This window comes from Psychroflexus torquis ATCC 700755 (genome assembly GCF_000153485.2).
Classification (GTDB): Bacteria; Bacteroidota; Bacteroidia; order Flavobacteriales; family Flavobacteriaceae; genus Psychroflexus; species Psychroflexus torquis.
In genome coordinates, this window is record NC_018721.1 from 2,017,936 (window position 1) to 2,075,606 (window position 57,671).

Sequence of the window (57,671 nt, forward strand, 5' to 3'; positions counted from 1 at the left end):
TTAGAAAAGGTATCCATTTCAAAAACACCAAGTGGACCATTCCACAAAATTATTTTTGACTTCGCAATTATTTTTGCAAAATTATCTCTCGATTGTGGTCCAGCGTCTAATCCCATCCAACCTTCAGAAATAGTATTGATATCTTCAATTTTGATTTCAGAATCATTGTCAAATTCCTGAGTTACTATACTATCTACAGGCAAATGTACTTCCACATTCTGTTCCTCAGCCTTTTTTAGAATCTCTAGTGCTAACTCTTGTTTATCATTTTCAACCAAAGATTCTCCAATATGACCTCCTTTTGCTTTAACAAACGTAAAAGCCATACCGCCTCCAATGATGAGGTGATCAATCTTAGCTAGAATATTTTCGATTACTGTAATTTTTGAGGATACCTTTGCACCACCAAGAACTGCAGTTACTGGCTTTTCATTAGAATTTAGAACTTTATCCAGACTCTCAACTTCTTTTTGAAGTAAGTATCCCATGGCTTTATCCTTAAAGAATTTAGCAACGACTGTTGTAGAGGCATGTGCTCTGTGAGCTGTTCCAAAGGCATCATTCACGTAAATATCTCCAAGTTTAGATAGTTTTTCGGCAAATTCTTCATTTCCCTCCTTTTCTTCTGGGTAAAATCTTAGGTTCTCTAGAAGCAAGATTTCTCCAGGTTTTAAAGCTCCAGCGGCCTCTTCGACCTTTTTCCCAACACAATCTTCAATAAATTTGACTTTCACTCCCAAAACATCAGAAACTTCAGATTTTATATGTTTTAAAGAATATTTTTCTTCTTTACCTTCTGGTCGTCCTAGATGAGACATTAGAATTGCACTTCCACCGTCCTCAAGTATTTTTATTAGTGTTGGTTTTGCTCCTTCAATTCTGCTTTTATCTGCGACCTCAAGTCCTTTACTCAAAGGCACGTTGAAGTCTACTCTTACTAAAGCTTTTTTATTCTTAAAATTATAATCGTCAATTGTCTTCATGTATTTTCATTTATTAAATGAAATTCAAATTTAATTAAATATTTTTTTAAATGCACCTAGGCTTTGTTATTTTAGCGATATGAGATTTGAAGACATCCTAGGTTTACAACACCTTAAAAACCATTTGGTTTCTAGTGTACAAAATAACCGTGTTGCACATGCACAACTTTTTACAGGCTCCATAGGATCTGGCACTTTACCAATGGCTATTGCTTTTGCTAGGACTTTGATGATACAGTACTCTAGCCCTTCCAAGGGAGATCGTATTTCTAGAAGTTTTGATCAACTTACTCATCCCGACTTACATTTCGTTTATCCTATCAATACAACGAGTTCTTCTTCAAAAAAGCCTAATTCGCTAGATTTCATATATGAATGGAGATCTTTTGTAAGTCAAAACCCTTATCAAAGTCTTTATGATTGGTATCAAAAAGTTGGTATTGAGAAAAAGCAAGGTAACATCAATGTCGATGAAGCCGCTCATATTGTGAAATTACTTTCACTCAAATCTTTTGAAGGAGGCCCCAAAGTAATGATTATTTGGTGTGCAGATAAAATGAATTCAGCCGCTTCCAATAAATTATTGAAGTTGATTGAGGAACCCCCCAATAACACCTATTTTATTTTAATTACCGATTCCCCTGAAGATATCCTGCAAACTATCCGTTCTCGATGTCAACGTTTAGATTTCCCTCCTATAGGAGAAGCGGATATTATTAAAGGTTTAGTGTCCAAATTTGATATTACTGAATCAGAAGCTCTAAAAATAGCTTATCAGGCTGATGGTAGTTTTTCTAAAGCTCTCCATTTGGTTGAACATAATTCAGATGATGAACTTTTTGAAGAGTGGTTTATTACTTGGGTGCGAAGTGCCTTTAGAGCTAAAGGAAATAAGCATGTGCTTACTGATTTATTAGACTGGTCAGACCAATTGTCTAAAGAGACCCGTGAGACTCAAAAGCGATTTTTAAATTATTGCATACAGTTTTTTCGTCAAGCTTTGCTTAGCAATTATAAGGTGGATTCTTTGGTTTACTTATCACCCTATAACGCAAATTTTAAATTCAATAAGTTTTCGGAATTTATCTCTGGGAGCAATATTACCGATATATTTAAAGTATTGGAAGATGCTATTTTCCATGTGGAAAGAAATGGGAATGGAAAGGTGATCTTCTCTGATCTTTCCTTTCAACTGACTCGTTTGTTGCACAAAAAATAAAGCCAACTGACTAGTTGGCTTTATAATTACTTAAATAAGGTCTAGGTTCTATTCCATTTTAAATCTATACTATTGTAATAAATCGGTTCCTCTTCGCCTGCTTTTAATCAAAAATAATTTTCGTAACTAAAGTTATGCTAATTATTTTAACTTCAATCAATCAATCAATCAAAAAATCTGTGCTGAGTTACGTCGAAGTACATTTCAATTTATTTGTTCAACATTATAAAATTAATTTGGTGTTATTTCTCTGTATTTTCTTTCTCCACAGACTCTTTTTCTTTAGACTCACTTTCTTTTTCTTGACCATTAATTACTTCTAAAACATCCTCTGTAATATCCAAGCCTTCTTTTGCATACATAATGTTTGCGGATTCATTAGAACCGAAGATATAAGCATACCCTTTTTCTTTTCCATAATTACCAACGTGCTCTTTGACTTCAGCAATTAAAGAGTCAATGGCTTGATCGCTTTCTTGTCTCAGCATCTGACCTTTTTGCTGTTGTCTTTGTTGAAGCATTTGTTGCTTTTGAACTAACTCACCTTGACGTCTTTCTCTTCCTTGAGCAGACATGCTTTTCATATTACTTTGGAACTCTTGAACTTCCTGTTGAAATATTGCTGCAATAGAATCTAGTTCATTTGATAAGGCTTGACTTCTTTTCTCAAATTTTGCTTCAGTAGTTTTCATTTTACTGTATTCCTGAATCAAGACTGTGTTATCGACATAAGCCGTTTTTTCTCCTTGACAAGACATTAGGGAAGCAACTAGTGTTAAGCTAAATAGTATTTTTTTCATAAGGTTTTAAATTTTGACAAATGTAAAAAAGTAAATGAGCCTTTTGCCAAAATTTACAATAAGAAATTATTATCCAAATTAAATATTTATAAGAAAGACTTATTTGAAATTAAGGCCTACCGTGACTTCTAAGAGGTTTTATTTTTTATTTTATACAACTACTCCATTCTTTACAATATCACATTATTAAGCCTTTAAAAAAGCAAAAACGACTATCCATTCAAGGATAGCCGTTTTATAAAATCTAATACTTAAGAAACTTTATTTTTTCAAGAACTTTCTTGAAATAGTTCCTTGGTTAGTTTCTAGCTTCAAGATGTGAACACCTTGAGATAAATTTGATACATTAATTTGGTTATTTATGACAGACACATTAATTTCTTGGCCTATCATATTGTAGATAACAGCAGAATTAACAGTTAAAACAGAAGGCATTTGAAGATTAATTATATCCACTGCTGGATTAGGATATACAGAAACAGCTTCTTTTACATTGCTATATAGTGAAAGATTCTCTTCTCCTTCAATAGTGAATGCAGTACTGAAGAATTCAAGGCCTAAAGCAACATAAGAAGTCCAAGATGTAAATCCACCTCCAAACTGATCTGCAGGGTCAATCAAATGAGCATCGTTAGCACCAAAACCTTCTCCAACTCCTGCACCATATTGATTAAATCTGCTATCCGCTGGATAACCTGAAAGATTGTTCATGCTCGGAGTTACTACTATCCAATAAAAACCAGCATCTAGAGTAACAACCTCTCCAGTTAATACCGGTATATCAACAACTAAATTTAGAGCACCTCCTTCACCAGTCACAACCTCAAAACCATCACCACCAAGTTCAAAATCAACTACTTCAACTATTCCAGATCCAGGTTGAGTAGGATCTCCACTTGGAATATTGATACCTTCAATATTTGAATAAATGTATACATTTATTCCTGTAATATCAATTACAGCATTGCCTCCATTATTAAATCCGTAAACAGTGATTTTTCCTATATCTGATGCTGTTGTTAGTTCAAAATCATCCGTTGCAAACACTCCAGATTCGTCATCGTTCGAATATAAGTTTACAATTCCTGATGTGCCTCCTGGTTGTTGATCATAAAGAACTGCGTCCGATACAACTTGGGGTCCTGTTTGACCTGTAGCAACTGTAACTAACTCCTGCTGAGCATTAGATACTCCAAAGGCCAATAATCCCATTAAACTTAAAGTAATTTTTTTCATTTTATTTGGTTTTAAATTATACACAATTATAGCATAAATTATCTTATTTTCAAAGTTTTATTTTGTTTAAATAAATAAAAATTGATTGCAAATCCATATACTAATTATTTAAAACTCTTTTTTTAATTTTTATACAAAGAATTTTTATTAAAATTAATGTTTGTACTGCTTTTAGAACCTACAATTCTTCATTTCCTGAGGGCTCCCTAACCTCTGCTAATATTATATCACAAAGTCGTTAAAAAAGAAAAAACTGTTAATTATTTATGAATAGTCCTCTACAAAATTTAGTACTTAAGAAACTTTATTTTAAGAATTTTTAGAAATAGTTTATGCGTTACTTATGACTTGAATGTAGGTTTTAAGATGTGAATGCGTTGAGATAAATTTGATACATTAATTTTGGTTATTTGTTACAGTGACATTAATTCTTTGATCTATTATATTTTAGTTAAAATTCGAAACCACAGTTAAAATAGATAGTATCTGAAGATTAAGCACATCTTCTACTGGATTAGGATATACAGAAACAGATTCTTCTACATTGCTATATAGTGACAGATTCTCTTCACATCCAATAGTGAATGCAGTACTGAAAATACCAAAGCCTAATGCAACATAAAAATTCTATGAGTTACAACTACTTCCAAAAGTATCTGCTGGGTTAATCAAATGATCAATGTTAATAACAAATACGAACCAACTTCTGCATCATATTGATTAAATCTACTCTACGCTCGACATCCTGAAAGATTGTTTATGCTAGGAGTTAATATTAACTAGTATGTAGAGGTTGATAAATTTACAGCACCTTTTCCGGCATCTATAATCTCGAATCCTCCACCATCAATTTCAAAATCAATTTCTTTACTTATATCTGTTCTTGGTTGTTTAGGATCTCCACTTGGAACATTGACGCCTTCAATATTTGAATAAATGTATACACCTACACCTTTTATATCAATGGCACCAATTTCTCCATTATTAAATATTTAAACAATTATTCTTTCTATGTTTAATGCTGTAGTTGATTCAAAATTACCCGTTGCATACATTCCAGATTTGTCATTGTTTGAATACAAGTTTATAATTCCTTTTCCTCTTTATTGTTTGTTCATACTAAACTTCCTGCGCTGTATTCCTATTTTTATTTGAGCCGAATTAATACTAACTAACTTATCTTGAAAATTTGAATCATCAATCATCAATTAACCAATTACACTCCAGATAATTTGCTCACATATTATTTCTCTGAATTAAAATAAGTTAGTTTTATTTTACTTGTTAAATTATTTAGAGGTCTTCATCACGAAAATATTGGAAGAATATTCTCCAGACTTTTTTGCCTGTTGATTTGATTCCCACCCCCTATACAAGCCTTTTAGTTTATGGTTTCCCTTATAAGATTCGGAAATCATTGAGATATAATAGGCATCAAAAAACATCGGCTTTATTTGTACTATTTCTAAATTTAGCAGGTGTGCAATAGTTGAGAGATCTTGTTTTTTAAAATGCCATAAATGTCTTGGTACATCCCAAGCGGCCCATTTTTCTTTATAATAAGAAGCGTCGTAAGATTTATAATTTGGTACTGCAATAACCAATAGCCCTCCTGGATTTAATTTGGCTTTTAAGTCTTCAAGTACTTTAAGGTAATCTTCAACATGTTCCAAAACATGAAATAATGTAATAGCGTCAAAAGTTCCCTCAACCTTTTTTAAGTTTTTATAGATTTTAACTTCAGCTTTTTCTGCTTGGTCAAAGGCTTTTTTTGTGGGTTCGACACCACTACTTATAATCCCTTTTTTTGATAAATAAGACACAAATTCACCTGTACCACATCCATAATCTAGCACCGATTTTATATCTGGTTGGTTACGCTTTAAGATCTTTAGTTTTGTGTTGAACATCAAAGACTTTACCAGATCATAACCTATATCCACTAAAGAATTACTACTTTCTTTATGAGAAATATAGTCTTCAAACTCGTAGTACTTAGTTAAGTCCTTAGGCTTAGGCTTAGTTGCTAAAACTCCTAATTTATCTCTTTCGAGTTTAAAACTCTCCTTTGTAAAAGCTTCATCTTTTATGATCATCCCCGTTACATCCATACGCATTGTTCCACGTGGAACATTATCTTCCCATATGTACTAAAAGGACAGAAACATCACTTGGGTTTACACCGCTAACTCGTGAAGCCTGAGAGATTGTTCTAGGTTTAATTTTAGTCAGTTTTTCTCTAGCTTCAAGAGACATAGATTTCAATCCATTATAATTGAAATGCTCAGGGATTCTTACATTTTCAAGTCTGTTTAATTTATCAGCATTCAGTTTTTCTTTTTCGATATAACCAGCATATTTTACTTGCACTTCTACTTGTTCAAGTACTTCATTACCTAGATTGTTTTCCTCAATATGTTTTTTGACGCTTTCTAATTTCCGCATATCTTCCATAACGATATTAGGTCTGGCTAATATTTTATAAAGTTTTCCTTGTTGATCCACCTTAGAGGATTTTTTACTTCCTAAGATTGGATTAATTTCATCTGTAGTGACACTCTGATTTTTGAAAAACTCCACAAAAGTCTCAGATTTTTTCTTCTTCTCCTCCATCACTTTCATACGTTCCGAAGACGCTAAACCTACTCCAAAAGATTTCCCAGTCAATCTAAAGTCAGCATTATCTTGACGCAATAACGTTCTGTATTCTGCTCTCGACGTAAACATCCTATAGGGTTCTTCTGTTCCCTTAGTAATGAGGTCATCAATTAATACACCGATGTAAGCTTCACTTCTGCTGAGTATGAAATCTTCCTTTTCCTGTACTTTAAGAGCTGCATTCATACCGGCCATTAAGCCCTGAGATGCTGCTTCTTCGTAACCGGTTGTTCCATTGATTTGTCCTGCAAAATATAAACCTTCCACAAGCTTAGTTTCTAAGGTATGTCTTAATTGTGTTGGTGGGAAATAATCATACTCTATCGCATAGCCTGGTCTAAAGAATTTTACATTTTCAAATCCTGCCACTAGTTTTAAGGCTTTATACTGTATGTCTTCTGGTAAAGAGGTAGAAAATCCATTAACATAATACTCAATGGTATTCCATCCTTCTGGTTCCACAAACATTTGATGTCTTTCTTTATCTGCAAACTTGTGTATTTTATCTTCAATACTTGGGCAGTAGCGTGGCCCCGTACTTTGTATGGCTCCGTTAAACATAGGAGATCTATCAAAACCTTCTTTTAATATGTTATGTACCTCTGGAGAGGTATAAGTCATCCAGCAGCTTCTTTGTTTCTCTAAAGGCTTTGTTTCGCTCGAATAAGAAAATTTCCATGGGTTTTCATCCCCTGGCTGTTCTTCCATTTTAGAAAAGTCCAGTGATCTTCCATCTACTCTTGGAGGAGTTCCTGTTTTCATTCGGCCAGCTTCAAAACCCAATTCAATAAGTTCAGCGGTCATCCCTGTGGAAGCTCTTTCTCCTGCTCTACCACCCCCGAAGTTTTTATTACCGATATGAATTAAACCATTTAAGAAGGTACCATTGGTTAATATGACCGTTTTAGCTTTGATTTCTAATCCTAGTGATGTTCTTACACCCACTACCTTGTGCTTTTCCACCATAAGTCCAGAAACCATTTCTTGATAAAAATCCAAGTTTTGAGTCTGCTCCAGTTTCTCTCTCCAGTGTTGTGAAAACATCATGCGGTCACTTTGAACTCTTGGACTCCACATCGCAGGTCCTTTAGATTTATTCAACATTTTAAATTGAATAGCACTTGTGTCCGAAACAATTCCGCTGTACCCGCCTATGGCATCAATTTCCCTTAGGATTTGCCCCTTAGCAATTCCTCCCATAGCTGGATTACAAGACATCTGGGCTATGTTCTGCAAATTCATGGTCACTAGCAAGGTGCTACTTCCCATATTTGCTGCTGCTGCTGCTGCTTCACTTCCTGCGTGACCAGCGCCAACTACTATAACATCATACGTATCTTTAAACATAACTTCTATTTTTGTTCCACGTGGAACAATTCTATTTTTAAATTCTCTTTAGCTCTCATTAGATCCTTTTCCTCCTGGGTTAAATCTTTATAACCGCAACAGTGTAAAACACCATGAGCCATGACTCTCTTAAGTTCCTTTTCAAAGTCCACACCAAATTCCTCAGCATTTTCTTTAACTCTATCGATACTGATATAAATTTCAGTTGAGATAGAATCCCCCTCTGTATAATCGAACGTGATAATATCCGTCAATGTATCGTGTTGCAGATAAGATTGATTGATATCCAACAGATACTCGTCAGAACAAAAAACATAGGTTAATTCTCCTAGGGTTTTTTGCTCACTTTTGATAACCGATAACAACCATAACCGATACTCTTCTTGATTAGAAATATCGAAATCTGTAGTGCTATAAAAATTAATTAGATCTGCCATCAAAATAAATATTAATCAGTTTTTTATATTGAGGTTGCAAAGGTAATTGTTGTCTATTTAAAATCTCGGTTGTGTTAAAATATTCTTTAGCTTTCTCAACCCAAGGTTCAGAGTTCGAATTAAATTCTTTTTTGTTGGTTTTAGCTTGGCGATCTTCATCTTGACCTTGTTGGTTTGCCGCTTTCTTCAATTTTAGGAGTTGGTGTTTTACAGCATCCATTTGCTGTAATAAATCATTGCTAAATCCCTTCATCAAAAGCTCTTGTTCCAAACGATCTAGACTTTTTGTAAGCTCATTGGTATTTCCGTCCAGACCTAAACGTTTAATTTCATTCTCCAGCTGATTTCTTAAGTCTTGCTGTTGTTTATAAATCTGATATACTTCTCCGCTCATCTGTTCATTTCCTTGTTGAGATCCTTTCTTTTTACCGCTTCCCTCTCCATCTTCATTATTTCCTTCCTCTCCTTTCTCGCCGTCTCCTTTTTCGCCACCTTCAGAATCTTCTCCGCTCTTCCCTTTTTCACCTTTTTTCTCTCCTCCCTTTTCAGGTTTTGAAGATTCTCCCTGACCTTTAGATTTGCCTTTCTGCATTTGTTTTTGAAGCTCCTCATGAGACTTGATAATATCAGACAATTGTTCTCCCGGCTGGCTACCACTTGGTTTTGGTTTACCAGACCCTTTCATCTGGTTTTTCATTTGATCCAAAGCGACGTCTAGCATGCTCGACAATTCATTTGCAAACATCATGGTATATTGCTGACTACTCGTTCCCATTCTCACTTCATTCTCCGCCAAGCGTTCTAAAGACTTTTCAATATTGAAATTGATATCGGATATTTTGTTATTCACCTCTTCTGTAATCATTGGTGTTCGCATCGCTAAGGCATATAAGCTATCATCTGCATGCTTGAAGTTTTCTCTGAGCTCTGCTTGTCGTTTAAGCTCGGAGGCGTAGGCAGGATTGGAATTAGACATGCTTTTAAAGCTTTCCATAAGTCCTTCTTGTTCTTGAGAAAAAAGGATCAAATTGTTTAAAATCTGTCTCAACATATCTGCATCCTCAGCAGCTTGCTCCATACTCGAGGACATCATAGATTGTTGCATTTTTTCAGATAGAGATTTCATTTTTTCAGAGGCTTTTTTCTGCTTTTCTTGGGCCTTCTCTTTCTGTGAAGCGCTTTCTTCGGGGTCCTCACTATTTTCTTCGCTACTTTCTAGCTCTTCTTTAGCCTCCTCTTGGTCTTGGTCAATTTCTTCCTCTAGAGCTTTATCACTTCCTATGTCCATAGGGGCTTTTAGGTCTTCGTTTTTCTCTTCCAATTCCTTTAAGTCCTCTTTCAGTTTATCAAATTTTTCATTGAGTTTTTCCTGTTCCTCAGAGGTGTTTTCTTCTGCTTCAGAGAGGTCTTCTTGTTCTCTAGCCAAATTCTTAAGTTCTTCTGCTAGCTTTTCAGTTTTCTTTTCAACATAAAATCGCTTGGTTAGTTCCAGAAGTTGCTCCAAATTTTTCTCTTGCTTTTTAGATTCCTTGTCGAAATTTTCCAGCTTTTGATTGAGTTCTTCTCTATCGATTTTATCTCGTAACTCATCCAATTCCTTTAAGAGCTCTTGGTTTTTTTCAATTTGTTTTTGGTTTTTCTCTAGTCGGTCTTCTAGGTTTTCTTTTGCTTTATCTTGTTCTTCAGGATTCAATTTTTTAAAATCTTCCTTTAAGCGTTCGCTATAATTCTTCATCATTTCCATCCGCTGCTTTTGGCGCTTTATGAAATTATCTAGCTTTTGCTTTTCTGTATAATCCAGATTCTTTTCTTTTCTCTGTTTATTTTGGAGCTCACGGAGAGTTGCGTTGCTTTCTTTTTGCTGTTTTAATTCCTCAGATAACTTTTCAACAGCCGTGTTTTGTCGCTTTAGATTTTCAGTAGATTCTTCAAGCTCTGTTTTTTGGCGGTAAGAAAATACTTTAGACTTGGACGATTTTCTACCATTCACTTCATCATTATCGTACACCTCAAAATAGTATGAATAGTCGGTCCCCGCCATCAGATCTATATCTTCATTTGGAAACGCATAAGAAAATTCAGCATAATTACTTTTAGAAATTTCTATCTCTTTTTTAGTCGTAACATCTTTATTACTAGTAGAGTAATAGATCAATTGTAGTTCAGTTAACCTATAATCGTCGGTAATCTTACCGAAAAAATAAGACTGCTCTAGAAGTAAGCTGTCCTTTTTTTCCTGTAAAACTATCTTGGGGAACTCATCCTTGATGACTTCTATGCTGTAATTGAGAACATCGTAGTTTTTAAAATTAGAATTGGAGGTAGATATAGAATAGTCTACCGATGTCTTCTGAATTTGTGTCAAACTGAATTCAGTATTGGAAGACTCAAATTCGATCTGTTTTTCATTTAAATTAAACACCACTTGATCGGTGGTCTCGGTTGAAATAATCCATTCAATGTCGGTCCCTTCTGGTACAGAAGCATTTCCAGTTCCAGAGATTGTCTTGGAAGCCTGATTGGTGTAAGCAGGGAAATTTAGCCTCATTTCCATATCCTTTAGAATAGGGATATCCAAAGCTGATAATTCATAAACCTTAGAAACGACGGTATTGGCTTTGAGTTGAAAGCGCTTAGAGTCGTTTACAGAGTTGAAGGTATAATAAAAAACACCTTTTTCTTCTATAAGGCTATAGGCTTCTCCTTCTATCTCTATCTGAACGTCTTCAGGTTTTATATCCCCTAATGTTTTTACGTTGAGTCGAAACGATTTTCCCTTGGCGACCTGAAGCGACGGATTGAGTATAGTAAACTGAAACGGAGCTGGTGGCTCATAAGCGGTATCGTAATTGACGAGGCGCTTGTAGCTAGACGAAAAAGAATCGCCTAAACCAGAGATCCATATCGCTAAGAGGATAAGAACAGGAATGGCTAAAAGTCGTAAATATTTTAGGTTTTGTGTAAAATCAATAGCCACCTGAAAAGGCACAGATTTTAAGTCTTTGGATTTCTGTTCAATACTGGCGAGTAAAAGCTCGCCTTGGGCGCCCTGAGCTTTAAGTTGTAAGATATTCTTTAGCTTATCGCTGACTTCTGGAAAATGAGTACCGATGTAATCTGAAGCTTCTGAATAGTTGATCCCCTTGGAGATTTTGAAAAGCTGACCTGCGGGAACTAAAATCAATTTGAAAAGCAACAGCAGTTCTATGGCGAGGACGGTCCAAAACAAAAAAGTTCTAAGGCCAGAGCTAAACCATAAGAAGTACTCCAAGGCAGAGATAAAAATAAACAACAAGAGACTGATCCCTACAAAAAGCAAGGCACCTTTTATTAAAAGATTACTGTAGAACTTTTTTATAAACCGTTCTAACTTTTTTTCTATGATGTCATAATTCTGCATATCCTGCTTCTAATCCAATATTTGCTGTAAAGGTATTAATTAACCGACTTATTACTAAAGAGTTGTCATTATTTAACTGAATATCAAGACACGTGCTAGGGAGGAACGTTTAATTTATAAAACGGAAGTCTTGATTTTTGAAGTATAGATCTTCATAGTTGATAGGTTTTGTGGGCTGGAAGCTACTAGTGTCTTACTTTTAAGGGCATTAGGGATGACTGCATGTTGAAGTTAATCGTAATAGGAATTTATCCTTTTTTTGACATAAAAAAATGGAGGAGACCAACCATCCTTCCCTCCCTCGACTCAATGTTTTACACACAGAAGCCGAATTAACTGGTTTTGTCAGCACAGTATTAAGCTTTAGCTAATTGGCGAGCCAAATACTTAGTTATTGGAAACTGTCAGTCTATTGAAAAGTAAATATTTTTTATATAGATGTCTTTACCATCAAAATCCTTTTCCCCTCTAAAAAATAAAGGGGCTGTTACGTCACTTAAATTTGCGCTTTGATAGAGTTCAGTTATCGGAATGGAATAGGATATCCATTCCTTTGTAATTGAGTAGCCGCTCTTTTGATTAAAAGTAATCTGATTATTTGTTTGAGTTCCTTCCGCAAAGGATCCTGTTTGAAAACCTATTTGAAAAGAGGATAGGGTGTTTCCCTTTACTTCAAAATTCAATTTCCCCGATTTAAAATTAGAAAGATTTTCTCCTTTTCCTCCGGCTATCTCTAATGCACATCCCCACCATGCTCCAGTTCCAGTTCCAGTTTTAACTTCTATGATTCCATCTTGTGACATTTCAATGCCACATGTTCCCTCCCAAGCATTCAGTTTCAGCTTTTCACTGGGATATGAAATGTCATTTTTACTTTCTGGAACCCAGGTTTCATGAACCACCAAATAACTACGTTCAGTTACACGTTGACCAATTTTTCTATCTTCATTTACAGTAGCGATTTCAAGCAATCCCATTTCACTTTTTAATGGAGGTGAAAGAACATCCTCCATTAATTTGTTTTTATTACCACCATAGGTTTTCGTAATAGGTAAACCGTTTCGGGTCAATCCCTCAAATACGCCTTCGTTTACCATCTCCCACAATGCAAATTTTGCCTCTCCTTTTAGGTTGATTAGTCCAAAATGATTTTCTGACCCTAAAGCACTTCCCTGATCTTTCCATTGCTCATCAAAAGCCTCAAAATAGAAACAAGAGATATCCTCAGTGTTTGTCCAATCTCTCATGTGCTTATAATATAATTTTTCCTTGTATTCGTCTGCAGCTTTAGAACCCGTTGCTCCATAAGAGGAACTAGCACGAGTTGACCAACCTGTTTCACCAATGTGAATAGGTTTATGAATTCCCAGACTTTCCATATAATTGACTGCTGCTTGATATTGAGAAATAGCATAATTCTTTGCTCTACCCATTGCAGCCTCAATCTGTCTCCGTTTAGTTAGATCCTCTTCTTTTTCTGGCACACCCCAAAATATAGGATTGTAATGTGAATCATGAAAAGGATAGGTGTGGAGTGATATAAAATCAACAGCCTCTATCAATGCTTCTAACTCATCCGTCTGATAGCTTTTTGCTCCTCCTCCCCACGATTCGTAGTTATCAGAACTCGTTATCCATATGCCTGTTGAAATTTTTCCACTATCTCGCAATTCTTTGAGGTAATCCACCCATTTGAGAATGATATTTGGGTAGACAAAATAGTTGATGGCCCATTGCACCATCGCCTCATTCCCCACTGCAATGATTTTTACTATTAACCTCGCACTTAAAGATCTTTAATTTTATGCAGCATATTTGATGCTCTCATGTTTAAAATATTTTGCTACCCTTTCGCTATCATTTTGAAGCATTTTCATATGATTCTCTAAATTTTCTTTCATTTTTTCTTGTGTTTTTGGTGCCGGTTTATCCGAGAGTCCATACTTTAAATCGCAATTCAGATATTCATCTGGGTTTCGCTCAGGTGAGTATGATGGCAGGTAAAATAGTTCTATGGTTTCGCCATTTTCTTCCGCCCATTTCTTTACAACTTTACTATGATGGACTCGTAAATTATCAAGGATTAAGAATACTTTGGTTTCTTGCGATTTGATGAGCTGTTCTAAAAATTGAATAAATACATCTGAGTTCATATTTTCTTTATATATCATAAACTGAATTAAACCCTGATTTGTAACTGTAGAAATCATGTTGATTGAAAACCGCTTCGACATATGTTTTTTAACAGGAGTTTTTCCTTTTGGAGCATAGGAACGTCCATGATGATTATTGTTTTTTACACCCGTTTCATCCCCCCAATGAATAGTTGCCTTCTCTTGTTTTGCCTTCTCTTTTATTGCTGGATATTCTTCGTCTAACCATTTTTGAACTTTTTTGGAACATTGTTCATAAGCTCTCTTTTTTGGCTTTTGAGGCGTGAATCCCCAAGCGTTGAGATAATTACCGACAGCTCTTCTTCCGATTGTAATACTAAACTCTCTTGCTATCAAATCCCTTACTGCCCTTGTAGTCCACAAAGCATAATCTAACTTTAGTTGATCGGGCATTACATCAATAATCATTTTTTGGATTGCAGCTTCTTGATCTTTATTGAGTAGTTTTCGATCTTCTGATTTGACTCCTCGTTTTTGATAAGACAAAGATTTATGACCTTCTTTATTGTAAAGCTTCCACCAATCTCTAACAGTATTTACATGAACACCGTAAAACAGAGCTATGTCTTTTTTTTTATCTCCACGTTTTATCATTTTTACAGCATCCCTTCGAATTATACCTCTTTCCTGATCAGAAACACTCCTTAAGTCTATTTTTTCCATCTATAAATATACGAAATATTTAACTATAAATAAAGAACTATTGATTCGAAGTTAATATATCCGGGTATGTCTGGGCCATTTTTACTGCAGCCTCTATCTCTGCCGTATTATTTTCTACATTTCCGGCATTATGATTGGCAGATGCAGACCATGCACCTTCACATTCTATCCAAGTCCCCAACATCACATACATTTCAAAATTTGAATCTTCGTCTTTCAATTGTTTAATAGCCTGCAAGAGATTAGCCGTATGTCCAAATTGTTGAGTGTTGTAAGTCCTTATTAATTTGATTCCCATTGCAGATAATATTTTCATATCCTCTTTTAATTCCTTAATCATTGGAACGGCCTCCCTCGTGTTTTTTCTATATCCTCCGTACGAAAATGCCAAATAATCAGGATTTCCAAGTATATCGGCTGCGGTTATACTAGTTTTATTTTCTTGAGAACATCCAATTAATAAGGAGGCAAACGAGACAAACAGCAGTAGTTTTATGCTAAATTTCATTTCTCAAATTTCTATTTGTAATAATTCCGTTTGATTGTTGCCAACCTAAGTATAACAAAACAAGTTGTGTTATGCCCATTTCCTAACAGAATAAACTTAGTGATTTTTTTATTATCATAAAAGTTTTAAGATTAAAGCATGCTTTAATAAACGGTGAAATCTTGGAGATACTTAATGGCCTCCAATGGCTTTACAATCCCCTTGGATCGGAAGACCAACGGGTTTGCAAAAACCCATTGGTTATCGAGTTGAAAATTCCCATTTTATCTAGATAGGTTAGAAGAAAAACACTACAAAAAAACTCAAAGAATCAGTTTTATGAATCCATGAGCCTAGAGTACTAGTGTTTCAAATTAAAGTAGAAAAGAGTTGTTTTTTACCTTAGTTCTTTGTTAGCCCCCCGTTTTTTTTATTCAGAATTTGAATTAGGTATTTTTCCTAATTGCCACATTAAAATTCCTGCAGTAAGAAACATCCATATCGCATAAGCTCCTATCGGAATACCCATTTCTACATTATTTAAGATAGACGTTGCAATCACAAGGGCTAAGGTCCCGTTTTGTATGCCGCTCTCAATTGTGATTGAAATGGTATTTTTTAAATTTAATTTAAAAAATCTAGCGGTGAGATACCCTAATCCCATAGTCGAGATATTAAGTACTAATGTGACTAGTCCAGCTTCTTTCATTCCATCTATTAATTTATCTGCATTGGCAGCTAATACTGCGATAAAAACTAGGATGAAAATAACGGTTGAGGCCGTGCGAATTGGTTTTTCCATTCGTTTCGCAAAACTGGTTTTGTGTTTGCGAAAGAGCATTCATAATGAAATGGGAATAACCGTTATTCCCATTATTTGTAATAGAGTATCAATTATGGGTAATTTAATTGTAGTCTCTGTATTACTGCCAAAATACTCTAAAGCATAAGATAGAATAAAGGGTATTGTCAAAATACTTACAAGGCTAGCAACAGCGGTTAAAGTGATCGATAATGCAATATTTCCTTTACAAACTTAAGTTATCAAATTACTAGTTGGACCACCAGGGCAACTTGCTAAAATAATTAATCCAATGGCCATTACGGGATTTAGATTAAAAGCTATAGCTAGTGAAAAACCTATAATAGGCAAAAAAATAAGCTGATTGGTAAGACCAATTAAAATGGCTTTGGGATATTTTATTACTCTAGTAAAATCAGTAATAATTAAAGTCATTCCCATTCCTAGCATAATTATAGCCAGAGCTAATGGTAAGAACACTTTACTTATAAGTTCGACTGCAGTCATAATATAATTGATTATTTAAAGTTCCGTGTTATCGTATAAAACCCAATAGCCCGGCTTTAAAATGTGGCAGAACTTCTGTCTTCTATTTGACCTCGGATAAAAAATGTAGAGCGAAAAGCTTATATTCTCACCGAGTATCGAGTGTTTAAGCACCCAATTTAGTAAACAAAAACCGAACCTACCTGCAGGTAGAAAATCTGCGAGTCCTGACGCTTTGGGATTCTTAAGTAGGCTAGGACGAGCAATAAATTATAAGCTTCTTTGTCGTGGTCTCTTTTTTATTCTTTTGTGTATTTGCTCGTAAAACAGTCGGTACAATCTCCAATTAATATCAAGGTATTCCCACTTATATTAAGAATCTGTCTGAATCCATTCTCCTGAATTATCATCTCCCGAGGTTCATTAAATATTAAGGATTTATGGACTTCAATCGAATATTTAGTTTGGAAATTCAAAGTTCCATTTTGATAACTTTTAATTGAGTTAGTCGAAATTTCAAGCTTTCTGTTTTCTCCTCTTGTTTGAGGAGTCTCTGTAGTTCCTGCTATTCCTCCAGAGGAACCTTTCCAATTCCATTGTCCAATTAAGCTTGTATTAGAATCGTCATCATTTTGTGAGCAACTCAAAATTGTCATACCAATTATTGTAAGAAGGATACTATTTTTCATTTTTGCTTTTCTTGATAGAGGTTATTTTTTGATTAAGTTTCATAAATGCACAACAACTTGATGTTTACGATTAGATACAAGGTTATTCTACTAAATTAGTAAACAAATACGAACCAGATAAGCACTTGCTAAAGCGATTAATTATTCACTGTGTTCAATATTTATAGAGTTGTTTTTTACCTTAGTTCTTTATTAGCCCCCCGTTTTTTTTATTCAGAATTTGAATTAGGTATCTTTCCTAATTGCCACATTAAAACTCCTGCTGTAAGAAACATCCATATCGCATAAGCTCCTATCGGAATACCCATTTCTACATTATTTAAGATAGACGTTGCAATGACAAGGGCTAAGGTCCCGTTTTGTATGCCGCTCTCAATTGTAATTGAAATGGTGTTTTTTAAATTTAATTTAAAAAACCTAGCGGTGAGATACCCTAATCCCATAGTCGAGATATTAAGGACTAATGTGACTAGTCCAGCTTCTTTCATTCCATCTATTAATTTATCTGCATTGGCAGCTAATACTGCGATAAAAACTAGTATAAAAATTACTGTTGAGGCTGTACGCATTGGCTTTTCCATTCGTTTCGCAAAACTGGTTTTGTGTTTACGAATGAGCATTCCTAATGAAATGGGAATAACCGTTATTCCCATTATTTGTAATAGAGTATCAATTATGGGTAATTTAATTGTAGCCTCTGTGTTACTGCCAAAATACTCTAAAGCATAAGATAGAATAAAGGGTATTGTCAAAATACTTACAAGGCTAGCAACAGCAGTTAAAGTGACCGATAATGCAATATTTCCTTTACAAACTTGAGTTATCAAATTACTAGTTGGACCACCAGGGCAACTTGCTAAAATCATTAATCCAACTGCCATTACGGGATTTAGATTAAAAGCTATAGCTAGTGAACATCCAATAAGAGGCAAAAAGATAAGTTGATTGGTAAGACCAATTAAAATGGCTTTGGGATATTTTATTACTCTAGTAAAATCAGTAATAATTAAAGTCATTCCCATTCCTAGCATAATTATAGCAAGAGCTAATGGTAAGAACACTTTACTTATAAGTTCGACTGCTGTCATCAATATAATTGATTATTTAAAGTTCCGTCTTATTATTATGAACCCAAGGGGCTGGCTTTAAAATTTGGCAGAATTTCTGTCTGCTTTTTGTCATTGGATAAAAAATGTAGAGCGAAAAGCCCACATTTCTACCGAATATGGACTGCCCTATTTTAGTAGCCGTTGCTTATTTTCTTAGAACGTTACTAATCAATTCAATTGTTTTTGTTTTCAATAAAATAAGCTGTTTTCTTAAAAACTTACCTCTTAAAATTCATCTCTTTTATCTCTCGCAATTAAACCTGTTGTCAGACAAGGCCGAAAATATTTCTTGGTTTTTAATAAAATAAACAGTTGTACACTAACGAAATATAATTTTTTACATTCTACTCTCTATTCTCTTTTTTTGCACTTCTAATATTCTACCACGTAATTCTACTTTTTGCCGTATTTTCTATATTTAAGATACCTTTGGGGATAAACAACAAACTGAATAAAATTAAATTCTAAGTGTCGAAGGCTTAAATTTTTATTTAGATGACTTATGTCTAGGTTGGGTGTGTATCTTAAGGTTGTTCTTAACAACCACCAATCTCCTTTTCTGCTTGGTCTTATATCCCAACCAAAAGTTAGTATAGGGGTTACTTTGTGTTGGGTAATGTTCGTTATTTCCAGTCCATTATCTACCTCTTTTAAGCTTAGGTTTTCATAACTCAATCCGCCACCAATAAAAGGAACGAAACCATGATAATCTCCAATAAATTTAAAACCCTCTAACACTAAGCTTTTCCGATTTACTTCTTGTGAAAAGTTAAAAGCTTCTCTAGTTTGAGAGATAGGTCTAAAGGCAAATGAGGTTATAAAATCAAGTTTTGTAAAATGATACCCTACAGCTAAGTCAGGGAAAATTCTTGACTGTGCTTTCGCATCTAAAAAAGGGCGTAATTCGTCGTTAAATTCGGAGGACCCTATTTGAAATGCCGAAGAAGGACCAATTCCAACAAAGAAACCATTTTTATTAGATTTTGAAAAGACCTCATTAAAATGACGATTAACATCATTATTAGCAGAGTTGGTGGATTCAATCACCCAATTCATGCCTACATTGAAAAAATGAGTTGGAAGGTTTGTTCTTGATACATCTGTTCTTGACAAATAAACATCTATATCTGGATTTATAAGTTTGTTGTATCCTGCGTAAAAATAAAAATTGGGTAAGCGATAGCCAACTCCAATATCTAGTGTTGATTTTACATTTGTTGTTTTAAATTGAGATCCATCTAAATTTTCTTGATTGTATCTAAAAGGGGAAAACTTATATCCTATATAAGGACTTATGCCATTTTCCTTTAGCCGTAAAGGATAAACTCTAAATCCTGTAAATGCTCCCGAAACTGTATTAGTCTTTACGGTGTCATCTTCCAAAAAAAGGTTTGAAGTTGGTATAGAAATGTAAATATCTGCATATCCCCAAAAGTGTGTTGCCCCAATATTTATAGAAGGACTGATGTAAGCACTCCGCTCAAAACTCTCTTCCTGTCCCAAACCATTAAGAAACTGACTTTCTCCATAATTGGGGACATAATTAAAGTCGATACCAAAATAAGTTTTAGCAAAGGCAAAGCGCTTAGGAATATCCTGAGCATTTACTTGAATAAATAAAGACATTATAAAAAATAAACACAAAAACTTTTTCATCTTTCTAGTTTAAGGACATTAAAATGTAAAAACGGTAGAGAGATTTTAGCTCTTTTTTTTCATATTTAACTTTGTAATTTGTATTATTATCTACTATTTACCTTTACACTAAACAAAGCGCTCAAAACTCATGACCCCTATCTTATGCATAGACGATAAGTTGCTAAGGTTCTTGATTATCAATAAAATAAATAGATATACAACAACTAAATATAACTTTTTTGAGTAACACTCTTAGCCTCTGTTTTATAAGTTTATGATAAATCGGTTTAGCTATTCCCATTCCTTCAATAGTCTTATGAAAAATACTTTGTTTGAATTGAGATTGATTAATTCTAAAACAGAATTCGTCGAAATAGCTTTGCACAGGCCATTTGCTAACATGAGTCGGTATAGCCCTTAACAAAGGTTTCATCTGGATAATTACCACATGTGGTTTTTTAAAGTTTCTCTGGTTATTACTTAGTTTTTGGTTTATATCATAGCTCTTTTTAAGCGGAGCATAACCTCTTCATTTATCGGTAACTATTTTTGCTGAAGGACTTATATGTTCTTTAAATATTGGAGTTAATGATGTCGCTGAATAATCATCTATAGACTTAACCTACACTCTTTTTATTTGATGTTTTACGTTTAATTCTAATGCTATTACTGTCTTTTTCTTTTTAGAATCATCGCTTCTGCCTTGCTTTCCTTCTTCTTTCCTTCCTACAGTAAATTCATCTACATGAACTATTTCAGTTAGAGGGTATTTTTGACTACTCTTCATTGATTTTCTAACCTTCTGCATAAAATACCAAGCTGTACCTTGCTTTATATACTTTTTGATAAACGGAATGAATTCACGTTTGCTTTCTTATTACCATCCGTTAATCGCAATTTTTTCATCATTACAATCGGTACCAAGGATAATCTTATCACTTCCAAATTTGGCTAGCTAAGGTTCAAAACCACTATGTTTTTTTGCCATTGTTGGGCTTTCGTTATTTTATTTCATTCTGCAAGGCGTTGTCAAAGGCATACTTATTGACAAGTTTTGGCTCGTGCGGTTGACTTTTGAGGGACTTGACAATGTGTATGGTTTTTAGCGTTGGCTTCCTTAATTTATTATTTCTAAAATCTCAATATAATTATCCAAATTTCGAACTTTAGCAGTTTCACCAATCCCTTATCCAATTAATGCTACAGCCAACGGATATTTAATATTCACTTTTTGAATTCCGTTTGACTTTTCATTTTTATTAATTTCCTTTTCAACTATTTGAACTTTAAGGTCTTTACCATTATTCAAGTATTTTACTTTACTACCAATCTTTACAGCATCTTTACATAATTCAGTTCTTTGTTATGTGCTTTCGTTATTAATTTAATTTTCAATAGCTTGAGACAATTCTCTTCCCGCTTTGATTTGTTCTTCATAAAGTGGAGTAAGAAAAGTAGTGTTAGTACCTCCTCTAAATAAAATATTCATAATAATTCCATGTCCAATATGTTCACAAAGTTGGTCATCATATACTGAAATTTTTTTGGTAAGATCTTGGTGTGTTTTGGTATCAAGTTTTAACCATTTATACATAAAACCATTTTTATTTAATTCCAATTCTAACTCGTTACACCATTTTAGTAAATCATTTTCTTGATTTTCAATATTATCTACCAACCTATAATAATTGTAAATTAAATCTTCAATCTTGCTCAAATTACCAGAATTTTTGAGCGATTCAAAAGCTGATCTATTAAAATTTAATGCTATTTCTATAATCAAACCAGAAATAGCACTCTGTATGGTTGCTTGGTCACTGAAATCTCTATTAAACCAAATTAGACCTATAATGACGCAATAAATCGTTTTACCGAAACGAATTCGGCACATGCTTTTTTCGCCTGTTTTTCATCAAAAATAATTACCGTAGCTAAGGCTATGCTAGTTATTTTTGATTTCAATCAATCAATCAAAAAACCTGTGCTGAGCTTCGTCGTAGTATAATTCAATTTATTCATACGGCATTATAAATATAATTTGGTATTAGATATGCTTTGAGCATTTCTTTGCTTAGCACTCATTTGGTATGCTTTTCTGGGACAATTGTAAGATGGGGTGTGGATTCGTTTCCTCTCATACACCTGTTTAAGATTTTTTTTGTAATCTGCCTTAACCAAGAAATTGTTAGCGTATTTAAGGAATGCAGGAGTTTTAATTGAGCATCTGTGAGTTTATTGCCATAGCCAATTTCTCGTATATCTGATCGCTTGTCATCAATAACGCTAATAACAGTAACAGATTTGAGTGTTTCGATCTCCTCTAATTGTTCTTTATCAAAAAAAGCATCAAAAAATAATGCGTTCGCTATGACCTCTTTTTTATAGGCCCAAACCTTGACCCTACATCATGGATAAATTCTGTAAAGACATTCTTTTTTACTTTTATTTCAACTTGATTATTGATCGCCATCTACCCACTTATTGATTTGGCTACTTGATTTGTTTCATGATCGCCTTTAGTAAAGTTTCCACAAGCCGCAAGACCCAATAGGGTTAGTGATATAGAGTAAAATAAAAGGTTCTTTTTCATAACGATCGATTTATTGATTAATTTTCATCAAATGCATGGCAGTTGTGCAGTTTACGGCGTACATTAAATATGAAAAAACTGTCAATTTTGTGTGAAACATATTAAAACGGTAGCGTTAAGGATCATTTTGTCGGGCGGGATCTTTTTCGCAATGATATTTAGCCTTATTTGTAACTTGATAAACCATATCGTTTAATTTTATTTTAGTAAATTTAACCTAAATTAATAGTTATGAAGAATCTATTTAAATTACTCCTAGTTTTATTTTTTGTGCAATTTACTTTTGCTAATGGCGGAGTAGTTATTGCTGATATTGAAAATGGAACATATCTAAGATTAGTTAATTCACAAATTGACGTCACTGTTCAGAATCAAATTTCTACTGTTATTACTAGTCAAATTTTTATTAACGATTTGGGAGGTTCTCAGGAAATACAATATGCATTCCCTGTACCTGGTAATGCTTCCGTAACTCAATTAAGATGGAGAGTAGATGGAGGAGAATGGCAAGTAGCTGTTTTTATAGAGGAGGATCCTTCCGGAGGAGGTGGAGATGGAGATGGGGTAACGCCCAATGCTAATTTAGTCTCATACTTGGGTGCAACTCCTGTATATTTTGCTTTTATTGAAGAAATAGCTGAGAATAGTGAAATTGAAGTTGAATTATCATACGTAGAATTATTGCCTTATAGTTTTGATGAAGTAACGTTTGAATACCCTAGCGATTACTCAGCAATACAATCTGATGTTATTGTTTTTGCCCAAAATCTAAATTTCAACTTATTTTCTGAAAGAACAATCGATGATGTTGAGTTGTTTAATAATGTAGGAACCATGACCAATGATGGTAACGTTGCTACTGTTCTTATTAGTGAAAATGAAGCTATTTCTATCAATGATATTCTAATTAAATACCAACTTGCATCAGATGAATTAGGAGTGATTCCTTTTAGTACTCTTTTAGAGGAAGGTGTTAATGAATGTGACGATTTTGGGAATGGGTTTTTTGGTTTAGTGGTTGAACCAGAATCAAATGCAAATACTGAAGTCATAGAAAAGAATTTTGTGCTTATTATAGATTCATCAGGTAGTATGAGGGGGGGAAACAAGATGGCTCAAGCAAAAGAAGCCTCAGAGTTTATCGTGAATAATTTGAATATAGGGGATAACTTTAATGTTATAGATTTTGATAATAATATTGTATTGTTCCAGCCTGAATTAGTGGAATATAATATTCAAAATTCAAATGCAGCCTTAGATTTTATAGAGAACATTGTTGCACTAGGGGCAACTAATATTTCTGAATCCTTAGTAACTGCAATAAATCAGTTTGAGGCAGGAGCAGAAGATAAAGCTAATATTATTGTGTTCTTCACTGATGGAGGAGCAACTGAAGGAGAAACAAATACTCAAAATATATTACAATTAGCTGAGGACACAGTCAATCAAATAGAAACAGAGATATTCTTATTTACTTTTGGTATTGGTGAAGATGTTACAACTGATTTGCTAACCCTATTAGCCGTTCAGAATAATGGTTTTGTAACATTTTTGGGCGATAATGAAATAGTAGATATAATTTCAAATTTTTACCTCACTATACGAAACCCTGTTTTACTAAACCCGGTTATTACAGTGGATCCAGTGGGTGCTATCAATAACGTATATCCTGATCCTTTACCTAACTTATATAAGGGACAACAGTTAGTATTTACAGGCAGGTATGAGGTTCCACAGGATATTTCATTAACATTAACAGGAACTGCATTTAACCAGCAAGTAGAATATAATTATGATTTTAATTTAAGCGATCAAAATAATGAAGGATATGCTTTTTTGCCAAAATTATGGGCAAAAACTAAAATGGAAAGCTTACTTATTGATTATTACTCCTTCCCAGAAGGTTCTTCTGAAGCCGAAGCAATACTAGAAATTATTGAAGAAACTAGTATTTGTTATCAAGTGCTAAGCCCTTTTACTAGTTTAGGTGATGGTGGAACATTAAGTGACGGAGAGTTTATGGATGACAAGAATAATTCTCTAAAGTTTTTCCCCAATCCGTTTACTTCAAAAACTAAAGCATTTGTTTATTTAGATCAGGCAGCTAAAATATTAATCCAAATTTATTCAATAGAAGGGAAGTTAGTTAAAACAATTTCTATAAATGGTGTTTATGGAAGAAATATAATTGAATGGAATGGAGAGGATAACGGAAACAAATTAATAGAGTCAGGAATATATATTTATACCATAAATATTGGAGGTAAAGAAACTCATTTTGGTAAATTAATTAAGAAATAAATAAATCCGCTTCTTTTCCCTAATTCAACAAAAAAGCAGGTGGTTAGAAAATTCTAGTGGTTACAATAGCTACAGGTCCTTTTGAAGTAGGCGAGGACTAGCAAATACGACTATTGCTGCTATCGAAGCGTCATTTTTATTTTTCTCATTATCTGGGAACTGTATTTCAGGGGAAAGTCCAATGAGTAGAGAGAGATGGCTGCTGGCACTACCTCCCCGTAATCCAATTCTATCAGAATCTACTTTAAAATCAGTAGCATTTTGTTTGATGTATTAAACTGCTCTTCTCATATGAGTTACCAATTCTGACATTACAAATTTTGGCTGACTTCCATGCCTTACTTCAAAAACAGTAAAGCCTTCCGAAACTAATTGTTTTGGACTTAGAATATGCCAGGTATCTGACTCAGTCATTTCTTGATCCGTTGCGAATCTATAATGACCATCTTCAAGTATTTTAAAAGTGTCAAAAGGAGAAGTCCAACCTCCGCTATTAGTCAATATTATGCCTGCACCATTAGGTTTTGTTGGTACATAAACATCAAAAGTTAGTGCCATACCAAAATCATGACCGTATACAACGTCTTTGATTAATGTAAAATTTGAGGGTGAAGACTCCCCCTCTTTACTTTGCTCTGATTTGCTGTTAGAACAACTTTTAAGAATAATTAATAGTAAAAACTGGATTATTAAAGGATATCTCATCTGTTTTTCGTAATGTCCGCCAACATCCGTATAAACCCTATTTAACTCTTTAGTATTGGGTATATATCTATTATATGTCGTTTTATTCCCTACCAAACTAGCACTTTTGCGTATACTTTACTAAGGTCTTTTTATAGGTTACTGTCACTTTCTTAAAAACGCTTTCGATAGATTGTGTTGATCTAACTTGTGTTCTTATAAAATGGGCTTAAAAACACCTTAATTCTAGGCACTTGGTTTGTTTGGCGGTAACTTCAGTATAAATCATAATTTTGGATGTTTTATAGTCAGAAGAAGTCTAGGCACCTATTTATTATAACTGATTTCTTATACATCTAAGCGCATCTTAAACACGTGTTTTTGGAAACGGTCATTTCCATATCCCCAAAATATCCTATCAATTACTTTCTCTTTTCTAAGAGTTTTGTAAGCCGTTCTATCTGAATTCTATGCATTCTCTGTAAAATAATGGGATATAGATTACCGATTAAATTTATTATGGTGGTGATTATAAAAATGGCTAAATGTCCATTTATTAGTAAAATAAAAGATACCATCAAAACGGCTATTAAAGAGGCTAAGTGACCAAATTCTGATTGTCTAGTTTGAAAATCAAAATTTTCAATCCCCGTTTTTGCACCACTAAAATATTTTTTTCTATTTTTCTCTTTACCCCAAAAAGCTTTAAGAAGTAGGGTTTTAAAAAATTCTACGCCTAATCTTCTATAAATAATTGTCAAGCTTTTTGAGTTTTTAATTTGATAATACGAGCTCGGCAATAGCGCGTTCGTTTTATAGACAAAACCCAGAAAGGCAAAAACACCTGTGATAAATAGATTTAGAACTAGTGAAATACCAAAGATTGCAATCCAAGAAAATTCAGCCGCATTTGTATGGATTAATAAATTAAGTAATTCTATTGACTGATAAGCTAGAAAAATTGAAAACAAAGAAAATAGCAATTTCTTAATCATTAGAATTGAGCATTTTACGGTTTAGTTTATTTTGAATTGGGAGTTCATTTTATTTATTAGTTTTTTTTGTACTTATTCTAGCATCAGTATAAACCCTAATTTTGGATGTTTTATGAGGTCTATATTCACCATAAGTCCTAGTTTACCTATCAAATATAATCGATTTTTTAATACACCAAGTACTTCTTAATCTCGTGAGCTTCATAAACCATTATTTCCTATCTGTAAACATCAATATATTTTATATTTGTAAAAAAAACAGAAGATGGATACGAAAGTAAGAGTGAGATTTGCCCCAAGTCCAACAGGGCCACTTCATATTGGAGGCGTAAGAACTGCTTTGTATAACTACTTGTTTGCTAAAAAACACCAAGGTGATTTTTTACTAAGAATTGAAGACACCGACCAAAACCGATTTGTAGAGGGTGCAGAGCAGTATATTAAAGAAACTTTGGAATGGTGTGGAATCCCATACGATGAAGGTCCAGGAAAGCCAGGGAATTGTGGGCCTTATAAGCAAAGTGATCGCAAGGAAATCTACGTGGAGCATGTAGATAAATTGATCCAAAGCAATAATGCTTACTACGCCTTTGACACTCCTGAAGACTTGGAGGTGAAGCGCAAAGAAGCAGAGCAAGACCACACGAAATTCAGTTACGGACCAAAAAATAGAAATCAACTCAATAATTCCTTAACTCTTTCTGCGGAAGAGCTGCAGACAAAATTGGATAACAAGGAGAACTATGTTATTCGTTTTAAGACAAAATCGTCTGTAACACTCTCCATTCATGATGAAATTAGAGGGTTTATAGAAGTGGATTCTGAAGTCCTAGATGATAAGGTTCTATTTAAAAGCGACGGCTTGCCAACTTACCACTTAGCAAATATTGTCGATGATCATCTCATGAGAATTACACATGTAATTCGCGGGGAGGAATGGTTACCTTCACTACCCCTTCACATTTCTTTATACGAAGCTTTTGGTTGGGAGACTCCAAAATTTGCTCACTTGCCTCTTATTTTGAAACCAAGTGGAAAAGGAAAATTGAGTAAACGAGATGGAGACCAACTTGGGTTTCCTGTATTTCCTTTAGAATGGAAAGACCCTAAAACAGGAGCTACCTCTTCGGGATATCGCGAGGAAGGATTTTTCCCAGAAACCTTAGTTAACATGTTGGCCTTACTAGGTTGGAATGATGGAACCGAAAAAGAATTTTTTTCTATAAAAGAGCTTACAGAATCTTTTGAACTAGAAAGGGTTCATAAATCTGGAGCTAAGTTTGATCATGAAAAAACAGAATGGTTTCAGCATCACTATATGCAAGAGATGTCCGTCTCCAAATTGGTTCAGGAGTTTTCAATAATCCTGAAGGAGAAGGGAGTAGATGTTCAACAAGCTTACGTGGAGGAAGTCGTTGAAAAAATACGGGAAAGAGCTGCGTTTGTATCAGAATTTTGGGAGTTGTCTTCTTTTTACTTTGAATCGCCTAAAGAATTTGATTCGAAATCGGCTAAAAAAGCCTGGAAAAATGATTCACAAGAATGGATGCGAGCTTTAATCGGAAAGCTGGAAAGTATTGAAGATTTTTCTCAAACCCATGTTCAGAGTGAAGTCAAAGAATGGATCAACACCCAAGGTCTAAGTTTTGGTAAAATTATGCAACCCTTAAGGCTCGCTTTGGTAGGGGCTATGAGTGGACCTGATGTTTTTCATATCGCTGCTTGCATCGGTAAAGAGGACAGTATATATAGACTGAATTATGCCATTGAGAAATTGGCTTAATCTTTTAGTTTTTCGGTGCAATGCAGTCGGAAAAGGTTTATTTTTATATAAATTTTATAACTAATTATTATGGGAACATTTGCAGGTATTTTTATAGTGGTAATTGTTTTTTTTATCATTATAAGTGGAATTTTCACAGTGAAGCAACAAACAGCAGCTTTGGTGGAACGCTTCGGGAAATTTTTGAGTATAAGGAATTCAGGACTGCATTTTAAAGTTCCATTAGTGGACCGTATTGCAGGGAAAATAAATCTTAAAATTCAGCAACTGGATGTCAATATAGAGACTAAAACCAAAGATGATGTGTTTGTTATTCTTAAAGTGTCGGTTCAGTATCAAGTGACTCGAGCTAGAATTTACGATGCTTTTTATAAACTAGAGAGCCCAAGTGCTCAAATTACATCTTATGTTTTTGATGTGGTTCGAGCGGAAGTGCCAAAAATGAAATTGGATGATGTTTTTGTGCGCAAAGACGATGTTGCAAATGCTGTAAAGTCAGAACTTAATGATGCTATGCTAGACTATGGTTACGACATCATAAGAACACTTGTCACAGACATTGATCCCGATGATAAGGTAAAGGCATCTATGAACCGAATTAATGCCTCAGAACGAGAAAAAATAGCAGCTGAGTTTGAAGGTGAAACAGAGCGAATTAAAATCGTTGCTGTAGCCAGAGCCGAAGCAGAAAGCAAACGACTCCAAGGACAAGGGATTGCAGATCAACGTAGAGAAATAGCTAGAGGTCTCGAGGAAAGTGTTGAGGTACTTAATAAAGTAGGAATTAACTCTCAGGAAGCTTCAGCATTAATTGTGGTGACTCAACATTACGATACCCTTCAATCTATAGGAAGCCAAACCAACTCCAACCTTATCCTTATGCCAAATTCTCCTGAAGCGGGCAGCAATATGCTAAACGACATGATTGCTTCTTTTACCGCCGCTAGCCAGATTGGTGATGAGATGAAAAAGCAAAATGATCGCAAAGCGATTCAAGAAAAACCAGATTAAATATAAAAGTTTGGTAGACAGACATTAAAAAAGGCTTGTGAAAATTTCACAAGCCTTTTTTAATGTCTAAAACTATTCATACCAATTTAGTTTTTAAATGAGGCATTAAAAATTATACTACGACGTAACTCAGCACAGGTTTTTTACTTAGGTGAGGAAAAATATATAAGCATAACACTAGTTACGGTTCTATTTTATCACGATTTGTAATACCAAATTATATTTATAATGCCGTATGAATAAATTGAATTATACTTCGACGTGGCTCAGTACAGGTTTTTTGATTGATTGAAATCAAAAATAACTAGCATAGCCTTAGCTACGGTAATTATTTTTAATAAAAAGCAGGTGAAAAAAGCCTGTGCCGAATTCATTTCGGTAAAACGATTTATTGAGACATTATAGGTCTAATTTGGTATAAGTCAAAAAAGCCTGTGTCGAACTCGTTTCGGTAAAACTGATTTTATACGACATTTGAATGCTAAATAAGTATAAGACTCATAGTCCAAACTTTCTCAATATCTGAGTTCCTATTTTAGCATAAACAGCTTTCTGGCCAAAATAAGAGATAAACTCAGCTATAATATTTGTGAACGAAAAAGCACGCCTGATATACACTAAATCAATATTAGCTTTTTGCTTACTAATTTGAGTTTTGAGTTTAAGAATCTTTAGATCCTTATCGATTTCCTTAAATGAATTGTATTTCTTCATCAGTCTGAAGTTTCAGTTTCTTCAAGTCCTTTTTTTAACTCCTCGTCTAAATCAGTATCTGAACTTAAAAGGCTATTTAAGAATGAAAACACTGGTTTTTCCAATAATTTTTTTCCGAAGATACTTACGATAATAAGTATTATACCATAGAAACCTCCAACTACAAAAAATCCATAAGACACCGATCCCAATTTATCACCTATCAAAAAGGCGAAACCCAAAGACACAAAAAAGAGTACTAAAATTAAGATTCCTATTTTAAGTATAAAACGTCCTCCACTGACTATGCTTAAGGCAGATTTCTTAAAGAGATCAAGCTTGTAAAATTCAATAGAATTTTTTATGACATCCTTGGTATCTTGAGATAAGTTATCAAAGTGATCACCTAAATGATTCTCCATGAAGAAATTTTAAGGATTATTTATTCTTCAATTCTTCTTGAAGATTAGAATTTTTCTTTTTCAATTGGTCCAATTCACTTTCAAGTTTGCTCAGCATTCCGTCAGCTTTAGTACTAGCATTAGAAAAAGTTTTATCTAACTTTTCCTCGATGCTTTTTTTTGCTTCTTCAGAAAAAGCAGACAAATGAGAAGATGTTTCTTTATACTTCTTATTTAAGTTTTCTTGTAGATGATCTGCTTCATCTCTCAACTGTTTTCTAGTTTTTTCTCCACTTTGTGGTGCATACAATAATCCTAAACCTACTCCGAGAGCTGTACCGGTTAATAGTGCTAAAATTGTATTTCCTGTCTTATTTCCCATTTTATTAATATTTTATTAATATTAGTTTCAAATTTAAGGAGAACCTAGAGTTATCCCTGTTAATAACCGGTTAATAAATGATTTAACTCAAAAATTTAAGACTTTAGCCACGTTTTAAAATTGATCTCTTTTTGTATAATAGCTTTTACTTCAGACATAGGAACACGCTGTTGCTCCATCGTATCTCGATGGCGAATAGTCACACAATGATCTTCTTTAGTGTCATGATCTACGGTAATACAAAACGGGGTTCCTGCTGCATCTTGTCTCCTGTAGCGTCTCCCTACAGCATCCTTTTCATCATAAACAACATTGAAATCCCATTGCAACTCCTTAAGAAGTTCTTTAGCAATTTCTGGTAAGCCATCTTTCTTCAATAGTGGAAACACAGCCGCTTTTACGGGGGCAAGTATAGAAGGGAGCTTTAATACCGTTCTTGAGCTACCGTCCTTAAGAGTTTCCTCTTGTAAAGCACTCGAAAAAACAGCTAGAAACATTCTATCTAAACCTATTGAGGTTTCAATGACATAAGGCACATAATTTTCACCAAGCTCTGGGTCGAAAAATTGAAGTTTTTTTCCAGATAGATTTTCATGCGCTTTAAGGTCAAAATCTGTTCTTGAGTGAATCCCCTCCAATTCCTTAAAGCCAAAAGGAAAATTGAATTCAATATCGGTAGCGGCATTGGCATAATGCGCCATCTTTTCGTGATCATGGAATCTGTAGTTCTCTTCACCAAGATTTAAAGATTGGTGCCATTTTGTTCTTAACACTTTCCAGTGTTCAAACCATTTGAGTTCTTCTCCAGGACGAACAAAATATTGCATTTCCATTTGTTCAAATTCCCGCTGGCGAAATATAAACTGTCTAGCGACTATTTCATTTCTAAAGGCTTTTCCGATTTGGGCAATCCCAAAAGGGATTTTTAGCCTCCCCGATTTTTGGACATTGGCAAAATTCACAAAAATTCCTTGGGCGGTCTCTGGCCGTAAATAGAGATCGGTTGCCGATTCTGCAGAAGCGCCCAACTTGGTGCCAAACATCAAGTTGAATTGCCTCACTTTGGTCCAGTCTCTAGATCCGCTTACTGGGCAAGCTATTTCCAGTTCTTCGATAAGGGCTTTGACATCATCTAAATCTTCATTGGTTAATGAAGTCGCTAATCGCGTTAAGATTTCTTTGGATTGAGATCTGTACTTGACAACTCTAGGATGAGTGCTTACAAATTCAGCTTCATCGAAAGCATCTCCAAAACGCTTTTTGGCTTTTGCAATTTCCTTTTGTGCCTTTTGTTCTATCTTTTCGGCATAGTCTTCGACCAAAACATCTGCCCGGTATCTTTTTTTAGAATCCTTATTATCGATCATAGGATCATTAAAAGCATCTACGTGACCAGACGCTTTCCACGTGTTGGGATGCATGAGGATTGCAGCATCTAAGCCGACTATCTCTTCATGAAGGTGGACCATACTTTTCCACCAATAGGCTTTAATGTTGTTTTTGAGTTCAACTCCATTTTGCCCATAATCATAAACAGCACTTAAGCCATCATAGATTTCACTGGAGGAAAATATATAACCATACTCCTTAGCATGGGATATTACGTGTTTGAATTTGTCTTGCTCTTTTGCCATACCGCAAAAGTAAAAAAACGCTTCTTGATAATGCGTTTTCGACTGTAAATTATTGACACTTTATATGTTGAGGTTCTACCTTCTTCTTTTTTTATTCTGAAACTATTTTTTCCCTAACTTTAATCAATTAATTTATCTTCAGATGTTTAAGGACTTTAAAAACTTATTATTTCCCAAACTCTGTGCCTGCTGTGATCAAGTCTTACTGAAAGAGGAAGCCTTTATATGTACGTTTTGTAGGCATGAATTACCGCTTTACGCCAACTTTTTTGATGGCCATCACGATTTGCATAAGATCCTTTACGGCAGGGTCCAGCTCGAACGGGCTGCAAGTCTGTTCTATTTTGAAAAAAAGGGACCTATCCAAGCTTTAATTCACGATCTAAAATATAGGGGCAATAAAGAACTGAGTTTTTACTTAGGCAGTTGGTTAGGAGAAATTTTGTTTGAAGCAGGTTGGCAAAGGAGTATTGATGTCGTTATTCCAGTTCCTTTACATAGACAGCGGATGAGAGAAAGAGGCTATAACCAAGTAGAAGGTTTTGGAAAAGCTATTGCTGAAAAGCTGTCTGCAAAGTACACCGATACCATCTTAAAAAGACGTTCTAATTCCAAAACTCAGGTATTCAAAAGCCGAATGGCAAGGTCTGAAGTTATCGGTAATAATTTCTACGCAGAACATCTGCAAGAGGTGTCTGGTCAACATATACTACTTGTGGATGATTTGGTAACTACTGGAGCCACCTTAGAAGCCTGTTATTTAGCTTTGAATGAGGCTGAGGGTATAAAACTAAACATTGCAACGATGGCCATTACCAAATAATAAAATCTATATTTTATTGTTTCTTTGTATAAAATAATTCCCGAAAATGAGAGTTCACTTTTCACGACTAACAGTGTGTATTGTATTAGTTTCTATTCTTTCCTCTTGTGCCCAAAGAGGACGACCAGATGGTGGACCCAGAGATCTAGATCCACCAAAATTTGTGAATTCCACCCCAGAAAATTATACGACCAATTATAAAAAAAATCAGGTTATTATCAATTTCAATGAATTTGTGAAATTGGAAGATGCTAGTCAGAAAATTTTCTTTTCACCTCCTATAGAACCCCGTCCTAGCATTTTTCCTATGGGACAGGCGAGTAGAAATGTGAGGCTGGATATTCCTAGAGATTCGCTAGAAGGCAACACCACCTACACCGTTAATTTTGGAAAAAGCATAGAAGATAATAACGAAGGCAATAAACTCCCTTATTTTAAATATGTGTTTTCCACGGGTAACTATGTGGACTCGCTTCAAGTAGAGGGCAATGTGTTTGATGCTTTCAGTAGAATATCTGATGAAAATATTTCTGTAATGCTTTATGCTTTAGATTCGAACTATACGGATTCTCTTGTTTATGAAGGCAAACCGAGATATATTTCTTTTGTTAGAGATTCGACCTCCTTGTTTAGTGTGGATAATATAAAGCCAGGAAATTATAAAATGGTGGCGATCTCCGATAAAAATAACAACTATAAATTTGATCCCGCTCAAGATAAAATAGGATTTGTAAGTGATACCGTTAAAATTCCTTCAGATCAACTCTACGATATTCTTGTCTTTAAAGAAGAGCTAGAGTTTGAAGCGGTTAGACCTAAGCAGGTCTCCAAGCAACAGTTTGAATTTGGTTTTAAGGGAACTCTTGAAGACTATAAAATCGATCTGATTTCTGAGGCGCCTCAAGATTTTAAGGCGAAATACTTTAAAGATCAAGACATCGACACCATTCACTATTGGTATAAACCCTACCTGGAAAAGGACAGCTTGTTGTTTACCTTCAGTAATCAAGGTCGAATAGATACATTGGAAATCAGACCAAAGCAAATTGAAGAAGACTCTTTAAAAATTTCAGAAGTAACTATTAAAAAGAACAAATTGCTAACTGATTTTAAACTAAAAGCAAACACCCCGATAGTTAGCTTTGAAAAAGACTCCATTAGCTTTATCAATCAAGACTCCTTGGCTATCGATTTTGAATTAGCCCTAGATACGTTGTATAATCAACTGACTTTCAAATTTGAAAAAGAAGAGAAACAATCTTATAAAATAGACTTATTACCAGGTGCTATTGCCGATTTTTTTGAGACTCAAAATGATAGCTTAAGTTTTAGATACAGTACAAAGGCATTGGCAGACTTTGGAAATCTCAATCTCACCATCACCAATATTGAAGAATTTCCCATTATTGTTGAATTGGTGAATGAGAAAGGGGACGTTGAATCTACGGTATATGAAACCGAAAAATCCACGGTTAATTTCAAATTGATTACGCCGGGGTCTTACTTTATAAGATTGGTATATGATAAAAACGCCAATGGGAAATGGGATACAGGAAACTTTCTGAAGAGGGTAAACCCCGAACCTGTCCTCTACGAAGCACAGCCAGTTGAAATTCGCGCCAATTGGGATGTGCAGTTAAGTATCACTCTATATTAGAATAGTCGTGTCCAATTAGACTATAAGACCGATGTATTACCATGCATTAGACTTGATTTTACTTATCCATCATAATCTTAAATTGGATTATAGGGGATAGTCGAAGGACAAATTGGTATTACTCACGAGTTCAAGTAGGATGGCATAATTCCGTTTTAAAAACCCCATTAATTTCTACTGCTTCTTTTTTGCTGCCTATCGCAGATGCTCGTGATAGTGGTTTTTACAATAAATAGGACACAAGACCTTATCCGATTTGCCAATGGTTGTTTTTTCACCTATGTCGTATTTATTTTTCACAAAACCTCCATTAGGACGTAACTTTAGGCTATCCGTTCTTAACGGTTAATTACCTTTAAATGATTAAAAAAGTAGTTTTATAAGGTTTGTTTTAACTCATTTAGGTAATCAAGGGATGATTTATTTATGACTAAAAACAATGAAAGCAACTAAAGATCAAAGTATGTATCGCAAAGCTGTAAAGACACCAACGAAAACCCTTGGAGCACCCCACACACTTTACGTCAAAGTATTGCCACACCCCTTATGGAACGGCGGACAAGCTTAAGACATATCCAGATCGCTTTAGGGCATAATAGCTCAAAAACCACAGAAATTTATACTAGAGTTTTAGCGATGAATAACAAAACAATAAAAAGTCCATTGGATATTATGTATGAAAGTGTTAGTTTAGATAAAAATAAAACAACGTCCTAAATAGATATATACCCTATAATGAAGATTTGAATAGGGTTTATACGGATGTTGGCTATTATATAAAATGACACGTAAAGAATTCGACATATCACTTTATCATATAATTTTTGGAGATTTAAGAAAATACCAAAACCTAATTGAAACTTTCTTAAGTACTCAAAAAAAAGAGCTTGAAGAAAACACCAATGAAGTTGACGTTAATGACCAAATGAATGATAGTGAAAAATACGAAAAATATTTAGATTTGATTGGTACAGAAAGTTATGAGAAATTTGAAAAGTATCATGATATAGCTAGACTATTTCCCCATAACTTTAGAGTTTCTTTTTTGACTCAAGTTATCTCAGTAATTGAAAAAGAGTTAAAAAGATTATGTAATGATTTAGGAAACATAAAAAACCAAACCTTTATGGTTGCTGATTTAAAAGGGAGTAACGACTTTCTAAAATGTAAAGAGTATTTAAAAAAAATTTCAAGTATTGATTTTAACTCAATAAATGCCGAATGGGAATATATTTTACAATGTAAATCTCTTAGAAATAATTTAGTCCATTCAGGTAATATAATTAAAATGGATAATAAAAAATTAGTCAACTTTATAAAAAACAATGACTCTTTTGATTGTGAATATGAAGAATTTATAGATAAAAAGGAAGACATAGTGACCTTCGTAATAGTCAACAGTAAATTAATTGACAAATTGATTAATCAATCTCAAAAGCTATTTGAAAATCTGTTAGGCTTAAAATACAATAGCTAACACTATATATAGCAAATTGGGCGATTAGTACTTAATCCAATGGTTGTTGTCTATTTGCAAAGTCGCCAAATCTTTTGATTTGGTATTAAAAGAGAAAAATTAAAACAAAATAAAAAGATTTGGCTTGTGGTAAACCGAAAGTAATCGCTTATTTTCTGCCCAACTTGCCATATATTTAACGTTACCCAACATTAAAAACACAACTATAGAAAAATGAGTACAGGAAAAATTTTAGGAGGAATATTAGTAGGAGTTGGTGCAATAGCTGCTGCTCCATTTACAGGAGGAGGTTCATTATTTGCAGCTGGAGTTTCACTATCAGCAGCACTTGGAGGAACTGCAGTCGCAGCTGCAGTTGGCGCAGGAATTGCAGGTGGAACTGCAGGAGCTGTAATGGCTAATAAAGAAAACAAAGAAAAAGATCAGGCTAATAAAAACCATTTTAACGAAGGCGTTAAATCTGGAGAGAATGAAACTAAACAAAAATTTAATTCTATTTTAAAAACACAAAAAGATAGAGATGAATTAATGTTGATTTCAATAAAAATAGGCGTTTATGTTAGTAAAGTTGATGGTGTTATCGATAAAAAAGAATTAGAAGAATTAAATAAACTTTGTCTTTTTATTAAACAAAATCCAACTACACCTCAATTTATAAAAGATGAGGTAAATATAATAATAAATTCTAGTATAACTTTCTCTGAATTAAATACAGAAATTGATAAATTTTTGGAAACAAAATCTGAAAGTTACAAATCACAAACAATTATATTTTTTGATAAATTAATAGAAACAATTATTAATGCTGATAAATATGTACATACGAAAGAATCTGAATTTTTAAAGAATTGGAGAAAAAAATACCAAAATTAAGTATATGCAGAATAGTTTAGATAAATACTATGATATTTCATTAAATGATAAAGGTTTTAATGAGTTAAACAAAACTCATTTTAAAAATAGTAAAAAAGTAACTTCTCAGTACGAACTTGATAATGTTGAAAAAATAATTTGCTGGATAACTGGACTTTCTGCAGGTTTAGTAGATGCCTTTTTTGTAACAAACTATAAAAACCTAAACACAGAAAATGTTACTAAAATTAAGGATAATTTACACTTAAAGAATACAGGAAAAGTAAATGAAGCTGTTGACAATAGAATCAAAAATTTATTTTCACAAGATAAAATTTCTGAACTAGAACAAAAATTTAAAGTTCCTTACGATGCATCTTCAAGTAAAAATTTAAGTGAATATGTCAGTGGTTTAAACCCTAAAACACATAGAATTCAATCATTAGGCCACGATCCTATTTTAGGATTTTATTATGGTATTAGAGATATTTTAAGAGGTCAATTTACTGCAATTGATAATGCTGGAGATTTAATTACTCAAAGTATCTCTAGTAATAATGCTATCGGTATGAATTTATTTAAAGCAATTGCTTTACAATTTGGACATTTATGTTCTGACATTTCTACACCAGCTGGACTACCAATACCTTTTATGTCTCAATTGTTAAGATTAAAAGGAGGAAATGTTGAAGGTTTTTCTTTTAATAGATTAATTAAAAATATGTATGCCAAGGGTTATAATTTTAACCACTTGTTATCAATGAGTGTACCTGCTTTAATAATTGAAGTTTTAACTAGATTATCGTATTTTGTTTATTCCTTATCTAAAGGTTTAAGCTTTAAAGAATCAATTCCAATCAATAAAGTAAAATTAGATAAATTACTTTTCAATTCTTACTTAATCGCATCTGGTTGTAATGGTGTTAAAATGATAGCTACAAACGGAAATGTTTTTGCTTTTAATCCAGTACTTTGGTCAGGAACGTTAAAATATGGATTTACCGAATTCAAAAGATATTTAAAAAATGAAAAGGAAGTAGAAAGACATAAATATGTAATTGAAATATACAAACAGAACGAAGTTGAATTAGACCTATCGATTGAAGATAATCTTAAGTACTACAAATAAAAAACGTAGGCTAATAACTAAGCATATGGCTTGCCGATAGGCCAAAGCTATATGATTTGTTGACTGATCCGGTATTTTTAAATAAGGGGGAATTCGATGAGTTGGCAGGAACCTTACAAGAGGAGAAGGTTGTTTTTAGAGTGCTTTGCATCCCTTTTTATTCAGTTGCTTATCTAAATAAGGTACTTTTTAGGGAGATCATGCTTTTTTTGTGTGAGAATCTGCTGTTTTTTATCATTTTCCTTCAGTTTAGGCACTAGTAAGTCAAGGCTCTTTTTAGAACTGTTTTTTAATTTTTGTATTCCAGTTTATTCTTTATAATTTTTTTGTAATCCTTTGGTGGACCTCGACTGTCAAAAGTAAAAAGTGTGATCAAGGTTTGCTTTTTACAACTCGGACAACAGCGATGTAAGGACTTCTCTTGAGTGGCAAAGGTTAATATGTGTGCCAAGTTTTTATCTCTTAATTGCAGTTGTAATAGCGGCAACTTCTCTTTTTTCCAACTGCTGCTCAAAAACCCATAATGCCTTATTCGGGTAAAGCCTTTGGAAAGAATATGGAGTTGAAAACGCCGTATAAATTCTTTAGTGGAGAGTGTTAGTGTGGTTTTTTGCCCACCTTTTCTATAGTCTTTTAAACTAAATGTAATCCTCCTTTTTTCTTTATCAATCGACAAGATACGGTGATTACTTATCGCTATTTTATGGGTGTACCTACCTAAATATTCAATCACATGTTCTGGTTTTCCAAAAGGAGATTTGGCATACACCACCCACTCTTTTTTAAACAACTTATCATATAAAGATTGCGGTAATTGGGGAAGTGCCTTTCGTAATTTGGACACAAAACGACCTCTAAATTTATCACTCATCGCCTCTACTGAAAATAGAAAATCATCTTTTGCTGTTCCTCTTTTCCAGAATCCTGCCTCACAAACACCTCCCTCTGGGACAATACAGTGCAAATGTGGGTGTAATTGCAAATTCTGTCCCCAAGTATGTAGCACGGCAATCATCCCTAGTTTTGCACCTAGATGTTTGGGGTTGTGTCCAAAGGCAATAAGGTTTCCCATGCGCTATCAAATAAGATCTTATATAGCACTTTGGGATAAGGTATTGCCACAGAATTGAGATGGTCTGGGAGTGTAAAAACAACATGAAAATAAGGCACAGGAAGGAGTTCTTGCGTTCTTGCAGCAACCCACTCATGCTGCTTATGCCCTTGGCAAGTAGGACAATGCCTATTGCGACAGGAATTGAATTGCAAATGGAGCTTCTTGCAATTCATACACCAATCTAAATGTCCACCAAGAGCTTTAGTGCGGCATTTTCTTATCGCATGCAAAGCTCTTTTATTCCAACTGGTATAGGCTATTTCTTGTAGATGATCTACCTCTAGATTCAATACCTCTGCTACTCTATGTTTGGGTTGCATTAGTTTGTAAACAAGGTATCCAGTGGACTAAATTTAGCAGAGCTAACTAGGTCAACCACCTGCAAATAAACCAACGTGGTTTCTATATAAGCAAGGCAGCGCAAGTAATTGTTTAAGGTGCTTTTTGCTTTACTAGTGATGGCAAAGCTCTGTGTGAGTTTACCTACTAATACCTCAAATTCTGGAACTCCGTTCAAAGCGATTTGCTCAATAATCTTACTTTTTTTTTATACATCATTATAGATATTTTGTGAATCCATTAAGATAATGTATTTTTATAACTAACTGAAAAAGCTTCCGAGGTACGAGGATTAGTTCAACACAGTATATAATTTATTGCTGGCTTCTCGCCTACTTACGAAAATTCCGCTGGAATTTTCTATCTGTGATTTGTTGACTAAATTAGTTGCTTAACCTCGCAACAAACCATAGTGTGCCAAGAATCAACCATGGCAATAAATAAAATGGTTGAATGCTGTAATTAAGATGATGGTAGGTCCATCAGAGTCGTTGTATAGGCGATGGCTCTAAACCCCCTAAAGGTGCTGTTGTAAAGAGCCCCGAAGCCTCGGGGGTGCTGAGCGTTTAGGAGAATCCAATCCACGAGGTTGGCAAGGTGTGAGTAATGGAGTTGAACCCTTCGTCAAGCTCAGGATAAACTTCAGTAAACCACTGACGAGGTGTCGAGAAGTTGCTATTTTCAGTCAAAAGCTACGGAGTATGATACGGAGTGAAAAGTAATGTTAGCAATAACATTAATTACAGAGATAACCTATTTATTTTCTGCAAGGCTGGCGTCATTCAGGTGGCAAGAACTTTACTTGGGCTTAATTATGGAACTTGGGAATCTGCTTATGGATGATACACTTGTATAAGGCTACCGCATTAGGATTCGCTACAAGTCAAAGGGAAATATTCAATCGAAACAATCGAGAGATAGAATACTTATGGGTCTGATATAAAATAAAGTGGCTGAATTATACGCCGTTATTTTGTTTGGCAGTAAGGCAAAAAACACAGACATAGCCATAGCTATGGCGAGTATTTTTAACGTAGCTGGCGAGCAAAAGAACAAGTAGAACTAGACAGGTTATTTTATAACAGATCCTAAATTATAAGCAGAGGCGGACTCATTCGTAGTAGTGTTGAAGGTTGTGTAATGGAACTGGAGCAAAGGGATGAGCTAATTTTAATTTACAATTTGCCAACTTGAAAGAGGATGAGCTTATATTTGTATACTAAATTAGAAGAGCCCCCGACAAAACGGGGCAGGCTCTGTGAGAGGAGACTTTCAAGCACGGCGGTGCACTGAGCCTGTCGAAGTGTTCTGTAAGAGGCTTGGGGTGAAATTCCCCTTGTCTACTCGGCGCCGAGACGTTGGCATTCATTTAGGAGAACGAAAGTTTAGTAGAAAATTAAAGCAAATAAGGCAGAAATGAAACCGAAAAAAAATGATATAAAAACAGAAATTAAATTTGAGGATGACGAATTGGCGTTGTTGCAAGAAAATGCTTGGCAAATGGCAGAATCCTTTGGGCTAGATATGCGTATTGCTAATTTAACTGGAAAAAGAAAAGTTGGTTTTTATAGTTGGGATTTGGACTGTTTAGAATGTGTAGTTTCAGATTTACAACAGTCCCCAAATGACAAGGAAATTGCGGATAGAATTGCAAACAAAATAGAAGAAGGTTATAAGTTTATTAAAGGGAAATAAAATGATTGATATTTTAATAAATATTTCAAAAATAGGACTAAAGAGTATATTCACTGCGAAAAAATATGATACAGAAATCTTAGATGAAGATTTAAAACGAATATTGTTTATTAGGAATTATGTAGAAGAAAGTTTATTGTTTATACAAGAGACCTATAAAGAAGTCGATGCAAAAGTTTATTTCAATGAACTAAAAGGATATGCTGTTGAATTATTTGTGAAGCAGTGTGAAGAATCAATATCTGATGAAGAAAAAAACGGCGAAGACTTTAATCTTGAAAATCATAAAAAAGCAGATGAAGAGTTTTTTGATTACGTTTATGAAAATATGAAATATCCTAAATAAATCGTTTATGAAGAATTAAAAAAGGAAAGAACGAAATGCCAACAAAAAATATAGTGCATTTGGCATATAGTGCTAATAATGAAGATGGTCACAATAAAGAAACATAGTTGTAAATTGAAAAATTGGAGCGTTGAAATGCCAAACGCACCATATTCAAATCGTTGGTGCGCCACGAAGTTGTGTTTTTCCAGTAGGTGTAAATCCTACCTAAATAATTTGCTGTTCATTTAGAAGAGCTGCCGACAGTTAAATTTGTGAGGATTTCGCTGAAGCTTGGCATGTTCAAATAACCAAGCTGTAATACGCAAGTGTGAACCCGTAGTAGCTTCGATAAGTGTATCTGTAGATTGGGGAGAGTTTCGACGTTCTTGAACCCTGTTATGTTGCATGGATAAACAGTAGTATGAAGTGTAACAATCTACCGGAGTCATAGGGATGGCGTGGTTATAGATGGAAAACTACGAAACGTGGGAGGTCTCTTGTTACAAATGGTGGCAACTATAAAAGCTAGTACATAAGTATTACGAAATTACTAGCTGTAGCAAGAGAAGTCGGAGGTGTTCATAGTACCTATGATGTTAGAGACAACAAAACTCTAATTAGGAAAGGGACACTACTTTAGATATGCTTATATGAAAGACAGAATGACAAGTATTGATGTAAATCTATTAACAAGTCCATCGCAAAGCGATGCAACAATTCGTGTTTTTCAGAGGAAGCTATATATTAGAGCCAAGCAAGATAAGGGCTTCAAGGCTTATAGTCTTTACGGAAAACTCTGTGAGGGCAATACGCTTATAGAAGCCTATCGACGAGTTAGGAGCAACTATTCTAAAGGGGTAGGTGTAGACAATCAAAGTTTTGACGCTATTGAAAAGCAAGGAATATCTATTTTTCTTGGCGAGATTCAACAAGACTTACAAGGTCACACCTACAGGAGCCAAGCAGTAAAGCAAAAGCTCATCCCCAAGGAAAAGGAAGGAGATTTTAGGGTATTAGGAATACCAACAATTCGCGACCGCGTGGTTCAAATGGCAGTAAAGATGCTAATAGAGCCACTTTGGGAGGCAGATTTTGAGCATACCTCTTTTGGATTTAGACCCAAACGAGGAGCAAAAGACGCCATAAAGCAAGTAAAACAAAATATTTATGATAGGCATCAATTTGTCTATGATGCGGACTTGTCGAAGTATTTTGACACCATCCCGCATACTAAATTATTTATTTTACTAAAGAAAAGGTTGGTAGATCATAGTATTTTAAGTTTGATACATCAATGGTTAACTGCGCCTGTACGGCTACCCAACGGAAAGCTAGTAGCGAGTACCAAAGGAAGTCCACAAGGGGGAGTTATCTCGCCATTATTATCAAACATGTATCTCCATGCATTTGACCAGATTGTAAACAATCCAAAGGGGAAGTTTGCCAAGGCAATCATCCGCATAGTTCGTTATGCAGATGATTTTCTATTGATGGGTAAATGGTATTTCAGCAAAGAGATACTGGACTATATCACTAGTATAATGGATAATATGGGATTAACGTTAAATAAAGAAAAGACAAAACTTTTGCATAGTAGCAAGAGCAGTTTATTCTTTCTGGGGTTTGAATTTAGAAGTATAAAGTCCAAATTTGGATGGAATGCCAAGAATTACACCAATGTACGACCCAGTATGAAGTCACGGTCTAAATTGTTTTCAAAATTGCGAGAATTATTTGCAAATCGAAAACATTGGAAAATTGAGTGGATAGTATGGAAGGTTAATCAATTATTAAGAGGTTGGCTAAATTACTTTTCTATCAGTAAGGTTACACATATTTGGGAAACCATAAAAATCATTAAAAAGCATCTGGATTACAAATTATTTAAATGGATGAAGTGCAAAGGAAGGAAAGCGCATCGGAAGCTACGCCAGCGACCCTATGAGAATTTGGTTAAATTTTACAACCTAGTTGACATAGAAAAGTATGCACGTTTGAAAACCCTTGCGAAAGCTCAATAAAGAAATCTATCGGTAAGCCCCCGACAAAAACGGGGCAGGCTGTGTGAGGGAAAACTTCATGCACGGCGCTGCACTGAGCCTGTCGAAGTGTTTGATGAAGGGGGCGCTGATTGTTTATTTATTTTGTTACTTTTAAAGTGACAACTTTGGATAAGCAATCAGGCTCTACTCTACTGTTTCATACTGAAAAAAAAATCGTCTTCGAAAAAAAAATGTGAATTTGGAATAATAATTGTAACTAATACGTTACATTTGTGATATGAGAGAAATCGATATTACAGAAGAATGTTTGGGATTTATCGACAACCAAAACGAAAGAGTTGGACTGAAATTTTTCCAACTAATTGAAGTTATTTGAGAAATAAAAGTTGTCAATTCAAATTTTCTGAAAAAACTGCAATCGACATAATTTTATGAATTACGAATTAAAGCAGGAAATGAATATCGAGTTGTAATCTTTGCTATTGACCATCTGAATTTTGCCGAATGCACAAAAGCTGTGTGCTTATGGGGATTTCAGAAAAAGGGAACTAAAGATTATAAAAAGGCAATCAAACAAGCCGAAAAAATATTAGAGAATTATCTAAAAGAAAAGTAATTATGGGAAAATCAATAAACGCAAAAGAACTGATTGCAAAACGATACGGAAAAGAAGGTTCAAAAGAACGTGAAGAATTTAGAGAAAATGCTTTTTCTTATTATTTTGGAGAAATCATTAAAAATCGTAGAAAGGAATTACATATGAGTCAAGAGAATTTAGCTCAAAAAGTAGGAAAAAAAAGACCCTATATTTCTCGAATTGAAAATGGAGAAGATATAAGATTATCTAATTTTTCATTGCTTGCCAATGCTTTGGGATTATCAATTCAATTAACAGCTGAATAAAGTACGAAAACACAACACCGTATATAATTTATTGCTAGTTCTAGCCGACTTACGAACATTCCTGCTGAATATTCTATCTGTGATTTATTTACTAAAATTAGTTGCTTAACCACGCAACAAACCATAGTGTGCCAAGAATCAACCATGGCAATAAATAAAATGGTTGAATGCTGTGTATAGTGTCTGGTCGGAAATACAGCAAAATTAAAAATGTTTCTTTTTGCGATTTTCATCTTAAATTTTAATCGCCTGATGCTATGGCATCACCTCATAAAATAAAAAACAAATCTCATCAAAAATAATTCATTTTATAAAATCTGTCTATTTCCAACCAGTCACTAGTTAAGATGATGGTAGGTCCATCAGAGTCGTTGTATAGGCGATGGCTCTAAACCCCCTAAAGGTGTTGTTGTAAAGAGCTCCGAAGCCTCGGGGGTGCTGAGCGTTTAGGAGAATCCAATCCACGAGGTTGGCAAGGTGTGAGTAATGGAGTTGAACCCTTCGTCAAGCTCAGGATAAACTTCAGTAAACCACTGACGAGGTGTCTCCGAAAAAACGGGCAGGCAGAGAAGTTGCTATTTTCAGTCAAAAGCTACAGGGCAGAACGTTAAGAAAATGTCCTGAGGACATTTTTAGCGAACGAGCCAGCTGGCGCGAGGCATACGGAGTGAAAAGTAATGTTAGCAATGACATTAATTACAGAGATAACCTATTTATTTTCTGTAAAGCCCCGATATCTATCGGGATCATTCAGGTGGCAAAGCCTGCCCCGTTTTTTTCGGGGAACTTTATTCAGGCTTATTTACGGAACTTGGGAAACTGCTTATGGATGATAGACTTGCTTAAGGCTACCGCATTAGGATTCGCTACAAGTCAAAGGGAAATATTCAATCGAAACAATCGAGAGATAGTCCCGATAGCAATCGGAAGAAGTTATAAGCAGAGGCGGACTCATTCGTAGTAGTGTTGATCCCGATAGCGATCGGGAGTGTAATGGAACTGGAGCAAAGGGATGAGCTAATTTTAATTTACAATTTGCCAACTTGAAAGAGGATGAGCTTATATTTGTATACTATATTAGAAGAGCCCCCGACAAAACGGGGCAGGCTCTGTGAGAGGCTTGGGGTGAAATTCCCCTTGTCTACTCGACCACATAACCGTTACCAAACATTTAAACTACATTCAGATTCAGCCTAATAACAAGAGATTTAAGCAAGTTTCTGCTAGAAGACTATAACATAAAGAGATAAAGTTTATTATGAATTGAGTAACAAAACTAATCTTAAATCGTCATTTAAGTAAATTAGCTAAAAAACTTCTCGCATGAAAAATAAGTCTTGGATACAAATATTCATCATCTATCTTCGATATTTAATCGGTTTTGCATTTATTTTTGCAAGCCTTATAAAAATTGAAGGATTACGTTTTACGGCAGAAAGTGGTGCTGAATACCCTATAAATTCTGCTTTTCATTTTTTTGAAACTTTATATGAGTCAGGTGTATATTGGCGCTTTTTAGGATTAGCACAATTCTTTACTGGAACACTACTCGTAACACAACGCTTAGCAAAACTAGGAGCGATTCTTTTTTTACCAATAATAGCCAACGTTTTTGTGATTACAATCTCTTATGATTTTGGAGGAACGTCTATCATTACTGGGTTAATGTTAATTTCAACATTATTTTTACTTTATTGGGATTGGGATTCTTTAAAAATATTATTTAATAATAAACCAACCTATTCAACTAAAAAAAGATTAGAGCAGGATAGTATATGGATATACTTAGGATTTGTTTTTTTAATAATTACTGTTCTTTCTAAATTTTTCATTGATAATAAAAATATACCTTTTAGTTTCTTAGTTATGTTTATTATTGGTGTTGTAGGTTTAATTATTGGTTATAAAAGGCGAAAATTATATATTGACTAAAACTTTAATATCAATATTAATTTAAAAAAACGTGTGGTAACAACATGTATAGTCAATTGCTCAGTCTTCGCCTACTTGGAAATTCCGAAGGAATTTCCTCTGGTTCGTTTTCTATTTACTAATTTAGTTGCTTAACCACTCAACTATCTATACACAAACACGTTACCACACATTTGAAAAAAGCAATCGTCATAATATCAACAATAGTTTTAATAGTCATTGGATTTTCAATTTCAATGACCTCATTAGCTTGGTCAATTGACCCAAAGGAAATGCTTTATCTTCCTTTGTGGATTTCAACTATCATTGGATTTATTTTATTTTTCGCGACTAAAAGAATTGGAATTTACACACTTATTGGTATTTCAATTCTTTGGCTGATACAAATGGCTGGAACATTAGGTTGTTTTTTGACTTTTGAGCCTGGAAATATTGCGCTTTTCGGACTTATAGGATTACCGACAATCGCAAGTATTCTGATAGCTGTTGTCGGAACAAGACTAATATTTGAGAAGAAAAATAAAATTAGAATTGCAATAAGCCTTCTTGCTCTAATAATACCAATCGGTGGGATTTTACAATATGCGAATAAGACATACGACAAAAGTGTGTTTAGCGAATTTTACGATTTAGATAAAGAAACTTATAAAGTCATCATCAAACCACAACCATCAGACACGAGGCAATTTGAAATTGATTTAAAATCTGATGAATTAAGGAATTTAGCCAAAGAAAAAGCAACATTTGTAGCAAATCATCACTACTTTCTGAATGCAAGATTTAGAGTTAATATGACGTTCTCAAGTATCAATAAAATAGAACTATATAAAGTTGCGGATTATGAACTTGAAGAGCCAATTAAATGGAATATAGATGAACTAAACGGACAAACTGAATTCCTAAAATAGCGCAGAAAAACGTGTGGTAATAACTAAGCATATGGCTTGCCGATAGGCCAAAGCTATATGATTTGTTGACTGATCCGGTATTTTTAAATAAGGGGGAATTCGATGAGTTGGCAGGAACCTTACAAGAGGAGAAGGTTGTTTTTAGAGTGCTTTGCATCCCTTTTTATTCAGTTACTTATCTAAATAAGGTACTTTTTAGTGAGATCATGTTTTTTTTGTGTGAGAATCTGCTGTTTTTTATCATTTTCCTTCAGTTTGGGCGTTATACCAATTTAAACCTATAATGTCGCAATAAATCGTTTCTTTTTTGCCTGCTTTTCATCAAAAATAATTACCGTAACTAAGGCTATGCTAATTATTTTTAATTTCAATCGATCAAAAAACCTGTACTGAGCCACGTCGAAGTATAATTCAATTTATTCATACGACATTATAAATTTAATTTGGTATTAGTAAGTCAAGGCTCTTTTTAGAACTGTTTTTTAATTTTTGTATTATAGTTTATCCTTTATAATTTTTTGTAATCCTTTGGCGGCCCTCGACTTTCAAAAGTAAAAAGTGTGATTAAGGTTTGCTTTTTACAACTCGGACAACAGCGATGTAAGGACTTCTATTGAGTGGCAAAGGTTAATATGTGTGCCAAGTTTTTATCTCTTAATTGCAGTTGTAGTAACGGCAACTTCTCTTTTTTCCAACCGCTACTCAAAAACCCATAATGCCTTATTCGAGTAATACCAAATTATATTTATAATGCCGTATGAATTCTTTAGTGGATAGTGTTAGTGTGGTTTTTTGCCCACCTTTTCTATAGTCTTTTAAACTAAATGTAATCCTCCTTTTTTCTTTATCAATCGACAAGATACGGTGATTACTTATCGCTATTTTATTTGCCCCGTTACAAATTTAAATTGCCTTCAGGTGATAATTTGTAACGGGGTGAATGTACCTACCTAAATATTCAATCACATACTCTGGTTTTCCAAAATGAGATTTGGCATACACCACCCAGTTCTTTTTGAACAACTTATCATATAAAGTTTGCGGTAATTGGGGAAGTGCAAAGGAAGGAAAGCGCATCGGAAGCTACGCGAGCGGCCCTATGAGGATTTGGTTAAATTTTACAACCTATTTGACATAGAAAAGTATGCACGTTTGAAAACCCTTGCGAAAGCTCAATAAAGAAATCTATCGGTAAGCCCCCGACAAAAACGGGGCAGGCTGTGTGAGGGAAAACTTCATGCACGGCGCTGCACTGAGCCTGTCGAAGTGTTTGATGAAGGGGGCGCTGATTGTTTTATTTATTTTGTTACTTTTAAAGCGACAATTTTGGGTAAGCAATCAGGCTCTACTCTACTAAATAATTTGAGAAATGAATAAAATACTAATGATAGCAAGTTTAATTCTATTTGGAATTAATAGCTATTCGCAAAACTCAATTGATGAACCTCAAAACGTTATTGTTAATTGGGAGGTGGGTACGTCAAAATCTATTACTCAAATTGATTCGACAATTATTCATGCCAAAGACTCTATTTTCATGGCTACTGGAGTAAGCTCAAGTTATACTATGAAAATTTTGAGTCTAAAAGACACTGTTTATGAACTTCTCTTTAAGCATATTGTTTTGGATGATAATATTTCAATAGAATCAGAAATGATAAATGCATCACCAATCGAAAAAATGATGCAAGATTTAATTCTAGAACTACAAAAAAAGATGTCTGGACTTGAATATTCGTTTCTAGTTGACCAAAATACAGCTCTTGCTTATGAAGTTAAAAATGAAAAAGAGCTAAGGGAATTAGTCGAAGGGATGGTAGTGGTTGTACTAAACAAATTCTTGGATAAATCAAAAACTGAACTTGATGAATTGAAAAAAAATGAAATTCAATTAAAAGTAAAACAATATATGGATGAACAAATGCCTGCTGCAATGCAAACAATGATCAACGCATTTAATTATATTTTTCAAGCATACAGTTTCCCATTCATTATTGACAAAACTTATACTCAAGATGTAGAGGTTTATAGTGTTGACCAAGTTCAGCACAGTGACAAAGACAGTAAAGCTAAATTAGTTGTGAACAGTTCTATAAAGGATGATTTACTTGAGATTGATTACGAATATATCTACAACAAAGAAGAGGCCTATCAAATGTATGTGGTTAATAAGGGAAATGGGAATGAAATTCCAATTAATGATTTTGATATTGATGAACGTGTGATATCTGAGTTCGATATGGAAACCTCATGGATTAAAAGTAGCTTGTCATTGGTCAATGCAAAAATGGGGTTTGTCACAGTGAATAATAAAACTCAGGTTATAATTAAATAACTATTTACAATAACTAAGCATATGGCTTGCCGATAGACCAAAGCTATATGATTTGTTGACGAATCTGGTTGATTTTCCGTCTATGGGTAAAACGTTGATTCGTGGGAAGGTTGGTTGTAAGTTTTGCTTTGATTGATGTGGTCAAAACATACATTGCTTATTTGTTTTCTAACATTCTGTGCGGATTTTTAGTAGTTTCAATTTAAGATCTCTGGTTTTTATCGATTAATTTAGAGTTAAGGCACGCAGATCAAGTCCGCACGTGCAGAATAATTTTTAGTTGCTACCATTCAATTTTCTGTTTTTCAGTAAAACCCGCAAATTATTGGGAGGTCCACGATCATTGAACACTAGTATCGTATGTAATCTCCCTTTTTTACAGACAGGACATCGGCGGTTCAAAAGGGGTTCTTTTGTTCTGACAGGCTCCCTCTTTACAGTGGCCAATTCAGCTTGTAGTAGCGGCAACTTCTCTTTTTTCCAACTGCTACTCAAAAACCCATAATGCCTTATTCGAGTAATACCAAATTATATTTATAATGCCGTATGAATTCTTTAGTGGAGAGTGTTAGTGTGGTTTTTTGCCCACCTTTTCTATAGTCTTTTAAACTAAATGTAATCCTCCTTTTTTCTTTATCAATCGACAAGATACGGTGATTACTTATCGCTATTTTATTCACCCCGTTACAAATTTAAATTGCCTTCAGGTGATAATTTGTAACGGGGTGAATGTACCTACCTAAATATTCAATCACATACTCTGGTTTTCCAAAATGAGATTTGGCATACACCACCCAGTTCTTTTTGAACAACTTATCATATAAAGTTTGCGGTAATTGGGGAAGTGCAAAGGAAGGAAAGCGCATCGGAAGCTACGCCAGCGACCCTATGAGAATTTGGTTAAATTTTACAACCTAGTTGACATAGAAAAGTATGCACGTTTGAAAACCCTTGCGAAAGCTCAATAAAGAAATCTATCGGTAAGCCCCCGACAAAAACGGGGCAGGCTGTGTGAGGGAAAACTTCATGCACGGCGCTGCACTGAGCCTGTCGAAGTGTTTGATGAAGGGGGCGCTGATTGTTTATTTATTTTGTTACTTTTAAAGCGACAGTTTTGGGTAAGCAATCAGGCTCTACTCTACTACACAATTTGAGAAATGAATAAAACTATAGGAAAACCTGAAAATTGGCAATATTTTGAATCACTTTGCAAAAAGCTTTGGGGAGAAGTATGGGGAATTCCTAACAAGATAAAGAAAAACGGAAGATTAGGTCAAGAACAAGCTGGAGTTGATGTATACGGAATTCCAAAAAACGCAACTAAATATTGGGGAATTCAAGCAAAAGGAAAAGATGATTATTCTGATGCAAAACTAACACAAAAGGAAATCATTGCCGAAATTGAAAAAGCCAAAACATTTAAACCAGAATTAGAAGTTTACATTATTGCAAAGACTCAAAAATTGAGGAATTTGTTAGATTAAAGGATATTGAAAACAGAGAAAACGGTTCATTTGAAATTTTACTTTTTTGTTGGGAAGATATTGCAGACTTAATAGAAGATAATCTTGATACATATCAATGGTATCAGCATGGAATTGGTCAAATAGGAAAATTCGATTTTAAAATTTCCTTTAACGAATTAGAAGATAAGTTAATACTGAAACCAAAATTCGAAAAAAGAATCGCTCGATACAGATATACCAACAAATCTGCATCTGATATTATAATGGAAAGGTTCAATTCCCATAAATCATTACTAGATAGTATAAATCCTTTATTTCCTTTTCAATCCAATAAAATTAATAAATCTTGGTGTAGCTTTGACTTTGTAATGGAGAATACAGGTTCAGCAGTAATTGAGGATTGGAATATTAGTGTTAAATTTCTAGAAGGTGTAAGTAAACTTGATGATGGAACACTTCATTTTCCAAAAATATCTTTAACTGAACATGTGGATAATGAAACGAAAACTATTACCTATAGACCACGAGATAATGAGCCATTAATTCAAAAATCTAATAGATATTTTAAATTATCACTGCTTCCTGATCCTAATTCTGAAAAAATAGTATTTGAATGGGAATTACTTGCAAGAGATTTTAACCGTAAAGAAGTTGCGGAAATATTAGTCGAGCCAGAATATATAGAAAAAATCGAAATTGAATTAGTAAACGAGAAAGCTGAATTAAGTGAAGATGATATTTTTATTTCTTATCATGTAATCGAAAAATAAACATTGCACAACAAAGTACTGTGGCAAAAAACAAGTAAAAACTCATTAATTTTTCACGAAAGTACTTTTATATTCTTTATCATATATCAACCCTGATTTTGCGATGGCAAAGGCTTGTTTTAAGAGCTTATTATATACCGCAATTAATGCCAATTTCTTACTCTTTCCTTTGGCTACTATCCGCTCGTAAAGTTCCCAACACCCTTTGTTGTGTTTACAGGCCTAAAAAGAACATAAAAACAGTAGGTTTCACAGCCTTTGGTATGATCATATTTCATACATTTAAAACCATCCTACCACTTAATCTTGGCTAAATATGCTTTACAAGCATCATCATTTGGTAGTTCTTTTACAAAACTGAGTATATTTTGACCTTTGAATACTTTCATGACTAAATGATTAACTCAAAAGCCTGAAAATGCACAACAAGATTATCAAAAACGATGGCAAATTGAGATGTGTTTTAAAGCAATGAAGTCTAGTGGATTTGATATTGAAAAAACTCATCTACAAGATATTCAAAGAATAGAAAAATTAATTTTACTCGTTATGATAGCCTTTGTGTGGTGTTATAAAATTGGCATAAATCGGCATCAAATAAATCTAATTAAAATTAAAAAATAGGGTAGAAGGGCTAAACGTATTTTTAAATATGGATTAAATCTTTTTTAGCGAATGTTATACAAAACACTGTAAATCAATATGATAATTGCATATTTTGGTTTTTTCCATGTACTTAAAGAAAAATTTAATAGATTTTATCACTTAATCAAATTTATTGATTTAAGTCAACGAGTTTAAGGTTTGAAGCAATGTTTCTTTGCAGAAATAAAATTCAAATCAATTACTATGAAAAAATCAATTTTTATTATTTTCACGTTATTTGCCTCCATAATGTATGGACAGAATGGAACTATAAAAGGTAAAATTCTCGATAAACAATCCGAACTTCCACTGATAGGAGCTAATGTAGAACTCTTGGGGGCTAAAATTTCCAAAGGTGTAATTACAGACTTTGACGGGTATTTTACATTAACTGATGTCCCTGTAGGCAGAAAAACCATTAGAGTAAGTTACATTGGCTATGAAACCAGTACAATTCCAGATATTGAAGTGAGTACAGGAAAAGATGTAGATGTTACCGTAGCACTTACAGAATCTTATGGGAGTCTAGATGAGATTATAATTACAAGTAGTACGAATAAAATAAAATCTTTAAACAAATTTTCGGCAGTCTCAGCACGTCAATTTGGTGTAAAAGAAGTTGCAAGATATGCTGGTGGAAGAAATGATGTTGCACGATTGGTAAGTAATTTTGCAGGAGTAGCTTCACCAGATGATAGCCGTAATGATATCGTAGTTCGGGGTAATTCTCCAACAGGGCTGTTATGGCGGGTAGAAGGTATTCCAATTCCAAGTCCCAATCATTTTTCAGCCTTAGGGACAACAGGAAGCCCAGTATCTGCATTAAATCCCAATCTTCTTAAAAATTCAGACTTTATAACCTCTGCATTCCCTGCCGAATATGGTAATGCAATTGGAGGTGTTTTTGATCTGGGTTTTAGAAATGGAAACAAAGATGAGTATGAGTATTCTTTTCAGGTGGGAGCATTCACGGGTTTAGAAGCAACGGCAGAAGGCCCATTGAACAGAAAGAATAACGGCTCGTTTTTGGTGGCTGCACGATACTCGCTTATCGGACTTATAGGAGGGGCAGGAACCAGCGACACCCCTAATTATTCCGATGTTTCATTTAATATTAATTTAGGAAAAAGTAAACTTGGTACGTTCTCTTTATTTGGAATCATGGGTACATCAAGCATCGATTTAATTGGTGAGGATTTTGATGAAGATGACCTTTTCTCAGCAGAAGATGAAAACTCTTATGTGTCTTCTAACATTGGTGTTTTAGGAGCTAAGCATTTACTGAGCATTGGCGAAAAATCGTATTTAAAAACAGTCATTGCAGGCGCATCGAATAGCAGCGATTTTGAAGAAGACCGTATTATTGATTTGGCTACCGATAACGAAAGAATTATAAGATTTGCAGAAAATAACAATGAAGAAACTAGATTAACATTTTCAACATTATTCAATACTAAAATCAACAATAAATTCACCCTTAGAACAGGATTATTATTAGAGAATTTCTCAGCAGATTTAGATAGAAAGCAGAGAGATGAACAAGAAGATTTAAACGGTGATGGAGACCCTGATTTAGTAACCATTAGAAGTATTAACGGGAGTTATAATGTATTTCAACCCTACATTCAAACTAAATACAGATTGACTGAAAAACTGACCTTAAATACAGGAATACATACCATGTATAGTGATCTTAATAAACAGTTTGTTGTAGAACCAAGAGCCTCTATGTCTTATAGAATACACCCTAAACATACCATAAATCTAGGGTACGGTCTTCATCATCAAAATATAGCCACCCCATTATTATTTCTAAATGAAGAAGTAAATGGAGTGATCACAAACCCTAATGAAAATTTAGATTTTGTGAGAAGTCAGCACTATGTTTTAGGCTATGATGTTAAAATTGCACCTAGCTGGAGAGCAAAAATAGAAACCTATTATCAAAAAATAGATAATGCTGCCATAGACGGATCCCCATCTAGTTATTCTTCGTTGACTGAAGGTGCAGATTTCACGTTTTCATCAGATAATACAGATTTAGTTAGTTCAGGAACTGGAGAAAACATAGGATTGGAACTCACCTTAGAAAAATCATTTAGCAAAGGATATCATGCCTTGATAACAAGTTCTTTTTTTGAGAGCACTTATAAAGGTAGTGATGGCATTGAACGAAGCACCCCTTTTAATGGTGGTCACATCTTTAATTTTTTAGCTGGAAAAGAGTTTAAGTTTGGAGAGAATAAGAAAAATATTTTTTCCATCGATGCTCGTTTTGTAACCTCAGGAGGAAATCGTTTTACACCTGTTAATTTAGAGGCTTCTCAAAATGCAGGGTATGAAGTCTTACAAGATGATTTAGCGTTTAGTGAGCAATATGAAGATTACCTGAGACTAGATTTAAAATTTGCAGTAACGCTTAATAGCAATAAGAAAAAAACATCTCATAAATTTTATGTAGACTTCCAAAACCTTACCAATAGAGATAATGTTTTTGTTAGAAGATATAATAGAAGTACTAGTAGCGTCGAACAAATAAATCAAATTGGCTTTTTCCCTGATTTTGGTTACCGTTTTCAATTTTAAAAACATAAAAACTAATGTATAAGCAGGTTATTTCATTTTTCAAACAATTTATAGACTTAGAAGAAAAGGATATTCTTCTTATTGAAGAGTTGACAACAGTAAAACATTTTTCGAAAAATGAATTTATTTTAATACAGGGAAAGGTATGTGATTTCGTTGCCTTTATAAATAAAGGAGCGTTTAGAGGCTTTTATTCGGTTGATGGTCAAGAATACACCAAACAATTTTTATTGGAAGGTGGGTTTTGTACAGATTATGCAAGTTTTTTAACCGAGAAAAAGTCTTTGACTTATTTACAGGCTACTGAAGATAGTACGGTTATTGTTTTTGAAAAAAAGGATGTTGATTTTATGTACAAAGCCATTCCGAATTTTGTGCAATTCGGAAAGTTGCTAGCTGAAAACTTGTATATAGCAGTAACTGATATTAAAGCATCATTTATTTTAAATTCTCCAGAAGAGCGTTATGCCAATATGCTTATCACTAGACCAGAAGTAATACAACGAGTTCCTCAATATATGATTGCATCCTATCTTGGTATTACTCCAGAAGCTTTAAGTAGAATACGAAGACGTTTAGGAAAAACGCAAAAATACAAAGACTAATAAAAACTATAGCTGTTACAAGTATCTTGCTTATTTCATAGTCTTTGTTATATAAATTAGATCAACATTCAAAAGACATACTTAAAATAGGCTGCATTAATGGAATTATAAAACAAGAGAAGATGGTGATAAAATACTTCGTGTAAAAGGAGAAAATGTTTCTATTGAGAAAACAGAAGATTTGGCACTTTTAGAAGGCTATTATTATCTAAACAATATGGCATTTTTTCATTTTAAAGGTTTCTGAAATCAACCAAATGTTTGGATTATCTCAACGGAACTCATACGGATGTTACTATTATACCTCTAATTAAATTATTTGATTAAGGTGACGCTAAAAATCACCGATTTAGAAAATACGGTTGCAGTTAGTGAAAATTATATGGCGTACCGATAGGCCAACACTTCGACAGGTCCTGCCTGCCAAGGAACGATAGGCAGGATCAGTGGAGTCCGCTATATAATTTGTTGACTGATCCGGTATTTTTAAATAAGGGGGAATTCGATGAGTTGGCAAGAACCTTACAAGAGGAGAAGGTCGTTTTTAGAGTGCTTTGTATCCTTTTTATTCAGTTGCTCATCTAAATAAGGTACTTTTTAGGGAGATCATGCTTTTTTTGTGTGAGAATCTGCTGTTTTTTATCATTTTCCTTCAGTTTGGGTATTAGTGAGTTAAGGCTCTTTTTAGAACCGCTTTTTAATGTTTGTATTCTAGTAGTTTATCCTTTATAATTTGTTTGTAACCCTTTGGTGGATAGCGACTTTAAAAGATAAAAAGTGTGATCAAGGTTTGCTTTTTACAACTCGAACAACAGCGATGTAAGGTCTTCTCTTGAGTTGCAAAGGTTACAATGTGTGCCAAGTTTTTATCTCTTAATTGCAGTTGTAATAGCGTTAACTTTTCTTTTTTCCAACTGCTACTCAAAAACCTATAATGCCTTATTCGAGTAATACCAAATTATATTTATAATGCCGTATGAATAAATTGAATTATACTTCGACGTGGCTCAGTACAGGTTTTTTGATTGATTGAAATAAAAAATAACTAGCATAGCCTTAGCTACGGTAATTATTTTTGATGAAAAGCAGGCGAAGAAAGCCTGTGCCGAATTCATTTCGGTAAAACGATTTATTGCGACATTATTGGTCTAATTTGGTATGAAGCCTTTGGAAAGAATATGAAGTTGAAAACGCCGTATAAACTCTTTAGTGGAGAGTGTTAGTGTGGTTTTTTGCCCACCTTTTCTATAGTCTTTTAAACTAAATGTAATCTTCCTTTTTTCTTTATCAATCGACAAGATCCGGTGGTTACTTATCGCTATTTTATTTGCCCCATTATAAATTTAAGCTGACTTTAAGTGATAATTTGTAACGGGGTGAATGTACCTACCTAAATATTCAATCACATGTTCTGGTTTTCCAAAAGGAGTTTTGGCATATACCACCTACTCTTTTTTGAACAATTTATGATATAAAGATTGTGGTAATTGGGGAAGTGCAAA

At 34.1% G+C, this 57,671-nt stretch carries 44 protein-coding genes and 10 pseudogenes (1 of these 54 running past the window's edge); 23 read left to right on the forward strand and 31 right to left on the reverse strand.

All coding sequences use genetic code 11. From position 1 onward, the window contains the following. Positions 1-983, reverse strand: partial view of a phosphoglycerate kinase gene (locus P700755_RS08665; protein WP_015024303.1) — the 5' portion only. Its footprint begins 199 nt before the window's first position; the window shows 983 of its 1,182 coding nt (coding positions 1-983); the start codon lies at positions 981-983; the stop codon falls past the left edge of the window. Positions 984-1,062: 79 nt separating this feature from the next. On the opposite strand from P700755_RS08665, the gene P700755_RS08670 reads away from it, so the two are divergent. Further along, complete coding sequence (locus P700755_RS08670; RefSeq protein WP_015024304.1) at positions 1,063-2,202, forward strand: DNA polymerase III subunit; 1,140 nt, start codon at positions 1,063-1,065, stop codon at positions 2,200-2,202. A 242-nt stretch (positions 2,203-2,444) separates the two neighbouring features. Here P700755_RS08670 and P700755_RS08675 read toward each other — a convergent pair whose 3' ends face one another. From P700755_RS08675 to P700755_RS08745, 16 genes and pseudogenes are all read right to left on the reverse strand, one after another. After that, positions 2,445-3,002, reverse strand: coding sequence for an OmpH/Skp family outer membrane protein (locus tag P700755_RS08675; protein ID WP_015024305.1), 558 nt, complete (start codon positions 3,000-3,002; stop codon positions 2,445-2,447). Between the two features lie 261 nt (positions 3,003-3,263). Next, positions 3,264-4,238, reverse strand: coding sequence for a T9SS type A sorting domain-containing protein (locus P700755_RS08680; protein ID WP_015024306.1), 975 nt, complete (start codon positions 4,236-4,238; stop codon positions 3,264-3,266). Positions 4,239-5,527: 1,289 nt separating this feature from the next. Further along, entirely contained in the window at positions 5,528-6,355 is an 828-nt protein-coding gene (locus tag P700755_RS08685; protein ID WP_015024307.1) for a class I SAM-dependent methyltransferase, read from the reverse strand. 16 nt (positions 6,356-6,371) lie between these two features. Further along, positions 6,372-8,243 (reverse strand): tRNA uridine-5-carboxymethylaminomethyl(34) synthesis enzyme MnmG, encoded by a 1,872-nt coding sequence (gene mnmG / locus P700755_RS08690; RefSeq protein WP_015024308.1) that lies wholly within the window; start codon positions 8,241-8,243, stop codon positions 6,372-6,374. A 5-nt stretch (positions 8,244-8,248) separates the two neighbouring features. Continuing rightward, a complete protein-coding gene (gene ybeY / locus P700755_RS08695) occupies positions 8,249-8,680 on the reverse strand; it encodes an rRNA maturation RNase YbeY (RefSeq protein WP_015024309.1) in 432 nt (143 codons plus the stop codon). Beyond that, a complete protein-coding gene (locus P700755_RS08700; protein ID WP_015024310.1) occupies positions 8,664-12,080 on the reverse strand; it encodes a DUF4175 family protein in 3,417 nt (1,138 codons plus the stop codon). The genes ybeY and P700755_RS08700 overlap by 17 nt, the downstream gene beginning before the upstream one ends. A 404-nt stretch (positions 12,081-12,484) precedes the next feature. Continuing rightward, entirely contained in the window at positions 12,485-13,837 is a 1,353-nt protein-coding gene (locus tag P700755_RS08705; protein ID WP_245536029.1) for a glycosyl hydrolase family 17 protein, read from the reverse strand. A gap of 45 nt (positions 13,838-13,882) precedes the next feature. Beyond that, positions 13,883-14,917: an IS630 family transposase gene (locus tag P700755_RS08710; RefSeq protein ID WP_015023751.1), complete on the reverse strand. Its 1,035-nt coding sequence runs from the start codon at positions 14,915-14,917 to the stop codon at positions 13,883-13,885. 37 nt (positions 14,918-14,954) lie between these two features. Continuing rightward, positions 14,955-15,425, reverse strand: coding sequence for a hypothetical protein (locus tag P700755_RS08715; protein ID WP_051007954.1), 471 nt, complete (start codon positions 15,423-15,425; stop codon positions 14,955-14,957). A gap of 409 nt (positions 15,426-15,834) precedes the next feature. Further along, positions 15,835-16,206, reverse strand: a complete 372-nt coding sequence (locus P700755_RS20685; RefSeq protein ID WP_245536030.1) for a bile acid:sodium symporter family protein — start codon at positions 16,204-16,206, stop codon at positions 15,835-15,837. A 39-nt stretch (positions 16,207-16,245) separates the two neighbouring features. Beyond that, positions 16,246-16,713: pseudogene (locus P700755_RS20690) on the reverse strand (bile acid:sodium symporter family protein). A gap of 278 nt (positions 16,714-16,991) precedes the next feature. After that, positions 16,992-17,381 carry a hypothetical protein gene (locus tag P700755_RS08725; RefSeq protein ID WP_015024311.1) on the reverse strand — a complete coding sequence of 130 codons (390 nt, stop codon included), beginning with the start codon at positions 17,379-17,381 and terminating at the stop codon, positions 16,992-16,994. A 209-nt stretch (positions 17,382-17,590) separates the two neighbouring features. Then, positions 17,591-18,469: a bile acid:sodium symporter family protein gene (locus P700755_RS08730; RefSeq protein WP_015024312.1), complete on the reverse strand. Its 879-nt coding sequence runs from the start codon at positions 18,467-18,469 to the stop codon at positions 17,591-17,593. A 414-nt stretch (positions 18,470-18,883) separates the two neighbouring features. Continuing rightward, entirely contained in the window at positions 18,884-20,146 is a 1,263-nt protein-coding gene (locus tag P700755_RS08735; RefSeq protein WP_015024313.1) for a hypothetical protein, read from the reverse strand. Positions 20,147-20,375: 229 nt separating this feature from the next. After that, positions 20,376-20,963 (reverse strand): annotated as a pseudogene (locus P700755_RS08740) (IS1595 family transposase); the annotation flags it as partial. Positions 20,964-21,512: 549 nt separating this feature from the next. Continuing rightward, entirely contained in the window at positions 21,513-22,019 is a 507-nt protein-coding gene (locus P700755_RS08745) for a hypothetical protein (RefSeq protein ID WP_015024315.1), read from the reverse strand. 930 nt (positions 22,020-22,949) lie between these two features. Here P700755_RS08745 and P700755_RS08750 point away from each other — a divergent pair. After that, positions 22,950-25,019, forward strand: coding sequence for a VWA domain-containing protein (locus P700755_RS08750; RefSeq protein WP_015024316.1), 2,070 nt, complete (start codon positions 22,950-22,952; stop codon positions 25,017-25,019). Between the two features lie 69 nt (positions 25,020-25,088). Here P700755_RS08750 and P700755_RS21280 read toward each other — a convergent pair whose 3' ends face one another. From P700755_RS21280 to P700755_RS20980, 3 genes are all read right to left on the reverse strand, one after another. Beyond that, entirely contained in the window at positions 25,089-25,289 is a 201-nt protein-coding gene (locus P700755_RS21280) for a hypothetical protein (RefSeq protein ID WP_425357619.1), read from the reverse strand. 3 nt (positions 25,290-25,292) lie between these two features. Further along, positions 25,293-25,820 (reverse strand): hypothetical protein, encoded by a 528-nt coding sequence (locus tag P700755_RS08755; protein WP_015024317.1) that lies wholly within the window; start codon positions 25,818-25,820, stop codon positions 25,293-25,295. Between the two features lie 305 nt (positions 25,821-26,125). Continuing rightward, positions 26,126-26,698, reverse strand: a complete 573-nt coding sequence (locus P700755_RS20980) for a glycosyl-4,4'-diaponeurosporenoate acyltransferase CrtO family protein (protein ID WP_015024318.1) — start codon at positions 26,696-26,698, stop codon at positions 26,126-26,128. 265 nt (positions 26,699-26,963) lie between these two features. On the opposite strand from P700755_RS20980, the gene gltX reads away from it, so the two are divergent. Continuing rightward, positions 26,964-28,481 carry a glutamate--tRNA ligase gene (gltX, locus tag P700755_RS08765; RefSeq protein WP_015024319.1) on the forward strand — a complete coding sequence of 506 codons (1,518 nt, stop codon included), beginning with the start codon at positions 26,964-26,966 and terminating at the stop codon, positions 28,479-28,481. A 69-nt stretch (positions 28,482-28,550) separates the two neighbouring features. Then, positions 28,551-29,492: an SPFH domain-containing protein gene (locus P700755_RS08770; RefSeq protein ID WP_015024320.1), complete on the forward strand. Its 942-nt coding sequence runs from the start codon at positions 28,551-28,553 to the stop codon at positions 29,490-29,492. 498 nt (positions 29,493-29,990) lie between these two features. On the opposite strand, the gene P700755_RS08775 is transcribed toward P700755_RS08770, so the two are convergent. The 4 genes from P700755_RS08775 to P700755_RS08790 all read right to left on the reverse strand — a co-directional run bounded on the left by P700755_RS08775 (position 29,991) and on the right by P700755_RS08790 (position 32,602). Then, positions 29,991-30,206 (reverse strand): DUF6327 family protein, encoded by a 216-nt coding sequence (locus P700755_RS08775; RefSeq protein WP_015024321.1) that lies wholly within the window; start codon positions 30,204-30,206, stop codon positions 29,991-29,993. Further along, the gene (locus tag P700755_RS08780; protein WP_015024322.1) at positions 30,206-30,607 is read right to left on the reverse strand and encodes a hypothetical protein; all 402 of its coding nucleotides are present in this window, start codon (positions 30,605-30,607) and stop codon (positions 30,206-30,208) included. Before P700755_RS08780 ends, P700755_RS08775 begins: the two co-directional genes overlap by 1 nt. A gap of 16 nt (positions 30,608-30,623) precedes the next feature. Next, positions 30,624-30,968: a YtxH domain-containing protein gene (locus P700755_RS08785; RefSeq protein ID WP_015024323.1), complete on the reverse strand. Its 345-nt coding sequence runs from the start codon at positions 30,966-30,968 to the stop codon at positions 30,624-30,626. Positions 30,969-31,063: 95 nt separating this feature from the next. Further along, complete coding sequence (locus tag P700755_RS08790; protein WP_015024324.1) at positions 31,064-32,602, reverse strand: glycine--tRNA ligase; 1,539 nt, start codon at positions 32,600-32,602, stop codon at positions 31,064-31,066. 142 nt (positions 32,603-32,744) lie between these two features. Here P700755_RS08790 and P700755_RS08795 point away from each other — a divergent pair, with 142 nt between their 5' ends. From P700755_RS08795 to P700755_RS08815, 6 genes and pseudogenes are all read left to right on the forward strand, one after another. Continuing rightward, entirely contained in the window at positions 32,745-33,425 is a 681-nt protein-coding gene (locus P700755_RS08795; protein ID WP_015024325.1) for a ComF family protein, read from the forward strand. 46 nt (positions 33,426-33,471) lie between these two features. Next, positions 33,472-35,082, forward strand: coding sequence for an Ig-like domain-containing protein (locus P700755_RS08800; RefSeq protein ID WP_015024326.1), 1,611 nt, complete (start codon positions 33,472-33,474; stop codon positions 35,080-35,082). 519 nt (positions 35,083-35,601) lie between these two features. After that, positions 35,602-35,799 (forward strand): annotated as a pseudogene (locus P700755_RS19260) (tyrosine-type recombinase/integrase); the annotation flags it as partial. Between the two features lie 64 nt (positions 35,800-35,863). Next, complete coding sequence (locus P700755_RS08805) at positions 35,864-36,559, forward strand: hypothetical protein (protein WP_015024327.1); 696 nt, start codon at positions 35,864-35,866, stop codon at positions 36,557-36,559. A 213-nt stretch (positions 36,560-36,772) separates the two neighbouring features. Next, entirely contained in the window at positions 36,773-37,432 is a 660-nt protein-coding gene (locus P700755_RS08810) for a hypothetical protein (RefSeq protein WP_015024328.1), read from the forward strand. A gap of 4 nt (positions 37,433-37,436) precedes the next feature. Beyond that, positions 37,437-38,540, forward strand: a complete 1,104-nt coding sequence (locus P700755_RS08815; RefSeq protein WP_015024329.1) for a hypothetical protein — start codon at positions 37,437-37,439, stop codon at positions 38,538-38,540. 289 nt (positions 38,541-38,829) lie between these two features. Here the strand turns inward: P700755_RS08815 and P700755_RS08820 are convergent. Then, positions 38,830-39,974: pseudogene (locus P700755_RS08820) on the reverse strand (IS91 family transposase). A 1,435-nt stretch (positions 39,975-41,409) separates the two neighbouring features. On the opposite strand from P700755_RS08820, the gene P700755_RS08830 reads away from it, so the two are divergent. Then, on the forward strand, positions 41,410-41,688 hold the full coding sequence (locus P700755_RS08830; protein ID WP_015024331.1) for a hypothetical protein: 279 nt from the start codon (positions 41,410-41,412) through the stop codon (positions 41,686-41,688). A 1-nt stretch (position 41,689) separates the two neighbouring features. Then, positions 41,690-42,034 (forward strand): hypothetical protein, encoded by a 345-nt coding sequence (locus P700755_RS08835; RefSeq protein WP_015024332.1) that lies wholly within the window; start codon positions 41,690-41,692, stop codon positions 42,032-42,034. A gap of 227 nt (positions 42,035-42,261) precedes the next feature. Here the strand turns inward: P700755_RS08835 and P700755_RS19930 are convergent, their stop codons facing one another. Further along, positions 42,262-42,423, reverse strand: coding sequence for a hypothetical protein (locus P700755_RS19930; protein WP_157609271.1), 162 nt, complete (start codon positions 42,421-42,423; stop codon positions 42,262-42,264). 243 nt (positions 42,424-42,666) lie between these two features. On the opposite strand from P700755_RS19930, the gene ltrA reads away from it, so the two are divergent. The 5 genes from ltrA to P700755_RS08860 all read left to right on the forward strand — a co-directional run bounded on the left by ltrA (position 42,667) and on the right by P700755_RS08860 (position 47,762). Beyond that, entirely contained in the window at positions 42,667-44,037 is a 1,371-nt protein-coding gene (gene ltrA, locus P700755_RS08840; RefSeq protein ID WP_015024333.1) for a group II intron reverse transcriptase/maturase, read from the forward strand. Between the two features lie 424 nt (positions 44,038-44,461). Then, positions 44,462-44,635, forward strand: coding sequence for a type II toxin-antitoxin system RelE/ParE family toxin (locus P700755_RS20700; protein WP_281015276.1), 174 nt, complete (start codon positions 44,462-44,464; stop codon positions 44,633-44,635). 2 nt (positions 44,636-44,637) lie between these two features. Next, positions 44,638-44,922 (forward strand): helix-turn-helix domain-containing protein, encoded by a 285-nt coding sequence (locus tag P700755_RS08850; protein WP_015024334.1) that lies wholly within the window; start codon positions 44,638-44,640, stop codon positions 44,920-44,922. A gap of 1,323 nt (positions 44,923-46,245) precedes the next feature. Then, positions 46,246-46,854: a hypothetical protein gene (locus tag P700755_RS08855; RefSeq protein WP_015024335.1), complete on the forward strand. Its 609-nt coding sequence runs from the start codon at positions 46,246-46,248 to the stop codon at positions 46,852-46,854. Positions 46,855-47,027: 173 nt separating this feature from the next. After that, positions 47,028-47,762 carry a hypothetical protein gene (locus tag P700755_RS08860; protein ID WP_041758275.1) on the forward strand — a complete coding sequence of 245 codons (735 nt, stop codon included), beginning with the start codon at positions 47,028-47,030 and terminating at the stop codon, positions 47,760-47,762. A 508-nt stretch (positions 47,763-48,270) separates the two neighbouring features. Here the strand turns inward: P700755_RS08860 and P700755_RS21285 are convergent. Then, positions 48,271-48,821, reverse strand: a pseudogene (locus P700755_RS21285) (transposase); the annotation flags it as partial. Between the two features lie 310 nt (positions 48,822-49,131). Here P700755_RS21285 and P700755_RS08865 point away from each other — a divergent pair. Next, positions 49,132-50,097 (forward strand): hypothetical protein, encoded by a 966-nt coding sequence (locus tag P700755_RS08865; protein WP_157609272.1) that lies wholly within the window; start codon positions 49,132-49,134, stop codon positions 50,095-50,097. Positions 50,098-50,373: 276 nt separating this feature from the next. On the opposite strand, the pseudogene P700755_RS21290 reads toward P700755_RS08865, so the two are convergent. Continuing rightward, positions 50,374-50,942 (reverse strand): annotated as a pseudogene (locus tag P700755_RS21290) (transposase); the annotation flags it as partial. A 312-nt stretch (positions 50,943-51,254) separates the two neighbouring features. Between P700755_RS21290 and P700755_RS08870 the strand changes: the two are divergent. Continuing rightward, entirely contained in the window at positions 51,255-51,581 is a 327-nt protein-coding gene (locus tag P700755_RS08870; RefSeq protein WP_041758276.1) for a hypothetical protein, read from the forward strand. Positions 51,582-51,826: 245 nt separating this feature from the next. Continuing rightward, positions 51,827-52,333, forward strand: a complete 507-nt coding sequence (locus P700755_RS08875; protein WP_041758277.1) for a hypothetical protein — start codon at positions 51,827-51,829, stop codon at positions 52,331-52,333. A 45-nt stretch (positions 52,334-52,378) separates the two neighbouring features. On the opposite strand, the pseudogene P700755_RS20725 reads toward P700755_RS08875, so the two are convergent. Together P700755_RS20725 and P700755_RS19940 are read right to left on the reverse strand one after the other, a co-directional pair. Further along, a pseudogene (locus tag P700755_RS20725) lies at positions 52,379-52,582 on the reverse strand (IS110 family transposase); the annotation flags it as partial. A gap of 47 nt (positions 52,583-52,629) precedes the next feature. Then, a pseudogene (locus P700755_RS19940) lies at positions 52,630-52,722 on the reverse strand (IS1595 family transposase); the annotation flags it as partial. Positions 52,723-52,759: 37 nt separating this feature from the next. Between P700755_RS19940 and P700755_RS20730 the strand changes: the two are divergent. From P700755_RS20730 to P700755_RS08890, 3 genes and pseudogenes are all read left to right on the forward strand, one after another. Then, a pseudogene (locus P700755_RS20730) lies at positions 52,760-52,957 on the forward strand (transposase); the annotation flags it as partial. Positions 52,958-53,182: 225 nt separating this feature from the next. Beyond that, positions 53,183-55,564, forward strand: a complete 2,382-nt coding sequence (locus P700755_RS08885; protein ID WP_041758279.1) for a TonB-dependent receptor — start codon at positions 53,183-53,185, stop codon at positions 55,562-55,564. A 14-nt stretch (positions 55,565-55,578) separates the two neighbouring features. Beyond that, complete coding sequence (locus P700755_RS08890) at positions 55,579-56,169, forward strand: Crp/Fnr family transcriptional regulator (RefSeq protein ID WP_015024340.1); 591 nt, start codon at positions 55,579-55,581, stop codon at positions 56,167-56,169. A gap of 1,157 nt (positions 56,170-57,326) precedes the next feature. Here the strand turns inward: P700755_RS08890 and P700755_RS19945 are convergent. Continuing rightward, a pseudogene (locus P700755_RS19945) lies at positions 57,327-57,614 on the reverse strand (transposase); the annotation flags it as partial. Between the last annotated feature and the right edge of the window lie 57 nt (positions 57,615-57,671).

Excerpts from the sequence above, each read along its gene's own strand:
- P700755_RS08670 (WP_015024304.1), top strand. The coding sequence starts at position 1,063 with ATGAGATTTGAAGACATCCTAGGTTTACAACACCTTAAAAACCATTTG.
- P700755_RS08675 (WP_015024305.1), bottom strand. The coding sequence starts at position 3,002 with ATGAAAAAAATACTATTTAGCTTAACACTAGTTGCTTCCCTAATGTCT.
- P700755_RS08680 (WP_015024306.1), bottom strand. The coding sequence starts at position 4,238 with ATGAAAAAAATTACTTTAAGTTTAATGGGATTATTGGCCTTTGGAGTA.
- P700755_RS08685 (WP_015024307.1), bottom strand. The coding sequence starts at position 6,355 with ATGCGTATGGATGTAACGGGGATGATCATAAAAGATGAAGCTTTTACA.
- mnmG (WP_015024308.1), bottom strand. The coding sequence starts at position 8,243 with ATGTTTAAAGATACGTATGATGTTATAGTAGTTGGCGCTGGTCACGCA.
- ybeY (WP_015024309.1), bottom strand. The coding sequence starts at position 8,680 with ATGGCAGATCTAATTAATTTTTATAGCACTACAGATTTCGATATTTCT.
- P700755_RS08700 (WP_015024310.1), bottom strand. The coding sequence starts at position 12,080 with ATGCAGAATTATGACATCATAGAAAAAAAGTTAGAACGGTTTATAAAA.
- P700755_RS08710 (WP_015023751.1), bottom strand. The coding sequence starts at position 14,917 with ATGGAAAAAATAGACTTAAGGAGTGTTTCTGATCAGGAAAGAGGTATA.
- P700755_RS08715 (WP_051007954.1), bottom strand. The coding sequence starts at position 15,425 with ATGAAATTTAGCATAAAACTACTGCTGTTTGTCTCGTTTGCCTCCTTA.
- P700755_RS20685 (WP_245536030.1), bottom strand. The coding sequence starts at position 16,206 with ATGGAAAAACCAATTCGCACGGCCTCAACCGTTATTTTCATCCTAGTT.
- P700755_RS08725 (WP_015024311.1), bottom strand. The coding sequence starts at position 17,381 with ATGAAAAATAGTATCCTTCTTACAATAATTGGTATGACAATTTTGAGT.
- P700755_RS08730 (WP_015024312.1), bottom strand. The coding sequence starts at position 18,469 with ATGACAGCAGTCGAACTTATAAGTAAAGTGTTCTTACCATTAGCTCTT.
- P700755_RS08735 (WP_015024313.1), bottom strand. The coding sequence starts at position 20,146 with ATGAAAAAGTTTTTGTGTTTATTTTTTATAATGTCTTTATTTATTCAA.
- P700755_RS08745 (WP_015024315.1), bottom strand. The coding sequence starts at position 22,019 with ATGTGCCGAATTCGTTTCGGTAAAACGATTTATTGCGTCATTATAGGT.
- P700755_RS08750 (WP_015024316.1), top strand. The coding sequence starts at position 22,950 with ATGAAGAATCTATTTAAATTACTCCTAGTTTTATTTTTTGTGCAATTT.
- P700755_RS20980 (WP_015024318.1), bottom strand. The coding sequence starts at position 26,698 with ATGATTAAGAAATTGCTATTTTCTTTGTTTTCAATTTTTCTAGCTTAT.
- gltX (WP_015024319.1), top strand. The coding sequence starts at position 26,964 with ATGGATACGAAAGTAAGAGTGAGATTTGCCCCAAGTCCAACAGGGCCA.
- P700755_RS08770 (WP_015024320.1), top strand. The coding sequence starts at position 28,551 with ATGGGAACATTTGCAGGTATTTTTATAGTGGTAATTGTTTTTTTTATC.
- P700755_RS08775 (WP_015024321.1), bottom strand. The coding sequence starts at position 30,206 with ATGAAGAAATACAATTCATTTAAGGAAATCGATAAGGATCTAAAGATT.
- P700755_RS08780 (WP_015024322.1), bottom strand. The coding sequence starts at position 30,607 with ATGGAGAATCATTTAGGTGATCACTTTGATAACTTATCTCAAGATACC.
- P700755_RS08785 (WP_015024323.1), bottom strand. The coding sequence starts at position 30,968 with ATGGGAAATAAGACAGGAAATACAATTTTAGCACTATTAACCGGTACA.
- P700755_RS08790 (WP_015024324.1), bottom strand. The coding sequence starts at position 32,602 with ATGGCAAAAGAGCAAGACAAATTCAAACACGTAATATCCCATGCTAAG.
- P700755_RS08795 (WP_015024325.1), top strand. The coding sequence starts at position 32,745 with ATGTTTAAGGACTTTAAAAACTTATTATTTCCCAAACTCTGTGCCTGC.
- P700755_RS08800 (WP_015024326.1), top strand. The coding sequence starts at position 33,472 with ATGAGAGTTCACTTTTCACGACTAACAGTGTGTATTGTATTAGTTTCT.
- P700755_RS08805 (WP_015024327.1), top strand. The coding sequence starts at position 35,864 with ATGACACGTAAAGAATTCGACATATCACTTTATCATATAATTTTTGGA.
- P700755_RS08810 (WP_015024328.1), top strand. The coding sequence starts at position 36,773 with ATGAGTACAGGAAAAATTTTAGGAGGAATATTAGTAGGAGTTGGTGCA.
- P700755_RS08815 (WP_015024329.1), top strand. The coding sequence starts at position 37,437 with ATGCAGAATAGTTTAGATAAATACTATGATATTTCATTAAATGATAAA.
- P700755_RS08830 (WP_015024331.1), top strand. The coding sequence starts at position 41,410 with ATGAAACCGAAAAAAAATGATATAAAAACAGAAATTAAATTTGAGGAT.
- P700755_RS08835 (WP_015024332.1), top strand. The coding sequence starts at position 41,690 with ATGATTGATATTTTAATAAATATTTCAAAAATAGGACTAAAGAGTATA.
- P700755_RS19930 (WP_157609271.1), bottom strand. The coding sequence starts at position 42,423 with ATGCAACATAACAGGGTTCAAGAACGTCGAAACTCTCCCCAATCTACA.
- ltrA (WP_015024333.1), top strand. The coding sequence starts at position 42,667 with ATGAAAGACAGAATGACAAGTATTGATGTAAATCTATTAACAAGTCCA.
- P700755_RS08850 (WP_015024334.1), top strand. The coding sequence starts at position 44,638 with ATGGGAAAATCAATAAACGCAAAAGAACTGATTGCAAAACGATACGGA.
- P700755_RS08855 (WP_015024335.1), top strand. The coding sequence starts at position 46,246 with ATGAAAAATAAGTCTTGGATACAAATATTCATCATCTATCTTCGATAT.
- P700755_RS08865 (WP_157609272.1), top strand. The coding sequence starts at position 49,132 with ATGAATAAAATACTAATGATAGCAAGTTTAATTCTATTTGGAATTAAT.
- P700755_RS08870 (WP_041758276.1), top strand. The coding sequence starts at position 51,255 with ATGAATAAAACTATAGGAAAACCTGAAAATTGGCAATATTTTGAATCA.
- P700755_RS08875 (WP_041758277.1), top strand. The coding sequence starts at position 51,827 with ATGGAAAGGTTCAATTCCCATAAATCATTACTAGATAGTATAAATCCT.
- P700755_RS08885 (WP_041758279.1), top strand. The coding sequence starts at position 53,183 with ATGAAAAAATCAATTTTTATTATTTTCACGTTATTTGCCTCCATAATG.
- P700755_RS08890 (WP_015024340.1), top strand. The coding sequence starts at position 55,579 with ATGTATAAGCAGGTTATTTCATTTTTCAAACAATTTATAGACTTAGAA.